The 54,108-nt window shown below is 70.7% G+C and carries 59 protein-coding genes and 1 pseudogene (1 of these 60 running past the window's edge); 30 read left to right on the plus strand and 30 right to left on the minus strand.

Annotation, left to right across the window (positions count from 1 at the left end; all coding sequences use genetic code 11):
• Positions 1 to 37: 37 nt before the first annotated feature.
• From ACIQ1J_RS00015 to ACIQ1J_RS00030, 4 genes are all read left to right on the plus strand, one after another.
• Positions 38 to 1,504, plus strand: coding sequence for a recombinase family protein (locus tag ACIQ1J_RS00015; RefSeq protein WP_403552700.1), 1,467 nt, complete (start codon positions 38 to 40; stop codon positions 1,502 to 1,504).
• 260 nt (positions 1,505 to 1,764) lie between these two features.
• A complete protein-coding gene (locus ACIQ1J_RS00020) occupies positions 1,765 to 1,965 on the plus strand; it encodes a hypothetical protein (RefSeq protein ID WP_403552702.1) in 201 nt (66 codons plus the stop codon).
• Positions 1,949 to 2,473, plus strand: coding sequence for a DUF6879 family protein (locus ACIQ1J_RS00025; RefSeq protein WP_403552704.1), 525 nt, complete (start codon positions 1,949 to 1,951; stop codon positions 2,471 to 2,473). Before ACIQ1J_RS00020 ends, ACIQ1J_RS00025 begins: the two co-directional genes overlap by 17 nt.
• The gene (locus ACIQ1J_RS00030) at positions 2,470 to 3,303 is read left to right on the plus strand and encodes a helix-turn-helix domain-containing protein (RefSeq protein ID WP_403552706.1); all 834 of its coding nucleotides are present in this window, start codon (positions 2,470 to 2,472) and stop codon (positions 3,301 to 3,303) included. Before ACIQ1J_RS00025 ends, ACIQ1J_RS00030 begins: the two co-directional genes overlap by 4 nt.
• A gap of 511 nt (positions 3,304 to 3,814) precedes the next feature.
• Here the strand turns inward: ACIQ1J_RS00030 and ACIQ1J_RS00035 are convergent.
• The 3 genes and pseudogenes from ACIQ1J_RS00035 to ACIQ1J_RS00045 form a co-directional block, all read right to left on the minus strand.
• Positions 3,815 to 4,138 carry a hypothetical protein gene (locus tag ACIQ1J_RS00035; RefSeq protein WP_403552708.1) on the minus strand — a complete coding sequence of 108 codons (324 nt, stop codon included), beginning with the start codon at positions 4,136 to 4,138 and terminating at the stop codon, positions 3,815 to 3,817.
• 484 nt (positions 4,139 to 4,622) lie between these two features.
• Positions 4,623 to 5,234, minus strand: a complete 612-nt coding sequence (locus tag ACIQ1J_RS00040) for a DNA-3-methyladenine glycosylase (protein ID WP_403553768.1) — start codon at positions 5,232 to 5,234, stop codon at positions 4,623 to 4,625.
• Positions 5,235 to 5,246: 12 nt separating this feature from the next.
• Positions 5,247 to 5,506: pseudogene (locus tag ACIQ1J_RS00045) on the minus strand (DNA-3-methyladenine glycosylase); the annotation flags it as partial.
• A gap of 151 nt (positions 5,507 to 5,657) precedes the next feature.
• Between ACIQ1J_RS00045 and ACIQ1J_RS00050 the strand changes: the two are divergent.
• From ACIQ1J_RS00050 to ACIQ1J_RS00060, 3 genes are all read left to right on the plus strand, one after another.
• Complete coding sequence (locus tag ACIQ1J_RS00050; protein WP_403552710.1) at positions 5,658 to 6,440, plus strand: sporulation protein; 783 nt, start codon at positions 5,658 to 5,660, stop codon at positions 6,438 to 6,440.
• A gap of 49 nt (positions 6,441 to 6,489) precedes the next feature.
• Positions 6,490 to 7,029: a YbhB/YbcL family Raf kinase inhibitor-like protein gene (locus tag ACIQ1J_RS00055; protein ID WP_210964723.1), complete on the plus strand. Its 540-nt coding sequence runs from the start codon at positions 6,490 to 6,492 to the stop codon at positions 7,027 to 7,029.
• Between the two features lie 204 nt (positions 7,030 to 7,233).
• Positions 7,234 to 7,740, plus strand: a complete 507-nt coding sequence (locus tag ACIQ1J_RS00060) for an HNH endonuclease (RefSeq protein ID WP_403552713.1) — start codon at positions 7,234 to 7,236, stop codon at positions 7,738 to 7,740.
• A gap of 67 nt (positions 7,741 to 7,807) precedes the next feature.
• Here ACIQ1J_RS00060 and ACIQ1J_RS00065 read toward each other — a convergent pair whose 3' ends face one another.
• The 3 genes from ACIQ1J_RS00065 to ACIQ1J_RS00075 form a co-directional block, all read right to left on the minus strand.
• Positions 7,808 to 8,758, minus strand: coding sequence for an SPFH domain-containing protein (locus tag ACIQ1J_RS00065; protein WP_210964721.1), 951 nt, complete (start codon positions 8,756 to 8,758; stop codon positions 7,808 to 7,810).
• Between the two features lie 167 nt (positions 8,759 to 8,925).
• Positions 8,926 to 9,357 (minus strand): NfeD family protein, encoded by a 432-nt coding sequence (locus ACIQ1J_RS00070; RefSeq protein ID WP_210964720.1) that lies wholly within the window; start codon positions 9,355 to 9,357, stop codon positions 8,926 to 8,928.
• A gap of 54 nt (positions 9,358 to 9,411) precedes the next feature.
• Positions 9,412 to 10,209: an ABC transporter ATP-binding protein gene (locus ACIQ1J_RS00075; RefSeq protein ID WP_403552716.1), complete on the minus strand. Its 798-nt coding sequence runs from the start codon at positions 10,207 to 10,209 to the stop codon at positions 9,412 to 9,414.
• A gap of 152 nt (positions 10,210 to 10,361) precedes the next feature.
• Between ACIQ1J_RS00075 and ACIQ1J_RS00080 the strand changes: the two genes are divergently transcribed.
• Positions 10,362 to 11,150 (plus strand): hypothetical protein, encoded by a 789-nt coding sequence (locus ACIQ1J_RS00080; protein WP_403552718.1) that lies wholly within the window; start codon positions 10,362 to 10,364, stop codon positions 11,148 to 11,150.
• 419 nt (positions 11,151 to 11,569) lie between these two features.
• Here the strand turns inward: ACIQ1J_RS00080 and chpE are convergent, their stop codons facing one another.
• The 3 genes from chpE to ACIQ1J_RS00095 all read right to left on the minus strand — a co-directional run bounded on the left by chpE (position 11,570) and on the right by ACIQ1J_RS00095 (position 13,788).
• Positions 11,570 to 11,815, minus strand: a complete 246-nt coding sequence (chpE, locus tag ACIQ1J_RS00085; protein ID WP_403552720.1) for a chaplin ChpE — start codon at positions 11,813 to 11,815, stop codon at positions 11,570 to 11,572.
• 166 nt (positions 11,816 to 11,981) lie between these two features.
• Positions 11,982 to 12,623, minus strand: coding sequence for a response regulator transcription factor (locus ACIQ1J_RS00090; protein WP_210964716.1), 642 nt, complete (start codon positions 12,621 to 12,623; stop codon positions 11,982 to 11,984).
• Positions 12,616 to 13,788, minus strand: coding sequence for a GAF domain-containing sensor histidine kinase (locus tag ACIQ1J_RS00095; RefSeq protein ID WP_403552723.1), 1,173 nt, complete (start codon positions 13,786 to 13,788; stop codon positions 12,616 to 12,618). The genes ACIQ1J_RS00090 and ACIQ1J_RS00095 overlap by 8 nt, the downstream gene beginning before the upstream one ends.
• Before the next feature lie 216 nt (positions 13,789 to 14,004).
• Between ACIQ1J_RS00095 and ACIQ1J_RS00100 the strand changes: the two genes are divergently transcribed.
• The 3 genes from ACIQ1J_RS00100 (at position 14,005) to ACIQ1J_RS00110 (ending at position 16,812) form a co-directional block, all read left to right on the plus strand.
• Positions 14,005 to 14,703 carry an SDR family NAD(P)-dependent oxidoreductase gene (locus ACIQ1J_RS00100; protein ID WP_403552724.1) on the plus strand — a complete coding sequence of 233 codons (699 nt, stop codon included), beginning with the start codon at positions 14,005 to 14,007 and terminating at the stop codon, positions 14,701 to 14,703.
• Complete coding sequence (locus tag ACIQ1J_RS00105) at positions 14,700 to 15,743, plus strand: S-adenosylmethionine:tRNA ribosyltransferase-isomerase (RefSeq protein WP_403552726.1); 1,044 nt, start codon at positions 14,700 to 14,702, stop codon at positions 15,741 to 15,743. Before ACIQ1J_RS00100 ends, ACIQ1J_RS00105 begins: the two co-directional genes overlap by 4 nt.
• A 364-nt stretch (positions 15,744 to 16,107) precedes the next feature.
• The gene (locus ACIQ1J_RS00110; protein ID WP_403552728.1) at positions 16,108 to 16,812 is read left to right on the plus strand and encodes a transglycosylase SLT domain-containing protein; all 705 of its coding nucleotides are present in this window, start codon (positions 16,108 to 16,110) and stop codon (positions 16,810 to 16,812) included.
• 119 nt (positions 16,813 to 16,931) lie between these two features.
• On the opposite strand, the gene ACIQ1J_RS00115 is transcribed toward ACIQ1J_RS00110, so the two are convergent.
• Positions 16,932 to 19,514: an FHA domain-containing protein gene (locus tag ACIQ1J_RS00115; protein ID WP_403552730.1), complete on the minus strand. Its 2,583-nt coding sequence runs from the start codon at positions 19,512 to 19,514 to the stop codon at positions 16,932 to 16,934.
• A gap of 240 nt (positions 19,515 to 19,754) precedes the next feature.
• On the opposite strand from ACIQ1J_RS00115, the gene ACIQ1J_RS00120 reads away from it, so the two are divergent.
• Together ACIQ1J_RS00120 and serB are read left to right on the plus strand one after the other, a co-directional pair.
• A complete protein-coding gene (locus ACIQ1J_RS00120) occupies positions 19,755 to 21,731 on the plus strand; it encodes a streptophobe family protein (RefSeq protein WP_403552732.1) in 1,977 nt (658 codons plus the stop codon).
• A 248-nt stretch (positions 21,732 to 21,979) separates the two neighbouring features.
• On the plus strand, positions 21,980 to 23,224 hold the full coding sequence (gene serB / locus ACIQ1J_RS00125) for a phosphoserine phosphatase SerB (protein WP_403552734.1): 1,245 nt from the start codon (positions 21,980 to 21,982) through the stop codon (positions 23,222 to 23,224).
• A gap of 219 nt (positions 23,225 to 23,443) precedes the next feature.
• Here the strand turns inward: serB and ACIQ1J_RS00130 are convergent, their stop codons facing one another.
• The 4 genes from ACIQ1J_RS00130 to ACIQ1J_RS00145 form a co-directional block, all read right to left on the minus strand.
• Positions 23,444 to 23,962 (minus strand): SixA phosphatase family protein, encoded by a 519-nt coding sequence (locus ACIQ1J_RS00130; RefSeq protein ID WP_403552736.1) that lies wholly within the window; start codon positions 23,960 to 23,962, stop codon positions 23,444 to 23,446.
• A 91-nt stretch (positions 23,963 to 24,053) separates the two neighbouring features.
• Positions 24,054 to 24,260 carry a hypothetical protein gene (locus ACIQ1J_RS00135; protein ID WP_210964292.1) on the minus strand — a complete coding sequence of 69 codons (207 nt, stop codon included), beginning with the start codon at positions 24,258 to 24,260 and terminating at the stop codon, positions 24,054 to 24,056.
• Between the two features lie 182 nt (positions 24,261 to 24,442).
• Positions 24,443 to 24,559 carry an SGM_5486 family transporter-associated protein gene (locus ACIQ1J_RS00140; RefSeq protein WP_282107541.1) on the minus strand — a complete coding sequence of 39 codons (117 nt, stop codon included), beginning with the start codon at positions 24,557 to 24,559 and terminating at the stop codon, positions 24,443 to 24,445.
• Between the two features lie 75 nt (positions 24,560 to 24,634).
• Positions 24,635 to 26,110: a CynX/NimT family MFS transporter gene (locus ACIQ1J_RS00145; RefSeq protein ID WP_403552739.1), complete on the minus strand. Its 1,476-nt coding sequence runs from the start codon at positions 26,108 to 26,110 to the stop codon at positions 24,635 to 24,637.
• A gap of 46 nt (positions 26,111 to 26,156) precedes the next feature.
• Here ACIQ1J_RS00145 and ACIQ1J_RS00150 point away from each other — a divergent pair, with 46 nt between their 5' ends.
• Positions 26,157 to 26,849 (plus strand): FadR/GntR family transcriptional regulator, encoded by a 693-nt coding sequence (locus ACIQ1J_RS00150; RefSeq protein WP_403552741.1) that lies wholly within the window; start codon positions 26,157 to 26,159, stop codon positions 26,847 to 26,849.
• Here the strand turns inward: ACIQ1J_RS00150 and ACIQ1J_RS00155 are convergent.
• From ACIQ1J_RS00155 to ACIQ1J_RS00190, 8 genes are all read right to left on the minus strand, one after another.
• Complete coding sequence (locus tag ACIQ1J_RS00155; RefSeq protein WP_403552743.1) at positions 26,827 to 27,177, minus strand: hypothetical protein; 351 nt, start codon at positions 27,175 to 27,177, stop codon at positions 26,827 to 26,829. The genes ACIQ1J_RS00150 and ACIQ1J_RS00155 overlap by 23 nt on opposite strands.
• A gap of 163 nt (positions 27,178 to 27,340) precedes the next feature.
• Positions 27,341 to 28,108, minus strand: coding sequence for an enoyl-ACP reductase FabI (fabI, locus tag ACIQ1J_RS00160; protein WP_210964296.1), 768 nt, complete (start codon positions 28,106 to 28,108; stop codon positions 27,341 to 27,343).
• A gap of 5 nt (positions 28,109 to 28,113) precedes the next feature.
• Complete coding sequence (gene fabG / locus ACIQ1J_RS00165) at positions 28,114 to 28,833, minus strand: 3-oxoacyl-[acyl-carrier-protein] reductase (protein WP_210964297.1); 720 nt, start codon at positions 28,831 to 28,833, stop codon at positions 28,114 to 28,116.
• A gap of 171 nt (positions 28,834 to 29,004) precedes the next feature.
• A complete protein-coding gene (locus tag ACIQ1J_RS00170; protein ID WP_403552746.1) occupies positions 29,005 to 29,391 on the minus strand; it encodes a type II toxin-antitoxin system VapC family toxin in 387 nt (128 codons plus the stop codon).
• A gap of 5 nt (positions 29,392 to 29,396) precedes the next feature.
• Positions 29,397 to 29,681: a type II toxin-antitoxin system Phd/YefM family antitoxin gene (locus tag ACIQ1J_RS00175; protein WP_403552748.1), complete on the minus strand. Its 285-nt coding sequence runs from the start codon at positions 29,679 to 29,681 to the stop codon at positions 29,397 to 29,399.
• 335 nt (positions 29,682 to 30,016) lie between these two features.
• Positions 30,017 to 30,148: a hypothetical protein gene (locus tag ACIQ1J_RS00180; RefSeq protein ID WP_403552750.1), complete on the minus strand. Its 132-nt coding sequence runs from the start codon at positions 30,146 to 30,148 to the stop codon at positions 30,017 to 30,019.
• A 41-nt stretch (positions 30,149 to 30,189) separates the two neighbouring features.
• Complete coding sequence (locus tag ACIQ1J_RS00185) at positions 30,190 to 31,104, minus strand: helix-turn-helix transcriptional regulator (RefSeq protein ID WP_403552752.1); 915 nt, start codon at positions 31,102 to 31,104, stop codon at positions 30,190 to 30,192.
• A 527-nt stretch (positions 31,105 to 31,631) separates the two neighbouring features.
• Positions 31,632 to 32,105 carry an ATP-binding protein gene (locus ACIQ1J_RS00190; protein WP_403552754.1) on the minus strand — a complete coding sequence of 158 codons (474 nt, stop codon included), beginning with the start codon at positions 32,103 to 32,105 and terminating at the stop codon, positions 31,632 to 31,634.
• A gap of 165 nt (positions 32,106 to 32,270) precedes the next feature.
• Here ACIQ1J_RS00190 and ACIQ1J_RS00195 point away from each other — a divergent pair, with 165 nt between their 5' ends.
• Positions 32,271 to 33,125, plus strand: coding sequence for a Scr1 family TA system antitoxin-like transcriptional regulator (locus tag ACIQ1J_RS00195; protein WP_403552756.1), 855 nt, complete (start codon positions 32,271 to 32,273; stop codon positions 33,123 to 33,125).
• Positions 33,122 to 33,316 carry a DUF397 domain-containing protein gene (locus tag ACIQ1J_RS00200; RefSeq protein WP_403552758.1) on the plus strand — a complete coding sequence of 65 codons (195 nt, stop codon included), beginning with the start codon at positions 33,122 to 33,124 and terminating at the stop codon, positions 33,314 to 33,316. Before ACIQ1J_RS00195 ends, ACIQ1J_RS00200 begins: the two co-directional genes overlap by 4 nt.
• Positions 33,317 to 33,394: 78 nt before the next feature.
• Here the strand turns inward: ACIQ1J_RS00200 and ACIQ1J_RS00205 are convergent, their stop codons facing one another.
• The gene (locus tag ACIQ1J_RS00205) at positions 33,395 to 33,760 is read right to left on the minus strand and encodes a hypothetical protein (protein ID WP_403552760.1); all 366 of its coding nucleotides are present in this window, start codon (positions 33,758 to 33,760) and stop codon (positions 33,395 to 33,397) included.
• Between the two features lie 582 nt (positions 33,761 to 34,342).
• Positions 34,343 to 34,639, minus strand: coding sequence for an amidohydrolase family protein (locus ACIQ1J_RS00210; protein WP_403553831.1), 297 nt, complete (start codon positions 34,637 to 34,639; stop codon positions 34,343 to 34,345).
• On the opposite strand from ACIQ1J_RS00210, the gene ACIQ1J_RS00215 reads away from it, so the two are divergent.
• Positions 34,557 to 35,084 (plus strand): LysR family transcriptional regulator substrate-binding protein, encoded by a 528-nt coding sequence (locus ACIQ1J_RS00215; RefSeq protein WP_403552762.1) that lies wholly within the window; start codon positions 34,557 to 34,559, stop codon positions 35,082 to 35,084. The two genes, ACIQ1J_RS00210 and ACIQ1J_RS00215, sit on opposite strands and share 83 nt — an antisense overlap.
• 219 nt (positions 35,085 to 35,303) lie before the next feature.
• On the opposite strand, the gene ACIQ1J_RS00220 is transcribed toward ACIQ1J_RS00215, so the two are convergent.
• Positions 35,304 to 35,786 carry a hypothetical protein gene (locus tag ACIQ1J_RS00220; protein ID WP_403553833.1) on the minus strand — a complete coding sequence of 161 codons (483 nt, stop codon included), beginning with the start codon at positions 35,784 to 35,786 and terminating at the stop codon, positions 35,304 to 35,306.
• Positions 35,787 to 35,909: 123 nt separating this feature from the next.
• Here ACIQ1J_RS00220 and ACIQ1J_RS00225 point away from each other — a divergent pair, with 123 nt between their 5' ends.
• The 3 genes from ACIQ1J_RS00225 (at position 35,910) to tyrS (ending at position 40,197) form a co-directional block, all read left to right on the plus strand.
• The gene (locus tag ACIQ1J_RS00225) at positions 35,910 to 37,472 is read left to right on the plus strand and encodes a TldD/PmbA family protein (RefSeq protein ID WP_403552764.1); all 1,563 of its coding nucleotides are present in this window, start codon (positions 35,910 to 35,912) and stop codon (positions 37,470 to 37,472) included.
• Positions 37,469 to 38,866, plus strand: coding sequence for a metallopeptidase TldD-related protein (locus ACIQ1J_RS00230; RefSeq protein ID WP_403552766.1), 1,398 nt, complete (start codon positions 37,469 to 37,471; stop codon positions 38,864 to 38,866). Before ACIQ1J_RS00225 ends, ACIQ1J_RS00230 begins: the two co-directional genes overlap by 4 nt.
• Positions 38,867 to 38,928: 62 nt before the next feature.
• Positions 38,929 to 40,197 (plus strand): tyrosine--tRNA ligase, encoded by a 1,269-nt coding sequence (gene tyrS, locus ACIQ1J_RS00235; RefSeq protein WP_403552768.1) that lies wholly within the window; start codon positions 38,929 to 38,931, stop codon positions 40,195 to 40,197.
• A gap of 81 nt (positions 40,198 to 40,278) precedes the next feature.
• Here tyrS and ACIQ1J_RS00240 read toward each other — a convergent pair whose 3' ends face one another.
• Positions 40,279 to 40,560, minus strand: coding sequence for a GlsB/YeaQ/YmgE family stress response membrane protein (locus tag ACIQ1J_RS00240; RefSeq protein ID WP_210964307.1), 282 nt, complete (start codon positions 40,558 to 40,560; stop codon positions 40,279 to 40,281).
• Positions 40,561 to 40,820: 260 nt separating this feature from the next.
• On the opposite strand from ACIQ1J_RS00240, the gene ACIQ1J_RS00245 reads away from it, so the two are divergent.
• A complete protein-coding gene (locus tag ACIQ1J_RS00245) occupies positions 40,821 to 41,219 on the plus strand; it encodes a DUF3099 domain-containing protein (protein WP_210964308.1) in 399 nt (132 codons plus the stop codon).
• A gap of 211 nt (positions 41,220 to 41,430) precedes the next feature.
• Entirely contained in the window at positions 41,431 to 41,652 is a 222-nt protein-coding gene (locus ACIQ1J_RS00250; RefSeq protein ID WP_403552771.1) for a hypothetical protein, read from the plus strand.
• Between the two features lie 41 nt (positions 41,653 to 41,693).
• Here the strand turns inward: ACIQ1J_RS00250 and moaA are convergent, their stop codons facing one another.
• The 3 genes from moaA to ACIQ1J_RS00265 all read right to left on the minus strand — a co-directional run bounded on the left by moaA (position 41,694) and on the right by ACIQ1J_RS00265 (position 44,840).
• A complete protein-coding gene (gene moaA, locus ACIQ1J_RS00255; protein ID WP_403552773.1) occupies positions 41,694 to 42,683 on the minus strand; it encodes a GTP 3',8-cyclase MoaA in 990 nt (329 codons plus the stop codon).
• A 169-nt stretch (positions 42,684 to 42,852) separates the two neighbouring features.
• Positions 42,853 to 44,487, minus strand: coding sequence for a cation acetate symporter (locus ACIQ1J_RS00260; protein WP_403552775.1), 1,635 nt, complete (start codon positions 44,485 to 44,487; stop codon positions 42,853 to 42,855).
• Positions 44,484 to 44,840, minus strand: coding sequence for a DUF485 domain-containing protein (locus ACIQ1J_RS00265; protein WP_210964312.1), 357 nt, complete (start codon positions 44,838 to 44,840; stop codon positions 44,484 to 44,486). Before ACIQ1J_RS00265 ends, ACIQ1J_RS00260 begins: the two co-directional genes overlap by 4 nt.
• 265 nt (positions 44,841 to 45,105) lie before the next feature.
• On the opposite strand from ACIQ1J_RS00265, the gene ACIQ1J_RS00270 reads away from it, so the two are divergent.
• From ACIQ1J_RS00270 to ACIQ1J_RS00285, 4 genes are all read left to right on the plus strand, one after another.
• Positions 45,106 to 46,680, plus strand: a complete 1,575-nt coding sequence (locus ACIQ1J_RS00270; protein WP_403552777.1) for a S8 family peptidase — start codon at positions 45,106 to 45,108, stop codon at positions 46,678 to 46,680.
• Positions 46,681 to 46,802: 122 nt separating this feature from the next.
• Positions 46,803 to 48,341, plus strand: a complete 1,539-nt coding sequence (locus tag ACIQ1J_RS00275; RefSeq protein ID WP_403552779.1) for a S8 family peptidase — start codon at positions 46,803 to 46,805, stop codon at positions 48,339 to 48,341.
• A 138-nt stretch (positions 48,342 to 48,479) separates the two neighbouring features.
• The gene (locus ACIQ1J_RS00280; RefSeq protein ID WP_403552781.1) at positions 48,480 to 48,749 is read left to right on the plus strand and encodes a hypothetical protein; all 270 of its coding nucleotides are present in this window, start codon (positions 48,480 to 48,482) and stop codon (positions 48,747 to 48,749) included.
• Between the two features lie 171 nt (positions 48,750 to 48,920).
• Entirely contained in the window at positions 48,921 to 49,928 is a 1,008-nt protein-coding gene (locus ACIQ1J_RS00285; protein ID WP_403552783.1) for a CopD family protein, read from the plus strand.
• A 191-nt stretch (positions 49,929 to 50,119) separates the two neighbouring features.
• On the opposite strand, the gene ACIQ1J_RS00290 is transcribed toward ACIQ1J_RS00285, so the two are convergent.
• Positions 50,120 to 50,830, minus strand: coding sequence for a VIT family protein (locus ACIQ1J_RS00290; protein ID WP_403552785.1), 711 nt, complete (start codon positions 50,828 to 50,830; stop codon positions 50,120 to 50,122).
• 182 nt (positions 50,831 to 51,012) lie between these two features.
• Between ACIQ1J_RS00290 and ACIQ1J_RS00295 the strand changes: the two genes are divergently transcribed.
• The 4 genes from ACIQ1J_RS00295 to ACIQ1J_RS00310 all read left to right on the plus strand — a co-directional run.
• On the plus strand, positions 51,013 to 51,999 hold the full coding sequence (locus ACIQ1J_RS00295; RefSeq protein WP_403552787.1) for a DEDDh family exonuclease: 987 nt from the start codon (positions 51,013 to 51,015) through the stop codon (positions 51,997 to 51,999).
• A 90-nt stretch (positions 52,000 to 52,089) separates the two neighbouring features.
• Complete coding sequence (locus tag ACIQ1J_RS00300) at positions 52,090 to 52,323, plus strand: hypothetical protein (protein ID WP_121746319.1); 234 nt, start codon at positions 52,090 to 52,092, stop codon at positions 52,321 to 52,323.
• Positions 52,324 to 52,537: 214 nt separating this feature from the next.
• Positions 52,538 to 53,329: an SURF1 family protein gene (locus ACIQ1J_RS00305; RefSeq protein WP_403552789.1), complete on the plus strand. Its 792-nt coding sequence runs from the start codon at positions 52,538 to 52,540 to the stop codon at positions 53,327 to 53,329.
• 75 nt (positions 53,330 to 53,404) lie between these two features.
• Positions 53,405 to 54,108: the beginning of a glycoside hydrolase family 15 protein gene (locus tag ACIQ1J_RS00310; protein ID WP_403552791.1), read on the plus strand. Its footprint extends 1,084 nt past the window's final position; only the first 704 of its 1,788 coding nucleotides appear in the window; it begins with the start codon at positions 53,405 to 53,407; its stop codon lies beyond the right edge, outside the window.

A 54,108-nucleotide genomic window follows, 5' to 3' on the forward strand; every position in this document is an offset into this window, starting at 1 on the left:
TCATCAGCAAGGCGACGACAAGGAGGGGAGACAGGCAGTGCGAGCGATCATCTACGCCAGGCTGAGCCCAACCCCGAGAGGCGAGGAGTCCAAGGGCGGGAACCTGAAGCAACAGGTCGAACTGAGCCAGGCGCTGTGCGACCGGAACGGCTGGACGGTCATAGAGGTCATCACGGAGAAGGACTCTTCGGCCTCGAAGTTCCGCTTCGTCGAGGGTCGCAAGGTGTCGGCTCGCGGTGAAGGCTGGAGGCGCGTGGTCGAGCTGGTGCGTACGGGTAAGGCCGAAGTCGTCGTAGCCAGGCACTACGACCGCCTCTACCGCACGACACGGGACCTGGTCGAGCTGGTGGACCTGGCCGAGGAGACCGGCGTTCATCTGGCCGCCGCCCAGGCTCAGGGCGTCCTGGACTTGGCTACCCCTTCGGGTCGTCTGGCCGCTCGCATCGGCGCTGCGGTAGCCGAGAACGAGACCGAGATGAGAGTGGAGCGTCAGGTGCTTGGTCATCAGCGCCGCAGGGAGTCGGGCAGGCCCTTCTGGAGCACTCGCCCCTTCGGCTTCGAGCGCAACGGCACCCATCGCGATGAGGAGGCGGAAGCCCTGCGGCAGGCGTACCGAGATGTCCTGGCCGGTGTCTCCCTGTGGTCCATCGCGAAGGACTGGAACGCTCGCGAGCTGCTCTCGCCACACGGCAACGAGTGGCGTAGCTCGAACCTCCGGTCTGTCCTCTTGAAACCGAGGAACGCGGGCATCCAGACCTACTCCCAGTGGGTCGAGAAGCCGGACGGGAGGCGCGTGCGAGTGACCGAGGAGACCGGCCCAGGCAACTGGGAGCCGATCGTCTCCGAGGGCGTGTTCCGGGCTCTGGCGCGCTACCTGAGCGACCCTGAGCGCAAGACCGGCGGCGGAGGGAAGCGTAAGGCGCTGTTGTCCGGCGTGGTCCGCTGCTCGAAGTGTCAGGCCGTCGTGACGCAGGGGTGGAGTAAGAAGAACGCGGCAGGCGAGCGGTACAGGATTTACACCTGTTCAGGGGGCCGGTGCATCACATGCCCGGCGGACCCCCTTGACTCCTTCGTGGTCCGGAATGTCATCACCAGGGCCGAGGAGTGGAGCCAGGCTCCGGCCACGGATGCCGCGGACGAGGAGCGCGAGGCCGAGCTACTGGCCGAGGAGGTAGCCACATCCGAGAGGCGTACCGCCTTGGCGGAGATGTTCGCCGTAGGGGACATCGACGCAGCGACCATGCGCGCAGGCATCGGCAGGTGTGATGCCGAGCTGGCGAAGGTCCGGACCGAGCTGGCAGACCTGGCAGCGAAACGGGTACGCGTCGACCTGGGCGACATCGAGTACCTGTGGGAGGAGCTGGACTACGAGGACCCCGACCGGATCGACTACGTGCGGACCGTCGTCATGCAGGTCTGCGAGCGAGTCGAGCTGATGCCGCGCGGTCGAGGGGTCCGAGCCTTCCAGGCCGAGCACTGCCGGATCACGTTCCGGAACCCCTGAGATCCGATCACGGAGAGCCGAGCCGACTGTCGGCGCTCAGTGAGCACGGGCCCTGTCTGACGAGAGTCGGGCGGGGCCCTTCGTCATACCCGGCGAGGAAGAACCGGACATCCCTCAGAGCCTCTGTGCGCCCCTCTCGCCCCCCACTTCATGCAACAACGTGCATGAGTCACGTCCGCGCATGGGCGGCGGCCGCAAGCGGCCCCCGTACGGTCGTCTCAGACGGCCCCGACCGGGCCGACAAGTCAAGGGGGTTCCGCATGGCACGCGAAGAACTGACTCGGCTGACTGGCAACGGCACGTGTGGAGAGGATGACTGCCCGAACGTCTACCGCACCGCGTCCGGCTCCATCGTGGTTCAGGGCGACGTGTCCGACGCCTTCACTCCCCCGCAGGGGGAAGCGCTCGTGGAGATCCCCGAGAGCGTTCTTCGGGAGGCCGTTCGTGCTCTTGGATGGTGAAGAGTGGCGCGCGATGCTCCGGGGCTTCCAGTCGGAAGCGTGGCGGCTGGAGACCCTGCCCCAGTACCTCGTACCGCAGGAGGCGGAAGAGCTTGAAGCCTTCCGCGCAGGGAAGCGCGTCGACCCAGACACCTACTCATCCGCGTACACGGAAGACCTGAAGCGGCTGCGCGGCGAGGGAAGGAGCAAGGGGCGAGTGCATGTCCTGACTCGACCGCTCTCCGAGTACCTCCGCTTCGAGTTCTCCCGGTACTACGCCCCGCACGTGCTCGCCGGGGAGGACATCCGCATCCTTGACGTGACCGAGCGAGAGAACCCTTTGTCGGATGTCGAGGACTTCTGGATGTTCGACCGCTCGACGGTCGTTCTCATGAAGTACGAGGACGACGGAACGCAGATCAGCCGGGAGCTGTACGAGGGTGACCCTGCGCCGTTCATCGAGTGGCAGCGCATCGCCGTTGCCGAGTCGGTTCCCTTCCTGGAGTACGCGGAGCGCGTGACGCAGTGACGTTCGAAGCTGAGCAGCTTGGCGAGTCTGGTACCGAACTCGCCTCTCTGCTTCGGGACTTGCGTAAGCGAGCCGGCCTCTCAGGGGACCGGCTCGCAGCGCGCTGCAACATGTCCCAGTCGAAGGTGTCTCGTATCGAGAACGGCCGGACACGGCCGTCCCTGGTCGACGTCGAGCAGATCTTGCGAGCGCTGGAAGCTCCGCCGGAACTGGTCGCCGAGGTCTCCGCCCTTGCCAGGATGGCGAACACCGAGTGGCGGAACCTCCGAGAGCTTCGGCGCAAGGGGCTCGGTACGAGACAGGCCGAGCTGAAGTCGCTCGAAGCGTCCTCTACGCACATGCGCTACTTCCTGCTCTCGATGGTCACCGGGCTGCTCGCAACACCGGAATACGTACGGGCGAGCCTGGCTCACTCGACGGCCGACACAAGCAAGGCCGTAGCGGGGAAGCTGGGACGGCAAGCCGTCCTCTACGACGCCTCGAAGCGGTTCACATTCGTTCTGACCGAGCAGGCGGTTCGCTGGCCGGTCGTATCCCCGCTGGCGCTGGCCGAGCAGATGGACCGGCTGGCGTCCCTGTCCTACCTCCCGAACGTTCAGATCGGGGTGATCCCCGTAGGGACACCGACGCCCCGAACCCCTCTGAGTACGTTCACCATCTACGACGCCGCGTTGGTCACCATCGAGACGACGGCGGGAAGTCTCGTACTCCGCGACGGCCGAGATGTTCAGTCGTACCTGAAGGAGTTCGCCGGGTACGAGGAACACGCCCTCTTCGGCGAAGACCTTCGGGCACGGCTCGCCGAGTGGTCGACCGCTTGCCGTTCATGATCTTCAGTCCACAACGCGCATGAAGCACGGACCCGTGCGAATTCCAAGGGATCATCTTTCGGTAGATACGCAGTCGGGAGGCCGTACGGGATGAGTACACCAAAGACGACGATGGCGGGACCAGTGCACCTGACAGCTCCGGTAGGGGAGCCGGACCCTGTGGCAGGTTGCGGCGTATGCCTCGGCATCGCTGTGACTCGGACCAACGCGCGATCGGTCGGGGACTACTCGAAGGTGTCCGATGCGAACGTCGTCCTCCGGACACACATGCGGGAAGAGCACAGGGCCGAATGATGGTGCGCTCCGTCATGCGGTACGTGAAGCACAGGATCACGCAGCACCCGGACACTGACGTGACTTTCGAGGCAGAGTGCCTTCACTTCAAGAGAGATCAAGAAGGGAGGGCACGTCTTTCCTGGTCAACGCCCTGCGCTTACAGGCGTCGCGTGTCGTTCGATCGGCACGCGTGGCGTGTCGGTGCTCCGATCGACCGACAGACCTCACGTGTGGGCTACGGCGTGAAGCGCTTCACCGGGCGTATGCCGTGCTCGTCACAGGTTCTGTCCCCGATGCCCTTCTGGAAGTGGTACATGGACAGCACGAGGCATCGGCGGGTGGACTCTACCTCGATGAAGCCCCACCCCTTGGCCTTACGCACGTGGTTGTTCACGGCGTTGTTGCTTGGCACCCTGTCGGCCAGGATCTTGTTCAGCTCCCCCGGCGGGAACTCGGCGTGGCCGATCTGGTTCGCCCATCCCATGGCCGCGTACTCGACGCGGTGGGCGTAGTCGAGGCGCGGGTGTCTCGCTCGCCGCTTGTACTCCTCCTGAGACACGGCGGCGAAGTCACCTTCGAACTGAAACGGGATACGTCCCACTATTGGCAGTCCCTTCCTGTGAGGCGCACACGGGTGCGCCAGTGCCCCCCGCCGGATGGCGGGACATGTGCCTCCCTTTCGTTGCGGGGGCGGACCGGGCATGGATGGCGCGGTCTCTCTTCACAGGTGGACGCCCAAGCCTTCGGGCCTGGACTCGGTCTCGTGCGGTCGGGAGCGACGGCGGCGACCTGGCCGAGGGATCTTACGCGAAGGCGGGAGGACCCCGTTCAGGTCAGGGAACCCTCCCGTGTGGTGCTGCTCTGTTCAGCCATCCGCTGATGTACCCGGCCATCCCCCACCCGTCCGACCCGAGTCGGCGCACGTCGGCAGTCACTCGACCGGCAAGGACGGCGCCACGCGCCACGCTCGCGAGCGATCACCCATCTTCCGGCCCAACTCCGCACCGACTCACCGGCGAACCGTGAGCCAGGCACACAGCCGCTCAGGATCCGGCGGGCGGTTTGGCTCTCGGGCTCAGTCGGTACACCGAGACCGTTGGATCACTGGCGAGGTAGAACCGGTGTTGCCAGTCGTGGGCCTTGCTCACGCCTACCCGAGGACCAACCTGGATGAGCGCGGTGGGTACCGGCTCACCCTCGGACAACATGACCGAGGTACCTGTCAGGAGGTCTGCGCCGTTGTGCTTTCCCGTGATGCCGAGCGCCTGGCAGAAGTTCCCCGGACCTCGGGCAAGACGTGGGCTCTCGACCCCCTCCCCTCGCCGCTTGCGTGCCAGGTCCTCCCCCTCGATGACCCTGCCTGCCCGGATGAGGACAGCTGAGGCGATGCCATCCGTCCCGGTGACGATGTTGGCGCACCAGTGGAGACCGTGGGACCGGTAGACATACAGGTGTCCTGGGGGTCCGAACATGACGGCGTTACGGGGTGTCCGGCCTCGGTAGGCATGGGAAGCTGGGTCTGCCGTACCGGAGTACGCCTCGGTCTCCGTGATGGCGATGCTCACGGTTCCCTCGGGGGTCTTGCAGGTGAGGACGCTCCCGAGCAGCTTGGGGGCGACTTCTTCAGCAGGATGGGCGAGGAGGTCAACGTTCATGCTGACCGCCTCGGCATGCCATAGGGGAAGTAGACGTACACGTGGCCGGGGGGACCGAACATCACTTCGTTGCGGGGCGTGCGACCGCGGTAGGCGTGGGAGCCGGGGTCGTTCTGACCGTCGTAGGCCTCGACCTCTGCCAGGCGGAGGGCGATCGGACCGTCCGGGGTGTCGCGCACCACGATGCGGCCCAGGAGGTCCGGGGCCACCTCGAGGACGGGCCGGTCGAAGAAATTTCTGGGCAGAGGCGTACGGTCGGGGCTCGCGATCATGCTGTCCGAGCGTAACGCAGCCGGGTCCGTGCGCGAGGTGGCCAGGAAGCTCCAAGCTCCGCCTTGCCACGGTGTGGGGCGCGGAACCGGTCACGGCCGAATCGCGTTTGTAGGGATCAGGGGTTCACACAAAGCCTGGAGAGGGAGAGACATGGCGTTCAAGAAGCTGCTCGCGAGCCTGGGGGCCGGCGGGGCTTCGGTCGAGACCGTGCTGAGTGAGGTCAACGTCGTTCCGGGCGGTGTCGTCCAGGGCGAGGTGCGGATCCAGGGCGGGTCCGTCGACCAGCAGATCGAGGCGCTGTCGGTCGGGCTGCAGGCCAAGGTCGAGGTGGAGAACGGCGACCAGGAGTACAAGCAGGACATCGAGTTCACGAAGAGCCGGCTCGGTGGTGCCTTCGAGCTGAAGGCGAACGCCGTACACGCCGTGCAGTTCGGGCTCGAGATTCCGTGGGAGACGCCGATCACGACGATCGACGGGCAGACGCTGCGCGGGATGAACATCGGCGTGACCACGGAGCTGGAGATCGCGCGCGCCGTGGACTCCGGTGACCTGGACCCGATCAACGTGCACCCGCTGCCGGCGCAGAAGGCGATCCTGGACGCGTTCATCGGGCTGGGCTTCCGCTTCAAGAGCGCGGACATGGAGCGGGGCCACATCCGCGGTACGCGGCAGAAGCTGCCGTTCTACCAGGAGATCGAGTTCTTCCCGCCGCAGCAGTACCGGGGCCTGAACCAGGTCGAGCTGAGCTTCGTCGCCGACGCTCAGGCGATGGACGTCGTACTGGAGATGGACAAGAAGCCCGGGCTCTTCAGCGAGGGCAGCGACACGTTCCGTTCCTTCCAGGTGGGGCTGAACGACTACCAGGGAACCGACTGGACGGCGTACCTCAACCAGTGGCTGTCCGAGGTCGGCAGCAAGCGGAACTGGTTCTAGGGGTTCTAGGCTCGGACCCCACTGCACCGAACGATCAGGAGGTACCGAGGTGACCGAGCTCAAGCGGCGGCCGCTCCCCCATGACTTCCACCCGCCCGTGCCGGCGTTCACGGTCACGAGTGAGGACGTCCAGGAAGGGGCGACGCTCAAGGACGCTCAGGTTCACGCGGCCGGCAACACCTCGCCGCAACTGCGGTGGGAGGGTTTCCCCGCCGAGACCAAGAGCTTCGCCGTGACCTGCTACGACCCGGACGCCCCGACGGGCAGCGGATTCTGGCACTGGGTGGTGTTCGACATCCCGGTCTCGGTGACCGAGCTGCCGGTGGGCGCGGGCAGTGGCAAGTTCGAGGGGCTGCCGGAGGGGGCCGTACAGGCACGCAACGACTTCGGCAGCAAGGACTTCGGCGGTGCCGCGCCGCCTGCCGGGGACGGGCCGCACCGGTACGTCTTCACGGTGTACGCCGTGGACCAGGAGAAGCTGGGGCCGGACGCGGAGGCTACCCCGGCGTTCGTCGGCTTTAATCTGCGGTTCCACACGATCGCGCGTGCCCAGCTGATCGGTGAGTACGAGGTGCCCGCCGAGGGCTAGTGTTCCGAGCGTTCATGGAACGTTTGCCCGCCCCTGGTCCTGGAATGGATCAGGGGCGGGCATTTTTGTTGCCGGGGGGTGGCGTGGGGGAGCCTTTCCCCTCGCATGAGCAGCAGATATTGCGTTGTCCATCTCGGCGTGCCCGGCCAGAGTTGATCCCAGCCCGCCACGGGGTGGGCCGGTGCGCACGGGAGGTGGGCTGGTATGCGGGACACGTTGGTGCTGAACGCGAGCTTCGAGCCGTTGGCGACGGTGACGCTTAATCGAGCCGTCGTTCTGGTGCTCCAGGACAAGGCCGTCGTCGAACAGGCCCACCCCGAACTGCGGATGCGCGGAGCCGCGCTCGACATACCGGCGCCCAGGGTGATCAGGCTGTGCCAATACGTACGGGTGCCCTTCCGAAGACGCGCTCCGTGGTCGAGGCGGGGCGTGCTGGTCCGGGACCGGCACCGGTGCGCATACTGCGGGCGGCGGGGGACGACCGTCGACCACGTGGTGCCGCGGTCGCTCGGCGGGCAGGACACATGGCTCAACACGGTGGCTTCGTGTGCTGAGGACAATCACCGGAAGGCGAACCGGACGCCCGAGCAGGCGGGTATGCCGCTGCTGCGGGAGCCGTTCGAGCCGACGCCTGCCGACGCGATGCTTCTCGCCCTGGGTCAGGACGACTTCGACGCGTTGCCGGAGTGGCTCGCCCAGCCGGCCGCGTAACCCACACGTCGATGGGGGCGTACCTCTGGTGAGAGGTACGCCTCCATCGGCGTAGTGGGTACCGACGTCAGTCGATGGACGGCTTCTCGCGCCGCTCCTGGGCCGGGACGTTCGCGCCGCCGCCGCTGCCCGAACCGCCGCCCATACCGCCGAAGTTGCCCATGGCGCCGGACAGGCCCTTGAGGGCGTCACCGATCTCGCTGGGGACGATCCAGAGCTTGTTGGCGTCGCCCTCGGCGATCTTCGGGAGCATCTGGAGGTACTGGTAGGAGAGCAGCTTCTGGTCCGGGTCGCCGGCGTGGATGGCCTCGAAGACCGTGCGGACGGCCTGGGCCTCGCCCTCGGCGCGCAGTGCGGCGGCCTTGGCCTCACCTTCGGCGCGCAGGATCTGGGACTGCTTCTCACCCTCGGCGCGCAGGATCTCGGACTGCCGGACGCCCTCGGCCTGGAGGATCGCGGCGCGCTTGTCGCGGTCGGCGCGCATCTGCTTCTCCATCGAGTCCTGGATGGAGGTGGGCGGTTCGATGGCCTTGAGTTCCACACGGTTGACGCGGATGCCCCACTTGCCGGTGGCCTCGTCGAGGACGCCGCGCAGGGCCGCGTTGATCTCCTCGCGGGAGGTGAGGGTCCGCTCCAGGTCCATGCCGCCGATGATGTTGCGGAGTGTGGTGACGGTCAGTTGCTCGATGGCCTGGATGTAGCTGGCGACCTCGTACGTCGCGGCGCGGGCGTCGGTCACCTGGTAGTAGATGACCGTGTCGATGTTGACGACCAGGTTGTCCTGGGTGATGACCGGCTGCGGCGGGAAGGGGACGACCTGTTCGCGCAGGTCGATGCGGTTGCGGATGGTGTCGATGAACGGGACGACGATGTTGAGGCCCGCGTTCAGTGTTCGCGTGTAGCGGCCGAAGCGCTCGACGATGGCGGCGCTGGCCTGTGGGATGACCTGGATGGTCTTGATCAGGGCGATGAAGACCAACACCACCAGGATGATCAAGACGATGATGACCGGTTCCATCGTGGTTGTCCGTCCCCTTCTCCGCCTCGGCGCTCCGGCAGATCCTATCGGCCCTGACTGGCACCCTGACTACTGCTGATCCTACGGCTGTTGAGGATCTTGCTGGTCGAGTCTGACAGACCGTCGTGTACCGCGGAGGGTGTTCGGTCCACTTGTGTCCGGCGAGGTCACATGATGATCGCCGTGGCCCCCTCGATGTCCACGACGTCCACTTCCTCGCCCGTCTCGAAGGTCCGCCCGGCGTCGAGTGCGCGTGCCGACCAGACTTCTCCGGCAAGCTTGATCCGCCCGCCTGAGCCGTCGACCCGCTCCAGTACGACGGCCTGTCTGCCCTTCAGGGCGTCCACGCCCGTGGCCAGCTGGGGCCGTTGGGAGCGGTGCCGGGCGGCGATGGGCCGCACGACGGCGATGAGGGCGACCGAGACGATGACGAAGACGAGTACCTGGACGACGGCGTCCGCGCCGAACCCTGATGCGACGGCGGCGGCGACCGCGCCGACGGCGAGCATCCCGAACTCCGGCATCGCGGTCACGACGAGCGGGATTCCGAGCGCTGCCGCGGCGACGAGCCACCACACCCATGCGTCGATGTCGTTCACGTGGTCATGGTAGGTCCGGGTGACGTGTCGGGGACAGGGCGCACGGGGGGCGGGTCAGGACAGGGGGAGCCCCTGTGCGGTCCAGCGGTCGCCGACCTGCTCGACGACGAGCGGGAGCCCGAAGCAGAGGGAGAGGTTGCGGGAGGTGAGTTCGAGCTCCAGCGGGCCCGCGGCCATGATTTTGCCCTGACGGATCATCAGGACGTGCGTGAAGCCCGGGGCGATTTCCTCGACGTGGTGGGTGACCATGATCATCGAGGGGGCGATCGGGTCGCGGGCGAGGCGGCCGAGGCGGCGGACGAGGTCTTCGCGGCCGCCCAGGTCGAGGCCGGCGGCGGGCTCGTCCAGGAGCAGCAGCTCGGGGTCGGTCATAAGGGCGCGGGCGATGAGTGTGCGCTTGCGCTCGCCCTCGGAGAGGGTGCCGAACTTCCGTTCCAGGTACTCGGTCATGCCCAGGCGGTCGAGGAAGGCGCGGGCGCGCTGCTCGTCGATGTCCTCGTACTCCTCCCGCCAGCCGGCGGTCATGCCGTAGGCGGCGGTCAGCACGGTCTGCAGGACGGTCTGGCCCTTGGGCAGCTTGTCGGACATGGCGATGCCGGCCATGCCGATGCGCGGGCGCAGTTCGAAGACATCCGTGCCGGGCTTGCCGAGAGTCTCGCCGAGGATGGTGGCGGTGCCGTTGCTGGGGTAGAGGTAGCTGGACGCGACATTGAGGAGCGTGGTCTTGCCGGCGCCGTTGGGGCCCAGGATGACCCAGCGCTCACCCTCCTTCACCGACCAGGAGACCTGGTCCACCAGAGCCCGGCCCTCGCGGACCACGGATACGTCCTGAAGCTCCAGAACATCGCTCATGAGCGCGTTGTCTCCCCTTGCATTGTGGCCGGTCTCGGCTGTCGCGTACGCCTCTGGCTCGGGTCGCCGCGCCGGTGGGCGCAGGCCCTCCAGGAAATCTACGCCACCGGTCGGCTTCACCGTTCCATCGGTCCGGTCCTTAGGGTGGGGGCATGCTCTCGGAACCACGCGCAGGGCGCCTCGCAGCCTGGGGAAATGCCCTTATTGCCGGAATGGTCTCGCCGGACGACGCCGCGGTCGCGATTGTCGGCGACGACGCGGTGCACCGGGTGGAGGCGCTGCCGGGCGAAACGGCACCGGTCGGTCTCACGCTGGCGCTGGGGCGGCTGCGGGCGCTCGGGGCGACCGGGCTGCGGGTGGCGCTGCCCGCGCCGGGGCATCCGCTGGGGCTGAGCGGGCCGCCGGAATTCAACGCGCGGGCGCTGGAGGCCGAGGAGGCGGTGATCTGTCACGGTGCCGCGCTCGGGCTGGTGCCGGAGGTGTACGAGGCCGGGCCCGAGGGTGACGTGCATGTCGAGGTCGTCTGGCACTGCCTGCCGGTGCGGGAGGCTCCGCCGGCGGATGTGCCCTCGCTCGGGGAGGCGGAGCGGGAGCTGGCGGAGGCGCTGCGGGACGCGACGGAGATGCTGACGCGGCTGGACGTGGCCGGGTCGGGGCCGGTGGCGGAGGCGGCGGTCGCGGCGTACCGGGCGCGGGCGGAGCGGGGGCGGGAGGTTCTCGTGCCGGGGTACCCGCCGCGGGCGGTGCGGGTGCTGGAGTTGGCGCAGCGGGTGGGGGCGCTGGTGTCGCTGGCGGGTGCGAACGGGCACGGGGGTGCGGTGAGCGCGTCCGAGATGGTGGCTCGGGGGGAGGCGTTGCGGCCGGTGGAGCGGACGGCTCGGCGGGCGCAGGTGGCGGCGTACAACTCCGTTGTGGAGGAGCGGGAGCGAGGGGTGCGGTGACGTCCCTTGGTTGTGCGGGGGCGTTTGTTGGTGGGGCGGGGGCGTTTGTTGGTTGTGCGGGGGTGCCGCTCGGGGTGCGGTGACGTCTGTCGGTGGGGGTGCCCGGCGTCGGGGTGGACCGGGGGTGGGGTGCGCGGCCCGGCGATGGCGGGGTGCCGCTGCGCCCACCCGTGCCGCCCCAGCGGCACGACTGCCCGCGGCTGGGGCGGGGTGGCGGAGCACGGCTGCCCGCGGCTGGGGGCGGGCAGTGCTGCCCGTGGCTGGCGGGGCGGGGCACGGGTGCCCGCGGCTGGCGGGGCGGGGCACGGGTGCCCGCAGTTGCTGCGGCGCTTGGCTGCCCGTGGCTGGGTGGGGACGCGGAACGCGACCGGCCTCCCGGGTGGGGGCCCGGGAGGCCGTGGTTGGCTTGGTGGCCTGGGTCAGTGGTTGACGCCGAGGTTGCCGAAGGCCGGGTTCAGGACGCCGATGACGTTGACGCTGTTGCCGACGGCGTTCACCGGGATGTGGATCGGCGCCTGGACGACGTTGCCGGAGGCGACGCCCGGGGAGCCGACGGCCTCGCCGTGGGCGACCGAGCCGTCGGTGGCGGAGGCCATGCCCGCGCCGGCGGCGATCAGTCCGCCGGCCACCATCGTCACGGCCGCTGCCTTCTTCAGGTTCTTCACTTACAAGCCCTCCTTGCGATTGCCGCGGCAGTCGCCGCAGTACGCACTGGAGAACGGTCGGGCGCCGGAGAGGATGCGCCATTCGGGGGACATTCCCACGACGGTATGAATCTCCGACCGGAGGGGAACCCTCCGAGTTGCCGCCGCGTACGGGGGCAGGGGGTGGTCAGCCGGTCACACCGTGGCGCACGGCCCACAGTGCGGCCTGGGTGCGGTCCGCGAGATCGAGTTTCATCAGGATGTTCGAGACGTGGGTCTTCACCGTCTTCTCGGAGAGGACGAGGGCGCGCGCGATCTCCCGGTTGGAGCGGCCGTCCGCTATCAGGCCCAGCACCTCGCGCTCCCGCTCCGTGAGGGCACCCGCTCTGCCCTGCCCGGAGTTGTTCTCCTCCTGGGACAGCAGGGCGCCCGCGACCTCGGGCTGGAGCAGGATGTGGCCGGCGTGGACGGAGCGGATGGCGCCCGCCAGCGCGTCGGGATCGACGTCCTTGTAGACGTAACCGGCCGCGCCCGCCCGCAGGGCCGGGACGACGGTGCGCTGCTCCGTGAAGCTGGTGACGACCAGCACGCGCGCGCGGTTGTCCAGCTCGCGGAGTCTGCGCAGCGCGTCGACGCCGTCCATGCCCGGCATCTTGACGTCCATGAGGATCACGTCGGGCTTCAGCTCCTCGGCCCGGTCGACGCCCTCGGCGCCGTCCGCGGCCTCGCCCACCACCTCGATGTCGTCCTGCACCTCCAGGAAGGTGCGCAGGCCCCGGCGGACCACCTGGTGGTCGTCGACGAGCAGCACCTTGATTGCGTCAGCCACCGGGGGCCTCCATCTCGATCGTGGTGCCCTTGCCGGGCGCCGATTCCACGGTCAGCCTGCCGCCGGCGCCGCTCGCCCGGTCCCGCATCGAGACCAGGCCGAGGTGGCGTCCCGCCCGGCGCACCGTGCGTGTGTCGAAGCCGCTGCCGTCGTCGGTGACCCGCAGCACGGCGCCGGCGCCGCGCCGGCGCAGCGTCACGTCGACGTGCTCCGCCCCGGAGTGGCGCAGGGCGTTGTGCAGTGCTTCCTGGGCGACGCGCAGCATCGCCTCCTCCTGGGCGGCGGGCAAAGCTTTGACCCCGTGGCCGGTGAAGGTCACGCGCGCGGTGTGGGCGCGGTCCAGGACGTGGATCTGGGTGCGGAGGGTGGCGACGAGGCCGTCCTCGTCCAGGGCGGCGGGGCGCAGCTCGACGACGGCGGCGCGCAGCTCGTCGGCGGCCTCCGCGGCGAGCGCGGCGACCTGCTGCAGCTCGCCCTTGGCGCGCGCGGGGTCACGGTCGACGAGGGTGGCTGCGGCCTGGGCGGTCAGGCGCAGCGAGAAGAGCTTCTGGCTGACCGCGTCGTGCAGTTCGTGGGCGAGGCGGGAGCGCTCCTCGGCGATGGTCAGTTCGCGGCTGCGTTCGTAGAGGCGGGCGTTGGTGAGGGCGATGGCGGCGTGCTGGGCGAGGATGCCCAGCAGTTCCTCGTCGTCCGCGGTGAAGCCGCAGCCGCCGGTCGGCTTCGGACACGGGGTGGGGTGTCCCTCCGCATGGCGCAGCTTGTTGGCCAGGAACAGCGCGCCGATGACCTCGTCGCCGTCGCGGATCGGCAGTCCCAGGAAGTCGACCAGGTCCGGGTGGGCCGACGGCCAGCCCTCGAATCGGGGGTCCTCGCGGACGTCGCCGAGACGCTGGGGGGTGGCCTCGTGCAGCATCGCGGCGAGGATGCCGTGCTGGCGCGGCAGGGGGCCGATGGCCTTCCACTGCTCGTCGCTGACGCCGTCGACGACGAACTGGGCGAAGCCGCCGTGGTCGTCGGGGACGCCGAGGGCGGCGTACTGCGCGTCGAGCAGCTCGCGGGCCGAGGCGACGATCGTCTTGAGGACGTCGCGCACCTCGAGGTGCCTGCTCATGGCCAGCAGCGCGGAACTGACCGCGGCGAGGCCGGACCGGGGGCCGTGACTCATGTCCTCACGGTACCGGCGGGGTGTGACTCCGGGATCGGGCCTGTGACCGCCTCGCCTAGGGCGGTAGGCCTAGGTCCCGGGTCCCGCCCGCCGGTCCTAGGGCGAAGGACCCCGCACGGTTGCGGCCCGTGCCCGAGGCGGCCGGTGCGGCGCGGTTCCTACGTTGAGGATCACGCCGGCCGCTCAGGAGGCGTGGACGACGAGGGGACGTGTGTCATGCCGGTTGCGATCATCACGGGAGCTTCGAAGGGACTGGGGCGGGCGCTGGCCGAGGCTTTGGCGGCGCGGGGCTGGGACCTGGTGCTGGATGCCAGGACGCCGACGGTGCTCAGGGAGACCGCGGCGGCGCTGGAGGCGTACGGAACGCGCGTGACGGCACTGCCCGGGGACGTCACCGACGCCGGGCACCGGGCCGGGCTCATCGCGGCGGCCCGGCGGCTGGGCGGGGTGGATCTGCTGGTCAGCAACGCGAGCGCGCTGGGCGCGGAGCCGCTGGTGCGGCTGGCGGAGCTGCCGCCGGCCGGGCTGCGGCGGGCCCTGGAAGTGAACGTCGTGGCCGCGCTGGGCCTGGTCCAGGAGGCGCTGCCGTTGCTGCGTGCGGCCCCGGCCGGCGTGGTGCTGACGGTCAGCTCGGACGCCGCGGCGGAGGCGTACGAGACGTGGGGCGGTTACGGGGCGTCCAAGGCGGCCCTGGACCAGCTGGCGGCGGTGCTGGGCGCCGAGGAGCCGGGGCTGCGGGTCTGGGCGGTCGATCCCGGGGACATGGCCACCGACCTGTACGCGGCGGCCGTACCGGACGACGACGATCCGCGGCCCGACCCGGTGAATGTCGTCCCGGCGCTGCTCAGGTTGCTGGACGAGCGGCCGGCCAGCGGTCGCTACGGTGCTCCGGCACTGCTGGAGGGACCGCGATGACGCCGGCGCTGCGCGTTCCGGAGGAGCTGTCGGCCCGGGTCCCCGCCGAACAGCGGGGCCCCGGGCTGGACCGGGACGGCGTACGGCTGCTGGTGTCGCGTGGGACCGAGGTCTCGCACCACGGGTTCCGGGAGCTGCCGGGGCTGCTGCGGGCCGGAGATCTGCTCGTCGTCAACACGTCGGCGACGCTGGCCGCAGCCGTCGACGGGCGTGTCGGGGGCACGCCCGTGGTGGTGCACTTCTCCACGCGCGGGGACGACGGCCGGTGGGCGGTGGAGCTGCGGGCTCCCGACGGAAGCGGCACCACGCGCGCGCGTGCGGGCGGGCCGGAGGGGACGGAGGTGCGGCTCCCCGGCGGTACGCGGCTCGTGCTGGAGGAGCCGTTGAGTACGCGCGGGGAGCGGTTGTGGTGGGCCCGGGTGTCGGGGGCGGGGGTGCCCGTGGTGCTGCGGGAGTACGGACGGCCCATTCGTTACTCCTATACGGAGCGGGATCAGCCGTTGACCGCGTACCAGACCGTGTTCGCGCTGCCGTCCCCGGACGGGACGGGCAGCGCGGAGATGCCGAGCGCGGCACGGCCCTTCACGGCGCGGCTGGTGGCGGAGCTGGTGAGCCGGGGGGTGCAGTTCGCGCCGGTGACGCTGCACACGGGGGTGGCTTCCGCGGAGTCGCACGAGCCGCCGTATGCGGAGCGGTTCTCCGTGCCCGAGGCGTCGGCACGGCTGATCAACACCGCCGGGGCCGGTGACGGGCGGGTGGTGGCGGTGGGGACGACGGCCGTGCGGGCGGTGGAGTCGGCGGCCGGCGCCGACGGGGTCGTACGCGCCCGGGCGGGGTGGACCGATCTGGTCGTGACTCCGGAGCGCGGGGTGCGGGTGGTCGACGGGCTGCTGACGGGGCTGCACGAGCCCGAGGCCTCGCACCTGCTGATGCTGGAGGCGGTGGCGGGCCGGGCGGCGATCGACCGCGGGTACGAGGCGGCGGTGCTCGGTCGCTACCTGTGGCACGAGTTCGGGGACGTGCATCTCCTCCTGCCGTAGGGGCTGCCGTGGGAGGGGGTGCGCAGGCCCTCACGCGCTGCATTGCTTCCGCAACCAAGTGTGAGAACGGCGGGGGGCGCATGTGAGCCCGCGCATAGGGCGCACGTCACGTACGAAGGGGAGTAGGAGAACGACTCGTCCGTTTTGAGCGGGGCAGATAGTCCAATCTGCCCCGCTTTACCCTTCCCTGATCCACTACCTCGGATCGTACGTCACACCTTTGCCTCCGAATTTTGCGGCCGCTAAGAATTGCTCTCGTCGCTCAACGCGGCGGGTTGTCGCCCCGCGGCGTTTGTGCCGGAAGCACCCCTGTCCCCACCGGACGAGAGCGACCTCCGCGCTATTCGAAGAGGTCTATCCCGCCATGCCCAAGAACATCTTCACCCGTGGTCACAGTCGTCCCCTGAACCGCACCCACAAGCTCGCGATAGCCGGTGTCGGCACGCTCGGCGCCGCCGCCGTCGCGCTCACCGCGGTCCCGGCCAGCGGTCAGACGACCACGAGCGAGGCTGCCGCTCCGAAGGCCAAGGTGGCGTACAGCACCGAGCAGATCCAGGACGTGCACGCCGGCGTCACCGGCCAGCTCGCCGGCGCCAGCCAGAAGGTCGCCTCCATCGAGGCGAAGAAGGAGGCGGCCGCCAAGGCCGCCGCCAAGAAGAAGGCCGCTGCCGAGAAGGCCGCGGAGAAGCGCGAGGCCAAGGAGACCGCCAGCCGGTCCGCCAAGCGCGCCGAGGTCAAGAAGTCCTACCCGGACAACCTGGACGGCTGGATCCGCGAGGCCCGGGCCATCATGAAGAAGCACGACATCCCCGGTTCCTACGAGGGCATCCACCGCAACATCATCCGGGAGTCCTCCGGCAACCCGAAGGCCATCAACGACTGGGACATCAACGCCATCAACGGCATCCCGTCCAAGGGCCTGCTCCAGGTGATCCCGCCGACGTTCGATGCCTACCACGTGCCCGGCACCTCCAAGAACATCTACGACCCGGTCGCCAACATCGTCGCCGCCTGCAACTACGCCGCGGACAAGTACGGCACCATGGACAACGTCGACAGCGCGTACTGAGGTCGGCGCGGACCTCTTCACGACGTCGCCGACGCCGATCCGAACGCCGAAGGGCGGCACCCTCCTGACGGGGTGCCGCCCTTCGGGGCGTCGAGGCCGCGGTTGCTCGCGGCCGCGGGCTACTTGCGCATGACCTCGGGCTCGTGGCGGCGCAGGAAGCGTGCCACGAAGAAGCCGCAGATCACACCGAGGACGATCAGCGCGGCCATGTTCAGGCCCCAGGCGCCGGCGGTGTGCTCCCACAGCGGATCCGCCTCGGCACCCTGCTCGGGCGGGCTGATCCTGTTGAAGTCCAGCGTGGCGCCGGCCGCGGCGACCGCCCAGCGCGACGGCATCAGGTACGAGAACTGGTTGACGCCGACCGCGCCGTTCAGGGCGAAGAGGCAGCCGGTGAAGACGACCTGGATGATCGCGAACATGACCAGCAGCGGCATGGTCTTCTCGGCGGTCTTCACCAGCGAGGAGATGATCAAACCGAACATCATCGAGGTGAAACCGAGCGCCATGATCGGCAGGGAGAGCTCGAGGAGCGTCAGGCCTCCGAGGACGAGCCCCTCCTCCGGGATCTCCCGGGTGGCGAAGCCGATGACGCCGACCAGCAGGCCCTGCAGCACCGTGATCACGCCGAGCACGAAGACCTTGGACATCAGGTACGCGGAGCGTGACAGGCCGGTCGCGCGCTCCCGCTCGTAGATGACCCGTTCCTTGATCAGCTCACGGACGGAGTTCGCGGCGCCGGCGAAGCAGGCGCCGACCGCCAGGATCAGCAGGACCGTGGTGGCCGTGCCGTTGGGAATGATCCGGCCGGTCTGCGGGTTGGCGGGATTGGGCAGCAGGCCCTTGTCGGCATCGATGAGCAGGCTCACCGCGCCGAGTACGGCCGGCAGGATCACCATCAGGGCGAGGAAGCCCTTGTCCGAGACGATCACCGAGGTGTAGCGCCGTACCAGCGTGACGAACTGGGACATCCAGCCCTGCGGCTTCGGCGGCTTCATCGCCTGCATCGCCGGTACCTGTACGGACTGCGGCGCGACGGCGTCGATGTCCGCGGCGTACATCTGGTAGTGCTGCGAGCCCTTCCAGCGGCCCGCCCAGTCGTAGTCGCGGTAGTTCTCGAAGGCGGAGAAGACGTCGGCCCAGGTGTCGTAGCCGAAGAAGTTCAGCGCCTCCTCGGGCGGGCCGAAGTAGGCAACCGAGCCGCCCGGCGCCATCACCAGCAGCTTGTCGCAGATCGCCAGCTCGGCCACCGAGTGGGTGACGACGAGGACGGTGCGGCCGTCGTCGGCGAGGCCGCGCAGCAGCTGCATGACGTCGCGGTCCATGCCCGGGTCGAGGCCGGAGGTCGGCTCGTCCAGGAAGATCAGCGAGGGCTTGGTGAGCAGTTCCAGGGCCACGGAGACACGCTTGCGCTGGCCGCCGGACAGGGACGTGACCTTCTTGTCCTTGTGGATGTCCAGCTTCAGCTCGCGCAGCACCTCGTCGATGCGGGCGTCGCGCTCGGCGGCCGTGGTGTCGGCCGGGAAGCGCAGCTTGGCCGCGTACTTGAGGGCCTTCTTGACGGTCAGCTCCTTGTGCAGGATGTCGTCCTGCGGGACCAGACCGATGCGCTGACGCAGCTCGGCGAACTGCTTGTACAGGTTCCTGTTGTCGTACAGGACCTCGCCCTGGTCGGCGGGCCGGTACCCGGTGAGCGCCTTGAGGAGGGTCGACTTGCCGGATCCGGAGGGGCCGATGACCGCGATCAGCGACTTCTCGGGGACGCCGAAGGAGACGTCCTTGAGGATCTGCTTACCGCCGTCGACCGTGACGGTCAGGTGACGGGCGGAGAAGGACACCTCACCGGTGTCGACGAACTCCTCGAGCCGGTCGCCGACGATGCGGAACGTCGAGTGGCCGACACCCACGATGTCGGTCGGGCCGAGCAGCTGGGAGCCGCCCTTGGCGATCGGCAGACCGTTGACGTACGTGCCGTTGTGCGACCCCAGGTCGCGGATCTCCATGCGCCCGTCGGGCGTCGCGTGGAACTCCGCGTGGTTGCGCGAGACCTGCAGGTCGGAGACGACCAGCTCGTTCTCCAGGGCACGGCCGATGCGCATCACGCGGCCGAGCGAGAACTGGTGGAACGTGGTCGGGCTGCGGTCGCCGTAGACCGGCGGCGCCCCCGCCGCGCCACCGGGCCCCTGCTGCTGGGGGAAGTGCGGCGCGGCCTGCTGCGGCTGCGGCGCGTGCTGCTGCCAGCCGGCCTGCTGCTGCCCGTGCTGCCGGCCCTGGTGCGGCGGGCTCTGGTGCGGCGGGGCCTGGTGCTTCTGCGGCTCCTGCGCCGGCGCCTGCTGGGCCCAGCCGGCGTTCGCACCCTGCGCGGCGTACGGCTGCTGCTGAGGCTGGGCCTGCGGCGTGCCGACGGCGGCCTGGGCGCCGGTCAGGCTCACGCGCGGGCCGTCGTTCGCGTTGCCGAGGTTCAGCACGGTGCCGGCGCCGAGCTCCACCTGCTGGATCCGCTGCCCGTGCACGAACGTGCCGTTGGTGCTGCCGTGGTCCTCGACGACCCAACTGCGGCCGTTGAAACTGATCGTGGCATGCCGCCAGGAGACCCTGGCGTCGTCGAAGACAAGCTCCCCCTGCGGATCGCGTCCGAGCGCATACGACCGGGACGGGTCAAGCGTCCAGGTCTGTCCATTGGATTCCAGTACGAGTTCCGGCACTCCATGCCCCACTGAGTTGTCCCCCGATGTGCTCCCGTCGCGGGGAGTCTAGGGATGTCGAACATCGGGGGGAACTATTTCAGGCTCGGCCCCCTGACCGAAAGTCGGGCCTTGTGAAGACTGCGTAGGCGCCCCCCGGCCGTTCCCGTTGACGGGGTTGAAACCTGCCCGGAGAGTGGTATTCCACGCGAGGGGGACATGCGCGGCAACTCCGCCGCGCAGCGGATCGGGGGGTCTGGCATGAGCGCGTCCACAAGCGTCGGAACCGAGGGGTACGACGCGAAGGTGCCGTGGGGAGACGTCCTGCTGTCCGCGATCGCCGCCGTGAGCTGGGCGTTGATCGGTATGGCGGGAACGGCGGCGCTGGGTCTGCATCTGCTCGACGCGGACGCTGCGGGCTCGCTCGGCCCGATGACCGCGGCGGTCGTGGCGCTCGGTGCCGGCGGTTCGGTCACACCGGCCGGAGATGTGTCCGCGTTCGGCCTGGAAGGGGCCCAGGCCCACACGGCCATCGAGATCACGCCACTGGGTGTCGGTCTGGTGGGCGCGCTGCTGCTGTCCTTCTTCTTTCTACGGTCCCTGCGGGCGGCCGGAGTTGTGGTCGCACCCGCCGAACTCCTCGCGCGCGCGGGAGTGGTGATCGCCCTTTTCGTGGCGATGACGGGCGGACTGGCGTGGGCGGGGCACGATGTCGTCACGATCGACGGCGGCTCGCTCGGGCTGGACGACCTGCCCGGCGGGGGTGGTGGCGACATCGAGATTCCGGGGCTCGGTGACGTGGGCGACATCGGCGGGCTGCTGCCCGACCGGATCGCTGACCTCGTCGGCGCCGAGGCGGCCGTCGGCTTCACCGTCGACACCGCACCGACGCTGTTCGGCGGGCTGATCTGGTCCTCCGGGGTTCTGCTGATCGCGCTGCTGGCCTCGCGTCGCACTCCCCTGCCGCGCGGGTTCGAGGCCGTGCACCGGGTGGTGCGGCCGGCGGTGTCGGCCGTCGTCACGGTGGCGCTCACCGCGGTGACGGCCGGTCTCGCGGCGGCGGCCTACGCGGCGATCGGCGACGACCACCCCCGGCGGATCGCCGGGGCCGCGCTGCTGGGCGCGCCCAACGGGGTCTGGCTCGGTGTTCCGGTCGGCCTGTTCGTGCCGTGGGACGGGCGGGCCACGGGCGAGCTGGTCGGGGTACTCCCCGCTCCGCTGGACGAGCTGCTTGGCTCCGGCGCCGAGGAACCGGTCACGCTCGGGCGACTGGCGGAGCTGGACGGACGGGTGTGGCTGCTGGGGGTGGCGGCGGCGCTGATGATGCTGCTGGCCGGTGTGCTGACGGCGGTACGGACACCGGTGACGCGGGGTGACGCGCGCTCCCTCGCCTTCGCCGGGCGGTGTGCTCTGCGGCTGGGCGTCGCCACCGCGCTCGCGCTGCCGCTGTCGGCGTGGCTGACGGAGGTGTCCGTGAACGCCTCGCTGTCCGTGCTCGGCGTCGACGCGTCCGGCGCGGGCATCACCCTGCGCGGACACCTCGGCACGGCGCTGCTGCTGGGGGCCGTGTGGGGCGCGGGGGCCGGAGCCGCCGGCGCGCTGCTGGCACGGGCGAGCGGGGCGGCCGGGGCGCGAGCCACGCCCTTGGCACGGGGTGCCGGGACGGCTGGGGTGGAGGCCGCGGTCGGGGGTGACGGAATCGCGGGCGCCATGACGTACACGGGGCCGCCGTCGGGGCCCTACTGGCCGGGGCCCTACTGGCCGGGCGCGCCGCAACGGCCGCCCGACCCCGGCGCCAATCCGTACGTGCGGCTGCGGGAGGAGGCGGGCGAACCCGAGGATGCGCCGCCGGCGGGGCCGCCTGCCCCGCCTCCGCCCGCCGCGGGCCGGACGCCGGCGAGCGGACGGCCCGCCCCCGGAGCCCGGCCGCGCGGCGATCCGGGGCAGGGACGCGAGGAGGTGGGTCGGCGCCCCGGAAGCGCGGGTCAGCAGCCCGAGGACGGCGAGCGGCAGGACGGCGAGCGGCAGGGCGGGGAGCGGCAGGGCGGGGAGCGGCAGGGCGGCGACGATGTGTACGGCGCCCCTACGGTGGCCGGGCCGCTGGGGCCGCCGCCGCGACGGCCTCCGCGGCCCGGGGGCCGGCCGCGGTCCCGGTGGGGCGAAGGTCCGCCACCGCCGCCTCCCCCGCCACCGGCGCCGCCGCCTCCACCGCCGCGGGACCCCGGGGACGGCCGGTGAAGCGTTCGGCTCCGGTCCAAAAGCCCCCTGCCGTCACCTCCAGCAGCGCCGGGACGGACGGTGACAGGGCGGGAGGGTGAGGGAGGCGGCCGCGTGCGCCGGACCGCCGTCCCCGCCGGGGTGAGGGACGGCCAGGCTCCCCGCGCTCCAGCGCCCGCCCCCGCATTCCAGAAGCCACAGTGGCGGCGTGTCCGTCAGGCGGACCTCGGGCGCGGGAGGCACCGGGTGCCGGATACGGTTGGAGCACCATGAGCGCTTCGCAGACCTCTGACGTTCCCACCCTTCTCGTCAAGATCTTCGGCAAGGACCGACCGGGCATCACGGCCGGCCTGTTCGACACCCTCGCCGCCTACTCCGTCGACGTGGTCGACATCGAGCAGGTCGTCACCCGTGGCCGGATCGTGCTGTGCGCGCTCGTGACCGAGCCGCCCCGAGGGCTGGAAGGCGACCTGCGGGCGACCGTCCACGGCTGGGCGGAGTCGCTGAGGCTGCAGGCGGAGATCATCTCCGGTATCGGCGACAACCGGCCGCGAGGTCTCGGCCGCTCCCTGGTCACGGTGCTCGGCCACCCGCTCACCGCGGAGGCGACCGCCGCCATAGCGGCCCGGATCACCGAGTCCGGCAGCAACATCGACCGCATCTTCCGGCTGGCCAAGTACCCGGTCACCGCCGTCGAGTTCGCGGTGTCCGGCGTGCAGACCGAGCCGCTGCGCACCGCGCTGGCCACCGAGGCCGCGGCGCTCGGTGTGGACGTCGCGGTCGTCTCGGCCGGGCTGCACCGTCGGGCGCAGCGCCTGGTCGTGATGGACGTGGACTCCACGCTGATCCAGGACGAGGTCATCGAGCTGTTCGCCGCGCACGCCGGCTGCGAGGACCAGGTCGCCGAGGTGACGGCGTCCGCGATGCGCGGAGAGCTGGACTTCGAGCAGTCGCTGCACGCGCGCGTGGCGCTGCTGGCGGGACTGGACGCCTCGGTGGTGGAGAAGGTGCGCAGCGAGGTGCGGCTGACACCGGGTGCCCGCACCCTGATCCGTACGCTGAAGCGGCTCGGCTACCAGGTGGGGGTCGTCTCCGGCGGCTTCACCCAGGTCACCGATGATCTGAAGGAGCGGCTGGGGCTGGACTTCGCGCAGGCCAACACGCTGGAGATCGTCGACGGCAGGCTGACCGGCCGCGTCACCGGGGAGATCGTGGACCGGGCCGGCAAGGCGCGGCTGCTGCGCAGGTTCGCCACCGAGGCGGGCGTGCCGCTGTCGCAGACCGTGGCGATCGGCGACGGTGCCAACGACCTGGACATGCTGAACGCGGCCGGACTCGGCGTCGCCTTCAACGCCAAGCCGGTGGTGCGCGAGGCGGCGCACACCGCGGTGAACGTGCCCTTCCTCGACACCGTCCTGTATCTGCTGGGCATCACCCGCGAGGAGGTCGAGGCGGCGGACACGCTGGACGAGGGTCTCGGCGAGGACCTCGGCCTGCCCCTCCACCGGATCTGACCCGGCGGGCAAGGGCGCCGGCCACGGCGAGCACCCGACACCGCCGGCACCCGACACCGCCGGCACGCGACACCGCGAGCATCCGCCACGGTCGGCGCCCGCCGCGGCGGGGAGCCGGACACGGCCACCACCCGACACGACCACCACTCGACCCGGCAGGGCCCGTCCCCCGCAGGGCCCGGACCACCCGGGTGCCGGGCCCTGTGGCGCGGGGGCGGATCAGTCGGTTGGCGCCCAGTACTCGGTCAGGGAGGCCGCGCCCGGCTCCACGTCCTTCCACGAGCCCGTGAAGGTCAGGACGGCGAAGGCGGCGGTCGGGAAGCCCCGGCTGCCCATCCGCTCGCGGGCCTCGTCCTCGGTCGAGCCGGCCAGGATCTCGGCGAGCCCCTCCATGCCCGGGTTGTGGCCGATCACCAGCACGTTCCGCAGGTCGTCGGGGGTCTCGTTGAGTACGGCGATCAGCTCGCCGGGCGAGGCCTCGTAGATCCGCTCCTCGTAGACGGTTTTCGGCCGCTGCGGAAACTCCTGGACGGCGAGTTTCCAGGTCTCGCGGGTCCGGATCGAGGTGGAGCACAGGGCCTGGTCGAAGGGGATGCCGGTATCCGCCAGCCGGCGTCCGGCCTCTGCGGCGTCCTTGCGGCCCCGATCGGCGAGCGGCCGCTCGTGGTCGGTCACCTGTGGCCAGTCGGCTTTCGCATGCCGGAAAAGGACAATCCTGCGGGGTTCTGCGACGCTCATGGCATCCAGCTTCGCACGAAACAGGCCACGGGGCGCAGGGAGTTGACATGCGGATTCGCCGCCTGGAACGCATCCGGGCGCCGATCCGGCCTCAGCGCGCGGTCAGCTGCCGCACCCGCTCCAGGAGGTCCGCGACCGCGGGCTCACCGGCGGCGGCGTGGGCCTCGGCGGGATCGAGTATCAGCAGGAGCAGCGTGACGAAGGCGAGCACGGGCAGGGCGAGGGCCCACCAGGGCAGCCGGACCTCGCCGCCGCCCCGGGTCGCCTGGGGAGGCCGGGTGTGGGTAGGGGCCGACATGAGTGCCTCCGCTGGTCTTCGGGCGTCCCGGTCCGTGCTCCGCGGCCCGCCTGTCGCGGGCACATCTCGAAACTACGGAATCCGCGGGCCCCAGCCCATCCGGAGGTCCACCCACTCGACCCTGACCCTCGCCCCCTAGGGGTTGGGGGGTTAACCCCACCATCGGGCGGACGAAACCGGCATCACGGCGAGGCGATCGTCGCGATGACGCCGATGATCACGAAGATCGCGAGGAAGCCGCCGAAGACGTACAGCATCTTCTTCTGGCCGTGCTGAGGGTTCGGGTCGAGGACTGGCATGAGGCAAGTCTCGCATCCGCCGCCCGCTCCGGGGCAGGCGGGCCGCCGACCCGGGCGGGCGGGCCGCCGCCGGGATCAGCGGGCCGCTTCCTCCTCCACCGTGCGGTCGCGCCCCGCCAGGAAGCCCACCACGATCTGCGGCACCATCAGGGCGCTCATCAGCGCGATCGGCAGGCCCCAGCCCCCGCTGTGCTGGTAGAGCACGCCCACCAGCAGCGGGCCCGGGATGGAGATCAGGTAGCCGGTGCTCTGCGCGAAGGCGGACAGCTGGGCGACGCCCGCGCCCGTCCTGGCCCGCATCCCGACCATGGTCAGCGCGAGCGGGAAGGCGCAGTTGGAGACGCCGAGCAGCAGGGCCCAGGCCCAGGCGCCGCCGGCCGGGGCGAAGTACAGACCGGCGTAACCGGCGAGCCCGCACACGCCCAGCACCAGCACGATCGGGCCCTGGTGGGGCAGGCGGGTGGCCACGCGCGGGATGACGAAGGCGAGCGGCACGCCCATCATCATGATGACGGCGAGCAGCAGCCCCGCGGTGCCGGCGGACACGCCCGCGTCCCGGAAGATCTGCGCCATCCAGCCCATCGTGATATAGGCGGCGGTGGCCTGGAGGCCGAAGAAGACGGCGAGCGCCCAGGCCGTACGGCTGCGGGTGATGCGCAGCGGTGACTGTCCGGCCGGCTGCGCCGTCGGCCGGTCGGCACGCGCGGTCGCGGGCTCCGCGGTGGCCTCCTCGGCCGCGCCGGAGGCGTCCTGGGCGGGTGACAGGGTGGACGGCGCCCTCCGGGGCCGTACGAACGGGACCCACGGCAGGATGGCCGCCGCCGCCAGCGCCGCCCACACCGCGAGGCCGGGCTGCCAGTGTCCGCCCAGCGCGTTCGTCACGGGCACGGTCGCGGCGGCGGCGATCGAGGTGCCGAAGGCGAGGGCCATCGAGTACAGGCCGGTCATGGGGCCGACCCGGTCGGGGAAGAAGCGCTTGACGATGACCGGCATCAGGACGTTGCTGACCGCGATGCCCATCAGCGCGAGGGCGGTGGCGGCCAGGAAGCCCGCCGTACCGCCCGCGTACGGGCGTATGAGCAGGCCCGCGGTGATGGCGACCATGCCCGCGCAGACCACCGCGCCGGGCCCGAACCGGCGGGCCAGGCGCGGGGCGGTGACCCCGAAGACGGCGAAGCAGAGCGGGGGCACGGAGGTGAGCAGTCCCGCCACGCTGCCGCTCATGCCGAGCCCGTCGCGGACCTCTTCCAGGAGCGCGCCCAGGCTCGTGATGGCGGGGCGCAGGTTGAGCGCGGCCAGGACGATGCCGAGGAGGAGCAGGCGGGTCGTCCACGTCGTCCACGCGCGCGTGCCGGGCGCCCCGGGCGCGTTGCCGGACTCCTGGGCCCCGTGCGCGGCCGGCTCACCGGAGGACGTGGACCTGGAGGTTCCTGTCCCGGTTCCCGCCCCGGCTCCCGTCCGGGTTCCGGTCTGCGTTCCAGTCCGCGTCTCAGTCCGAGGTTCCGTCCGCGTTTCCGCCCGGGTTTCGTCACTAGCCATGAGACCCATCATAGAATCATGGGATGATTGGTTGTCCACTCGCGTGCGAAGGTGAGCCATGCCTCTGAGTCACCCCCGTCGTTCGGCGCTGTCCGAGCAGGTCATCGCGGCACTGCGGCAGCAGATCGCCTCGGGCGAGTGGCCGGTCGGCTCCCGCATCCCGACCGAGCCCGAGCTGGTCGAACAGCTCGGCGTCGCCCGGAACACGGTCCGTGAGGCGGTCCGTGCGCTGGCCCACAACGGCCTGCTGGACATCCGCCAGGGCTCCGGTACGTACGTCGTGGCGACCAGCGAGCTGGCGGGGGTGATGCAGCGCCGCTTCGCCGACGCCGACCCCCGCCACATCGCCGAGCTGCGTTCGACCCTGGAGTCCGCCGCCGCCCGGTTGGCCGCCGAGCGGCGCACGGAGAAGGACCTCAAGCAGCTCGACGCGCTGCTGGTGCGTCGCGAGGAGGCCTGGGAATCGGGCGACACGGAGGCGTTCGTGACGGCGGACGCTACCTTCCACCTGGCCGTCGTGGCCGCCTCGCACAACGACGTGATGACCGCCATGTACGCGGACCTCGGCGAGGTGATGCGGGACTGGCTGCGCGTCGACGTCGGCAGCGAGCTGACGCCGGAGACGCACATGGACCACACGCGGCTGGTCGACGCCGTCCGCGCGGGGGACGCCGTGACGGCCGCGGTAGAGGCGGCGGGCTATCCGTTCCTGTGCCGTCCGGGCCGGTTCAGCGCACCCGCTGGTGACTGACCCACGCCGCCTGGACCTCCTTCCAGCAGCGTCCGTCCAGACGTACGGTCTGCGCGGGCCCGGCCGGGACCGCCGAACCGTCACTGTCGAGGTCCCACCAGCGGGCGCACTCGACGTGCAGACGCACGTGGTCGGTCTCCGGGTACGGGTTGTGGCAGTGGGCGGTCACGTCGGAGCCGTCGACGCGAACCCTGCATTCGGCGCCGAACAGCTGTCCCGACGCTGTGTCCGAGGCGGGCACGCGGGCGTGGGACACGGCTTCGTACGGCAGGATCAGCACGAACGCGAGGGCGAGGACCGCTGAGGCCAGGCGAGGGAGCAGACGCACAGGGGACCTCCTCGGCCGACCGTACTGGGGAGGTAAACCCGCGTGGTGAACCCGTGTTCAGCGTGCGCCGCCGGCCGCCCCGCCGCCCGGCCGACTGAGCCGAACGGGTGACATGCCGAGGGCCCGCGCCCGAGGAGGACGCGGGCCCCGGATTGACGAGCGGTCAGGCGCCGACGGCGTGCAGGCCACCGTCGACGTGGACGATCTCACCCGTGGTCTTGGGGAACCAGTCGCTCAGCAGCGCGACGACACCCCGGCCGGCCGGCTCCGGGTCCTTCAGGTCCCACTCCAGCGGGGCGCGGTTGTCCCACACGGAGGCCAGCTCGGCGAAGCCCGGGATGGACTTGGCGGCCATCGAGCCGATCGGGCCCGCGGAGACCAGATTGCAGCGGATGTTCTGTTTGCCCAGGTCACGCGCCATGTAGCGGCTGGTGGCCTCCAGGGCGGCCTTGGCCGGGCCCATCCAGTCGTACTGCGGCCAGGCGTACTGCGCGTCGAAGGTGAGGCCGACGACCGAGCCGCCGTTCTGCATCAGCGGCAGGCAGGCCATGGTCAGCGACTTCAGGGAGTACGCCGAGACGTGCATGGCGGTGGCGACCGACTCGAACGGCGTGTTCAGGAAGTTGCCGCCGAGCGCGTCCTGCGGCGCGAAGCCGATGGAGTGGACGACGCCGTCGAGGCCGCCCAGCTCCTCGCCGACGATGTCGGCCAGGCGCCCGAGGTGCTCGTCGTTGGTGACGTCCAGCTCGATGACCTTGGTGGGCTTGGGCAGCTTCCTGGCGATGCGCTCGGTCAGCGTGGGCCGCGGGAACGCGGTCAGGATGATCTCGGCACCCTGCTCCTGGGCCAGCTTGGCGGTGTGGAAGGCGATGGAGGACTCCATCAGCACACCGGTGATCAGGACGCGCTTGCCCTCGAGAATTCCGCTCATGGTGATCAGTGACCCATTCCCAGTCCGCCGTCAACGGGAATGACGGCTCCAGTGATGTACGAGGCGTCGTCCGAGGCGAGGAACCGCACCGTCGCGGCGATCTCCTCGGGCTGCGCGTACCGGCCCAGCGGCACCTGCGACACGATGTTCGACCGCTGCTCGTCGGTGAGCGCCTTGGTCATGTCCGTGTCGACGAAGCCCGGCGCGACGACGTTGAAGGTGAGGTTGCGCGAACCCAGCTCACGGGCGAGGGAGCGCGCGAAGCCGACCAGGGCGGCCTTGGAGGCGGCGTAGTTCGCCTGCCCCGCGGAGCCGAGCAGCCCGACCACCGACGAGATGAGCACGACGCGGCCCTTCTTGGCGCGCAGCATGCCCCGGTTGGCCCGCTTGACGACGCGGAAGGTGCCGGTGAGGTTGGTGTCGACGACGGAGGTGAAGTCCTCCTCGGACATGCGCATCAGGAGCTGGTCCTTGGTGACGCCGGCGTTGGCGACCAGGACCTCGACGGGGCCGTGCGCTTCCTCGATCTCCTTGTAGGCCTGCTCCACCTGCTCGCTGTCGGTGATGTCGCACTTGACGGCGAGGCAGCCCAACTCGGTCAGAGCCGCCGGCGGCTCACCCGAGCGGTACGTGATCGCGACCTGGTCACCGGCGTCGGCGAAAGCGCGGGCGATGGCGAGGCCGATGCCCCGGTTGCCTCCGGTGACGAGAACCGAGCGGCTCAACGGATCACCCTTTCGATAGCGTTCTGGTACCCGCCCGGACACCCGGTTGACAGGCGGTGATGACAGGCGGCTTCCTCGAAAACCTATCGGTCCCCGCCCGTCCGCAAAGACTCGGGCGCCCACAGTGGCTTACGGGGCTGGCTGTCGGGTCCCTACAGAAAGGGCCCCGCTTCAGCCTTCCGTGCCGGGCGCGTGGGCGGGCAGGCCTTCCGCGAGAGCGGTCTCCAGCATTCTGCGGTCGTAGGTCACCAGGGCCGTCAGGTCGTCCCGCAGTGAGAGTGCGCCGGCCACGTGGACAGCGTCGAGTGTCCGAAGCCGCCCGACGAGCAACGCCGCGCTGTCCCGCACCTCGCGGGTGAGAAGGATTTCGGTGACCCGGGCATCGAGATCCTCCAACGCCTTGGGGAAGTGCCCGACGAGATCCAGCGTCCGTACGGTCTCCACGAAACCGAGTGTGCTGGTGGCGAGCGGCTCCGTGGACCGCTGCTGCAGGAAGGCGTCCAAGTCGGCCCAGTGATTGCGGCGCGTCATCCACGTGACCAGTGCGGACGTGTCCATGTAGATCAACGCTCGTCCTCTTCGCGCTCGGCGAGCAGCAGCGCCAGCGGATCGGCGTCCTCCGCGACCTCGTAATGCGGCATGTTGTGCCGGTCGGCGGCTGTGACCGGCTTCAACTTGATCTTCCCTTGCGCCACCAGGTGTGCGTACCGCTCCATGGGACTGCCGGCCGGAGACAGTACGGCGATGACGTTTCCGTGCCGGGTGACCTCGATCGCCTCGCCCTTCTCGACGCGGGCGAAGACAGCGCTGGGGTTGTACGAGAACTCGCGTACGGAGATGGTGCTCATACCTCGCTCCCCTCACAGCCGACAGGTTGTACGTACATACCTCCAAAGGTACCTACATTTCGCCGCCCTCAGCCGCTGCGCGCGGTGCCGACCGACCTCCTCCTGCTGCTGCCGCTCCCACTTCCGGTAGCGCCGGCCCGCCTCCAGCGAGAAGTCGACGGGGTCGGGAAAGCGGTCGAGGGCGTCCGTACCGATCCCGGTCAACTGTCAGCGGCGCTGGGCCCGGTACAGCCAGCCCGCTCTGACGAGACTGCTCGCGTTCCGGTTCACATAGTTCTTGAGGCGTGCGTCGGTCACCGGAGGGGAGTCGAACTCGGCCTGCGCCCAGCCGTCCCTCAACCCCGGATTCCGGGCGAGAACCCGTTCCCAGAGTTCCCGAAGACCATGCCGTCCTGGAGCGCGTCCTTGCGAAGGACGGTCGCGGCGGTGTGCAGGGCGTGTGCGACGACGGTCGTGACGCTGGGCACGGCGTCCATTCTTCGCGGGTAGGTGACGGCCGCGTCCGGACTCAGTCCAGGCCGACCGGGGTGGTCGGTGTGACCGGGGTGTCGTCGGGGCCGTTCGTCTGGACTAGCAGAAGGTCACCGACCGTGGCGTCGCGGCCGAGACCGAGGCGGGAGAGCGGAACCGCGTCCGGGGCCTGCGCCGTGCCGACGGGCTGTAGATGCAGCTCGCCCTCCGCGCCCTGGAAGGCGAGGACCGCCCACACCTCGTCGTGGCCGATGCGGGCCACCACGCTGCTCAGCCGGTCGGGCAGGACCGCGCACACGACGGTGAGCCGCTGCCGCTGCGTCCTGGGCGCGGGGATCGCCGCGATCTGCTCCAGCACGCCGGGCAGCGTCAGCGTGCCCTCCAGCAGCCGCTGAACGGTCTCCCGTTCCTCGTCCCGGCCGTCCCCTGTCTCGGCGGCGGCGAAGCGCACGAGGGGAAGGCCGTCGTCCAGGGTGCGCTGCCACTTGGGCAGCAGGAAGTCGATGGTCAGGGCCTCTTCGCGGGTGGGTGGGTGCACCTCGTCGCCTTCGCCGAACTGGGCCAGCCAGGCATTGACGTCCCCCCAGCGCCACACGGGTGAACGTCCGGCGATCCCTTCGGGGTCGGGGAAGGGCAGCTTGTCCTGCCGCCGCTCGCCGCTCACCCACTGCTGGACGTTCTGCCGCGACCGCTCGACACGCTCCGCGATGTCCGAGACGCCGACGAGGTCGGGGTCCGTACGCATCAGCCTCAGAGCGGGCAGGGACTTGCGCAGCCGTACGACGATGCGGTGGGCCGCGTCGATCGCGTTGACCCCGTTCTCGGAGACGTCCAGGAAGTGCCGGCCTCGATGGCGGGTCAGCACCCCGTCGAAGGTGTCGTGGACGATCGCGACGGCCTTGTCGTCGTCCACCTCGATCCCGTCCACGACGAAGTGGAATTCGTACTCCATGACGCCCCAGCCCCCCATGCGTGTGCCTGTTCGCTCTTCCTGGTTCCGGTATCTACGGCCTCTCACTCCAGGGAACGCCCCCTTGTAGCAAGCTTCGCCGAGCCCGACAGTGTTGTCAATTGCCAACGCCGCCCCGGAGGGCCGTACGCGGGTCGTCCGGGGGCAGCGGACACCACTTCGCCTTGCGGGCTATTCGACGGGCCTCCTGGCTTGGATTCCTCGGCGTGCCGCCGACACGGATCACCGTGCAGTGGTCCGGGCACGGGCAGTACAGCGTGCCCCAGTGCGCCTCCGACGTGAGCGCCCATCCGTCGGCGACGAGCCGCTTGAGTACCGCCCTGACCTCCTTGCTCGGATGGTCCGCCGCAGCGATCTCACGTCCGACCACGCACGCCTCCACAAGCCTTCGCCCGTCGCAGAGCTGACCGTCAACTCGAGCGGGTCGATAAGCCTACCCGTCCCCACTGACACTGGCGGAAATCGCAACTCAGCGGGCACAGTGGGCCGTTGCGGAAGATGATCGTCAACTACGGCCGAACGGGGCGTGGCTCACCCGGGAAGCGGGCCGCGCACTCGGCCCGCACCGTCTTGCCCGGCCCCGTCCGCCCGGTCACGCCCCAGCGGTCGGCGACGGCTTCCACGAGGAGCAGCCCTCTCCCACCGTCGGTGTCCGTGGAGGGCTGCACCGCCGACGCCGACCACTCCGGGTGCCCCGGGTGGGTGTCGGACACCTCGACGCGGAGGAGTTCCGCCGACCTGTCGTACGTGAGCCGCAGCTCGAAGTCGCGGCCCGGGGCGCGGCCGTGGAGCACCGCGTTGGCGGCGAGTTCAGCCACGACGAGGGCGACGGTGTCGGAGGCCGGGCTGCCGTAGGACAGGTGCCACAGGTCGAGCCGGTGCGTGGCGAGCCTGCGGGCGAGGCGCGCGCCCCGGCGGGTGGCGGAGAACCGCTGGGCGAACACACTTACGGTGACGGCCTCTTGGGCCCGTGGTGCTGGCATGCGCTCAGCGTTCCGACGCCTCCCCTGCTCCAACAGGGACGACACCCATACAGACATGGCTGTACCAGTGCACACTCTGGACTGGTGGGTAACTCCCCGTGACCCTGGGTGGGCCGGGTGGGGTTGGGCAGGGCGTGGACACGGGGACTTGGGAGGCACACGGCGATGAGGGCGGATCACGGCGGAGGCGGCGGCACGAACGGTGCGGAGGCGGAGCTCTCCGACAGTCTCAGGACTTTCGGCGCGGTCCTCAAGGCCCTGCGCGAGGAGGCCGGGCTGACCCAGGAGGAGTTCGCGCAGCGGGTGCGGTACTCGGCGGCGTACGTGGCCAAGATCGAACAGGGGAAGCGGTTTCCGCCGGCGGATCTGCCTGGACGGGCGGAGGAGGTTCTGGGGGCGGTCGCGGTCAAGGTCCTCACCGCGGCGGCGAAGAGCCTGACGCGGAGGGCGGGGCTCGCGTCGTGGTTCCGGCAGTGGGCGGGGATCGAGGAGGAGGCGATCTCCTTGTACGCGTATGAGTGTCGGGCGGTTCCTGGCTTGTTGCAGCCGGAGGGCTACATCCGGGCGATCTTCGACCGGCAGATTCCTCCGCTGTCAGAGGAGCAGTTCGAACGGCAAGTATCAGCTAGGCAAGAACGGCAGCGGATCTTGGACGAGCGCCCGAACACGGCGTTCTCGTTCCTCGTCGAACAGGCTGTGCTTGAGCGCCGTCTCGGGGGTACGGCGGTAGCGCTGGAGAACATCAGCAACCTCTTGCAGCAGGGCAGCCGACGGAACGTCGAGATCCTCGTCATGCCCCTCCGACAGGAGGACCACTCCGGCGTCGACGGTCAGATGTACCTCGCTGAACGCGACGACCACCAGTGGGTCGGCTACGTCGAGGGACTCGACAGCAGCACCCTCCTGGCCGAGCCGAAATTGGTGAGTTCCATGCTCCAGCGCTATGGGAAGATGCGGTCACAGGCCCTGAGCCGTATGGCCACTTTGGACCTGCTGAGGGAGATGCAAGGAGCGGTATGAGCACCGAACTGGCCTGGTTCAGAAGCAGCTACAGCGGTAGTGGCGGCGGCAACTGTGTCGAGGTCGCCGTGCGCCCCGAGGCTGTCCACATCCGCGACTCCAAGAACGCGGGCGTCCGTCCACTCGTCGTCACGCCGACCGCTTGGGCGGCGCTTACGGCACTGGCGGCAGACTTGTCTCTGGCCGGCTGACTTCGCGTCGCACAAGACGTTCGCGGGCGGGCACGGAAGTAGGTCCCGTGCCCGCCCGTTGATCTGCGCCCACCTGCATTACTCCTGCTCGTCCTCACCGAACAGGTTGAGCATGTCGAGCTGGACGGCGCCGTCCTCGACCTCGTCCAGGCCGAACAGACCTCCACCCAACTGATCGGGTGCGGACTTGCCCCGCCGCCTCTTCTTGACCGCCAGCGAGGCCGAGGGCCTCGGCGCGCCTCCGGCCGGGATGACGCGGGTCAGCGGGCTCGTGCCCGGAGGGTGACGCGGCCCCTGGGCAGGGGGCGGGGTGAGCGAGGGGTGAGTGAAGGGCCGTCCCTCGTCCATCGCCTCGTAGCCGCGGACGATCTCGTCCGGCGTGTCCTGGAAGACAGCGGGCTGCTTGTTCTGGAACGGCCGGAAGCTGTCCAGGACGAGGTCCACGTCCGCGCGCTCGATGCCGTACAGGTAATTAGTACGCGGTGTCCAGCTCCGCGCGCATCAGGAAACGGCGCCTCTCGTCCCACCCGAAGGGTGGGCCATCATCGCCGAGGTACTTACGACATAGTCGGCTGTTGAGTGGATCAGCTCATGACATGGCTAAAGGCACCTGCACTGAGCCTCCGCCACCTTGACGCCGCAGGTCAAAGGGCTGGTGTGACCGGTTCGCGGGAGGCTCACGCTGGTCGTCGACGGCTGTCTGCGGAGTAGATCGTCTGACGAGTTGTCCCGGGAGCGGATCAAGTGTCAGGCCAGGCTATTGAGCTTGAAGGTAGTGGTCGGGCAGGGTGGACGGATGCCTGAGTCGTTTTTGCGGCGAGGGCGTCGGACGCGACCGCTCCGGGGAATGCCTGCCAAAGCCTGTGTGAGCCGCCGCTACGCACCCACCTCCGGCGAACCGCGCACCCGGTGACAGCACCGGATGGGGGAGGCGCGGGTGCGCCTGACTCCCTGCATCTGAACGAGAGTCCGTACCGAGTACGGCCCGCGCCGTCGGCGAGCGGTAACGCGGCCGGGCCGGTCGGCTCAGGCGGGGAGCGGCAGGCCGGCGGCGTGGAACAGCCGGTCACGGGAGGCCGTGGCCTCGTCGAAGACGGCGTCCCCAGCCTTCAGCACACCGTTCTCCTTCAGGACGTCGCCGGCCACCACGACCAGGTCGACGTTGCCGGCGTGGCCGCCCGCGACGATCGTGGCGGCGACGTCCGTGGCGGGCAGCATGTTGGTGTGGTCGAGGCGGATCATGATCAGGTCGGCCTCCTTGCCGGGGGTCAGGCTGCCGGTGAAGGAAGGCCACGTCGACGTGGCCTTCGTGGGAGCCGACATCACGGATGCGCACATCAGGGTGCGGGCCGTCAAGAGGTACCAGGTCCAGTTGCTGGTTCCCGCCGGTCACCCACTGGCTCTCCGCGAGAGCGTGCGGCTGAGGGACGTAGCCGGAGAACCCTTTGTCGACATGCCCATAGGGTTCGGGCAGCGCCAGACCGTGGACGACGCCTTCACGAGGGCGGAGCTGTCCCGCCGCGTCCTGATCGAGGTATCGGACATCACCACGATCGCGGAGTACGTGGCGCACGGTCTGGGCGTCGCACTGCTGCCCCCGGACTTCGCGACGGCGGCCGGGGACGCGGTACGTTCCGTCCCCCTCGCGGACGAATGTCTGTCCTGGACGCTCAGCGTGGTCGCCTCGGCGACGCGTCCGCCGACCCGGGCGCTGCACGCCTTCCTCGACCTCATCCCGCACCACATCCGGCGCGACCGCGTGTTCTGAGCGCGCCCGGCCGGGTCTGTGGGCGCGCCCGCTGAGGTGGATCCTGCTCCGGGGAGCGCAGTTGAAGAGTGCGGACGTGGCGCCTTCCGTCGCCCTCGCCGGCAAGCACGCCACGGTCCGGCGGGCCGTCAGCCGCCATGGCCGTCGCCCGGTCCTCAGCATCCAGCGGCATGCCGCCTGGGACGCCAGCCCGAAGGCCTCGTCGAGGTGCTCACCGACTTACTGGTCCCCACCGGAGCGGCGCTTCTCCCGCGCGTGGACCGAGTGCGCGGGCGAGGAGTGGATCCGGGCGCGCCGCCCGCGGGAAGTCGAGTCGCCCGCCCGGGCCCCGGCTCTCACTCCGCCGGAAGCGCCGGGGAGGACGCTGCGAGGTGCATCGACCCCGCCGCGGCCAACGCCGCGGCGATCCGCTGTTACAGCAAGGTCGGGTTCAAACCCGTGGGGGTCATACGCGCTTACGGACGTGATCCGGAAGTACTCCCGGCACATCGGGTGCAGCAGGCCGTCGTCGCACAGTGAGGCGACCGTTCCGCCGCTGCGGAAGGTGGGATTCAGCGCGAGCTTGGGGTCGGGCCAACGGGTCTTGCGCTCGCGCTCGCCGGCAAGGTGATTCTCGATGTCCGGGTCCCGCACGGCAACGAGGGAGCTGGTGAACGCCTCGTACTCGGCGATGAGGTCGTGGTGGACACCGAAAACGTCCATACGGAATCACGCAACTGAGACACCTTACTGCCCCGTCGCCCCCCATGCCGCCGGTGGTCTCACGCACGCAGGTACCACCTTTTTCGGAGAGCCCGAGGAGTGAGACATGGTTCACTGCCACCGATGGTCACCACAGGCAAGCGCCCGAAGGGATCTCTCCCCGTGCCTCACCGCATTGACGAAGCCTTCACGGCACTCCCCCTACGCGCCCTCGCCGACGCCGCGCTCGCACGCGCGCGTGCGCTCGGCGCGGAGCACGCGGACTTCCGGCTGGAGCGGGTGCGCGACGCCTCCTGGCGGCTGCGGGACGCCAAGCCCGCCGGGTCCTCGGACACCACCGACCTCGGGTACGCGGTGCGGGTGGTGCACGGCGGTACGTGGGGCTTCGCGTCGGGAGTGGACCTGACGATGGACGCCGCCGCCAGGGTCGCCTCCCAGGCGGTGGCGATGGCCAAGCTGTCCGCGCAGGTGATCAAGGCGGCGGGGTCCGAGGAGCGCGTGGAGCTGGCCGACGAGCCCGTGCACGCCGACCGGACGTGGGTCTCGTCGTACGGGATCGACCCGTTCACCGTGCCGGACGCGGAGAAGTCGGCCCTGCTGGCCGACTGGAGCGCGCGGCTGCTGGCGGCCGACGGGGTCGACCACGTCGACGCCTCGCTGCTCACCGTGCACGAGAACAAGTTCTACGCCGACACCGCCGGGACCGTGACCACGCAGCAGCGGGTGCGGCTGCATCCAGTGCTCACCGCCGTGTCGGTGGACGACTCCAGCGGCGAGTTCGACTCCATGCGCACCCTCGCGCCGCCCGCCGGACGCGGCTGGGAGTACCTGACCGGCACCGGCTGGGACTGGGACGCCGAGCTGGCCGAAATCCCGGAACTGCTGGCCGGGAAGATGCGGGCGCCGAGCGTCGAGGCGGGGCTGTACGACCTGGTCGTCGACCCGTCGAACCTGTGGCTGACCATCCACGAGTCCGTCGGGCACGCCACCGAACTGGACCGAGCCCTCGGCTACGAGGCCGCCTACGCCGGCACCTCTTTCGCCACCTTCGACCAGCTCGGCAAGCTGCGCTACGGCTCGGAGCTGATGAACGTCACCGGCGACCGCACCGCCGAGCACGGGCTGGCGACCATCGGTTACGACGACGAGGGCGTCGAGGGCCAGTCCTGGGACCTGGTGAAGGACGGCACGCTGGTCGGCTACCAGCTCGACCGGCGCATCGCGCGGCTCACCGGGTTCGAGCGGTCCAACGGGTGCGCCTACGCCGACTCCCCCGCCCATGTGCCCGTCCAGCGCATGGCCAACGTGTCGCTGCGGCCGGACCCCGGCGGGCTGTCCACCCAGGACCTGATCGGGGGCGTGGAGCGCGGGATCTACGTCGTCGGGGACCGGTCCTGGTCCATCGACATGCAGCGCCACAACTTCCAGTTCACCGGGCAGCGGTTCTTCCGGATCGAGAACGGGCGGCTCGCCGGTCAGCTGCGGGACGTGGCCTACCAGGCGACGACCACCGACTTCTGGGGGTCCATGACGGCCGTCGGCGGTCCGCAGACCTATGTCCTGGGCGGCGCCTTCAACTGCGGCAAGGCGCAGCCGGGACAGGTCGCGTCCGTCTCGCACGGCTGCCCGTCCGCCCTCTTCAAGGGAGTCAGCATTCTGAACACCACCCAGGAGGCGGGTCGATGAGCGCGGGTACGAACAGGCCGCACGAGATCGTCGAGCGGGCGCTGGAGCTGTCCCGGGCCGACGGGTGCGTCGTCATCGCCGACGAGGAGTCCACCGCCAACCTGCGCTGGGCGGGCAACGCGCTCACCACCAACGGCGTCACACGCGGGCGCACGCTCACCGTCGTCGCCACCGTCGACGGCCGGGAGGGCACCGCGTCCGGGGTCGTGTCGCGCTCCGCCGTGACCGTGGACGAGCTGGAGTCCCTGGTGCGCGCCGCGGAGGCCGCCGCACGCGGCGCCGGGCCGGCCGAGGACGCGCAGCCGCTGGTCAGCGGTGTGCCCGCCGCGCCCGACTTCACCGACGCGCCCGCGCAGACGTCGTCGGCCGTGTTCGCCGACTTCGCCCCGGCCCTCGGGGAGGCGTTCGCCCGCGCGCGTGCGGGTGGCCGGGAGCTGTACGGCTTCGCCAACCACGAGCTGACGTCGACGTACGTGGGTACGTCCACGGGGCTGCGGCTGCGGCACGACCAGCCGGGCGGGACGCTGGAGCTGAACGCCAAGTCGCCGGACCGCACCCGGTCGGCGTGGGCGGGGCGCGCCACCCGGGACTTCAAGGACGTCGACCCGGCGGCGCTCGACGCCGAGCTGGCCGTGCGGCTCGGCTGGGCCCGGCGGCGGGTGGAACTGCCCGCGGGGCGGTACGAGACGCTGCTGCCGCCGACCGCGGTCGCGGACCTGCTGATCTACCAGCTGTGGTCGGCCTCGGGGCGGGACGCGGCCGAGGGGCGCACGGTGTTCTCGAAGCCGGGCGGCGGCACGCGCGTCGGCGAGCGGCTCGGCGAGCTGCCGCTGACCCTGCGCAGCGATCCGCACGAGCCGGGGCTGGAGAGCGCGCCCTTCGTGGTGGCGCACTCCTCGGGCGGCGATCAGTCGGTGTTCGACAACGGGCTGCCGGTCGGGGCCACCGACTGGATCCGCGCGGGCCAGCTGAACCGGCTGACGACCACCCGGCACAGCGCCGGGCTGACCGGGCTGCCGGTGGCACCGGCGATCGGCAACCTGATCCTGGACGGCGGCGACCGGGACCGGTCCCTGGAGCAGATGGTCGCCGGCACCTCGCGCGGGCTGCTGCTCACCTGCCTCTGGTACATCCGCGAGGTCGACCCGGCGACGCTGCTGCTGACCGGGCTGACCCGGGACGGCGTCTACCTCGTCGAGGACGGCGAGGTCGTCGGCGAGGTGAACAACTTCCGGTTCAACGAGTCGCCGGTGAGCCTGCTGGGCCGGGCCACGGAGGCGGGGCGCACGGAGAAGACGCTGCCCAGGGAATGGGGCGACTGGTTCACCAGGGCCGCGATGCCCGCGCTGCGCGTCCCCGATTTCAACATGAGCTCTGTCAGCCAGGGCGTATAACCTCGTAGTCGGCCGTCACCCGACTGCCCGAAGATCATGAGCATGTAGGAGACACGAGAACCGTGACGGACATCGTCGACGAGCTGAAGTGGCGCGGGCTGTTCGCCCAGTCCACTGACGAGGACGCTTTGCGCAAGGCGCTCGCGGACGGTCCCGTCACGTTCTATTGCGGTTTCGACCCGACCGCGCCGTCGCTGCATGTGGGTCACCTGGTGCAGGTGCTCACCGTGCGCCGGCTCCAGCAGGCCGGTCACCGGCCGCTGGCGCTGGTCGGCGGCGCGACGGGCCAGATCGGTGACCCGCGCCCGACCGCCGAGCGCACGCTGAACTCGCCGGAGACCGTCGCCGGCTGGGTCGAGCGGCTGCGCGGCCAGATCGAGCCGTTCCTGTCCTTCGAGGGTGAGAACGCGGCCGTGCTGGTCAACAACCTCGACTGGACCGCGGGCCTCTCCGCGATCGAGTTCCTGCGGGACATCGGCAAGCACTTCCGGGTCAACAAGATGCTGACCAAGGACTCCGTCGCCCGGCGTCTGGAGTCCTCCGAGGGCATCAGCTACACGGAGTTCAGCTACCAGCTCCTCCAGGCGATGGACTTCCTCCAGCTCTACCGGAGGTACGGCTGCACGATGCAGCAGGGCGGCAGCGACCAGTGGGGCAACCTCACGGCCGGCCTGGACCTGCTGCACCGCCTGGAGCCGGACGCCACCGCGCACGCCTACGCGACGCCGCTGATGACCAAGGCGGACGGCACCAAGTTCGGCAAGACCGAGGGCGGCGCCGTCTGGCTCGACCCGGAGATGACCACGCCGTACGCGTTCTACCAGTTCTGGCTGAACGTGGACGACCGGGACATCCCGACGTACATGCGCATCCTCTCCTTCCGCTCCCGCGAGGAGCTGGAGGAGCTGGAGCGGCAGACCGAGGAGCGTCCGCAGGCCCGGGCCGCGCAGCGCGCGCTGGCCGAGGAGCTGACGACGCTGGTGCACGGCGCCGGCCAGACGGCCGCCGTGATCGCCGCGTCCAAGGCCCTCTTCGGCCAGGGCGACCTGGCGGAGCTGGACGACCGGACGCTGGCCGCGGCCCTCTCCGAGCTGCCGCACGTGCGGATCGCCGAGCCGGCCCCGGTCGTCGACCTGTTCGCCGAGGTCGGCCTGGTCGCCAGCAAGTCCGCCGCGCGCCGTACGGTCAAGGAGGGCGGCGCGTACGTGAACAACGCCAAGGTCACCGGCGAGGACGCCGTCCCCGCCAAGGAGGACCTGCTGCACGGGCGCTGGCTGGTGCTGCGCCGCGGCAAGAAGAACCTGGCCGCGGTGGAGGTCACCGGCGCCTGAGCGCGCGTGCGAGGGGCGGTTTCCGGTGCCTTGCGGCGTGCCGGAGGCCGCCCCTTCGCCGTACGGGGTTCGTGCGGGTGGTCAGGCCCGCTCGCGCGTCTTCTTGCCGCGCACCGACGTGTAGATCGCGTCACCGACGGCGACGATGATGATCGCGGCCACCAGCTGGAACACGTGCCGCCACCAGTCGATGCCGGAGGTCGACGCGACGCCGACGCCACGCGCGACCGCGTTGCCCGCGATGGCGCCGAGAATGCCGAAGATGGTGGTCAGCCACAGAGGGCTGTGCTGCTTCCCGGGAATGATCGCCTTGGCGATCAGACCGAGCACGAATCCGACGATGATCGCCCACAACCAGCCCATGACTGCCTCCTCGAACGGCTCTACGCGAGCATTACCGCCAGTGTTCGGCCGTACCGCGGACGGCGCATGCCGGATACGGCCGAACGAGGTACCCGGCTACGCGGTGCGGCGCACGCCGTGTGCGCGAATCGGGGGCGCCCCGGTCTCGTAGACGGCGCAGGCGCGGCGTAACGTGGGGAGTTGTCCGGGACCGGAGTCCCCGAGCGGCCGCGGACGGGAGCGGGCGGGGAGAATCCGATGCGGGCGGATGGTGGAACCAGATGCGGAAGCAGAGTGCCGGCGGCAGTGCCGAGGTGTTCCGGATCACCGGGGCCCGGACGGGTCTCCAGGAGGATGTGCGCGGTCGGCAGCGCCGGTACATCATCTCGATGTCGGTCCGTACGGTGTCGGTGGTCCTCGCGGCCTGCCTGTGGAACGTGGAACGGCACGTCGCGATCGTGGCCCTGGTCCTCGGCGCGGTCCTGCCGTACATCTCGGTGGTGATCGCCAACGCCGGGCGCGAGAACGCGCCATCGTTGCCGTCGACGTTCGTCACCGTGCCGACCCCGCCGATGATCATGCCGCCGCGGGCCGACGACGGAGCCGCGGAGCCCGGCCCGGAAGATGTCGTGTCCGGCCCGGCACCGGGCGCGGCGAGCGAGCCCCGCGGCAGATCGTGACCGGGAGTGCCCCGCCGGGGCGGGCATCGATTCCGCGCCAGGACCGAGAACTCCTCAGATCAATCATGTTGTTCCGGTGCCGGGCGATGGGTGACCCGTGACATACTTCGTACGCGCTCCGCATCCCCCGTCGGAGCGACAGACCGACGCCGGGCAGCTCCCCCCGTGGCTGCTCGGCGTCGCCTTGTGTGTGGACCTGTGAGACGAACCTGTGAGTGACGAGACCGCCCCGATCTGCTCCGCCAAGGGCTGCCGCACCGCCGCCGTGTGGGTGCTGGCGTGGAACAACCCGAAGATCCACACGCCGGAGCGCCGCAAGACGTGGATCGCGTGCGAGGAGCACCGGGAGCATCTGTCCCAGTTCCTCGGGGTGCGGGGCTTCCTGAAGGACGTGGTCCCGCTGGCGGACTGGGAGTCCCCCGGCACCCCCTAGCCGTGCTGTTCGGAGAGGTTGGTGACGCGGCTGGCCCGCGGCTAGCCCCCGATTGCCGACATCGGCCGGTCGGGCTGGACGAACGTGGGGTCGTCGAGGCCGGCGCCGGCCTTCTTGCCCCACATGGCAAGCCGCCAGATGCGGGCGATCTCCTCGTCGGGGGCCTCCGAGCGCAGGGCGGCGCGCAGGTCGGTCTCCTCCGTGGCGAACAGGCAGGTGCGCACCTGGCCGTCTGCGGTCAGGCGGGTGCGGTCGCAGGCCGAGCAGAACGGGCGGGTGACGGAGGCGATGACGCCGACGCGGTGCGGGCCGCCCTCCACGAGCCAGCGCTCGGCGGGGGCCGAGCCGCGCTCCTCGGAGCCCTCGGCGGTCAGCTCGAAGCGGGTGCGCAGGGAGGCGAGGATGTCACCGGCGGTGACCATGCCCTCGCGCTTCCAGCCGTGCTGGGCGTCCAGGGGCATCTGCTCGATGAAGCGCAGCTCGTAGTCGTGCTCGACGGCCCAGGCCAGCAGGTCGGGGGCCTCGTCGTCGTTGAGCCCCGGCATCAGGACCGAGTTCACCTTGACCGGGGTCAGCCCGGCCTCGCGGGCGGCTTCCAGGCCCTCCAGGACGTCCTTGTGGCGGTCCCGGCGGGTGAGGGTCTTGAAGACGTCCGGGCGCAGGGTGTCCAGGGACACGTTGACCCGGTCCAGGCCCGCCGCCTTCAGGGCGGTCGCCGTGCGCCGCAGGCCGATGCCGTTGGTCGTCAGCGACATCTGGGGGCGCGGCTCCAGGGCGGCGACGCGCTCGACGATGCCGACCAGACCGGGGCGCAGCAGGGGTTCGCCACCGGTGAAGCGGACCTCCTCGATACCGAGGGAGGTGACGGCGATGTCGATCAGGCGGACGATCTCGTCGTCCGTGAGCAGGTCGGGCTTGGCCAGCCACTGCAGGCCCTCTTCGGGCATGCAGTAGGTGCAGCGCAGGTTGCAGCGGTCGGTGAGCGAGACCCTCAGGTCGGTGGCCACTCGGCCGTAGGTGTCGATGAGCACGTGGGCCCCCTCCCTCGACGCGGATCGGTGGAGCACTTCTCTCCTCCGATACCTGCGAGCCTACGTGACCGGTCCGACATCGACAGCGGCCCGATCCCACGACGTGCGGCGCGGCCGCGTCGTAGGGATCTACGAGCGGCCGCGTCCTCGGCGGGTCGGGTTCGGGGTCTCAGTGTGCTCCGGTGCCGGTCAGGGACCGGACCTCCAGCTCCGCGTACTTCGCCGCGTTGGGCTCCTCCTTGGACAGGACGGTGCCGAGCCAGCCCATGAGGAAGCCGAACGGGATGGAGATGATGCCCGGGTTCTTCAGCGGGAACCAGGCGAAGTCGACGTCCGGGAACATCGCCTTCGGGTCGCCGGAGACCACGGGCGAGAAGAGCACCAGGCCGACGGCGACGATCAGGCCGCCGTAGATCGACCACAGGGCGCCCTGGGTGGTGAACCGCTTCCAGAAGAGGCTGTAGAGGATGGTCGGCAGGTTCGCGGACGCGGCGACCGCGAAGGCCAGGGCGACCAGGCCGGCCACGTTGAGGTCGCGGGCGAGGGCGCCGAGCGCGATGGAGACGATGCCGATGAAGACGGTCGCCCAGCGGGCCGCCTTCATCTCCTCCTTCTCGGTGGCCTTGCCCTTGCGGATGACGTTGGCGTAGATGTCGTGCGCGAAGGACGAGGACGAGGCCAGGGTGAGGCCGGCGACCACGGCGAGGATGGTCGCGAAGGCGACCGCCGAGATCGTGGCGAGCAGGATCGCGCCCCAGGCCGAGTCGACACCGCCCACGTGCAGGGCGAGCAGCGGCGCGGCCGTGTTGCCGGACGGGTTGGACGCGATGATCTCCTTCTGCCCGACGAGCGCCGCGGCGCCGAAGCCGAGCGCGATGGTCATCAGGTAGAAGGCGCCGATGATGCCGATCGCCCAGTTCACGGACTTACGGGCGGCCTTCGCGTTGGGCACCGTGTAGAAGCGGATCAGGATGTGCGGCAGGCCGGCCGTGCCGAGTACCAGGGCGATGCCCAGGGAGATGAAGTCGAGCTTGGTGGTGCCGCTGCCGCCGTACTGGAGGCCGGGCTCCAGGAAGGCGGCGCCCTTGCCGCTGTTCTCCGCGGCCGTGCCGAGCAGGTCGGAGATGTTGAAGTTGAACTTCAGCAGCACCAGGAAGGTGATCAGGATGGTGCCGCCGATCAGCAGCACGGCCTTGACCATCTGGACCCAGGTGGTGCCCTTCATGCCGCCGATGGAGACGTACACGATCATCAGCAGGCCGACGAGGGCGACGATCAGGATCTTGCCCGCGTCGGAGGTGATGCCGAGCAGCAGCGAGACGAGGATGCCCGCGCCCGCCATCTGGGCCAGCAGGTAGAAGATCGACACCACGATGGTGGAGGTACCGGCGGCCGTGCGCACGGGGCGCTGGCGCATGCGGTACGCGAGGACGTCGCCCATCGTGTAGCGGCCGGAGTTCCTCAGCGGCTCGGCCACCAGGAGCAGGGCGACCAGCCAGGCCACCAGGAAGCCGATGGAGTAGAGGAAGCCGTCGTAGCCGAAGAGGGCGATGGCGCCGGCGATGCCGAGGAAGGACGCCGCCGACATGTAGTCGCCGGAGACGGCGAGTCCGTTCTGGAAGGCGCTGAACTGACGGCCGCCCGCGTAGAAGTCGGCGGCGTCCTTGGTCTGGCGGCCCGCCCAGACGGTGATGCCGAGCGTCGCGAGGACGAAGACCGCGAAGAGCGTGATGATCAGCGGGCGGTGCTCACTGGCCTCGTTGGCGGCCAGCTCGGCGGCGAGAACGGTCTGTGCGGGGCTCATGCGCCGCCCTCCATCCGGGACTTGATGGCCTCTGCCTTGGGGTCGAGCTTCGCGGCGGCGAACCGCGAGTACCACCAGGCGATGAGGAACGTGGTGACGAACTGGGCGATGCCGAAGACGAAGGCGACGTTGATGTTGCCGAACAGCTTGGTGCCCATGAAGCCGCCGGCGTAGTTCGACAGCAGTACGTAGAGCAGGTACCAGGCCACGAAGGCGATCGTCAGGGGGAACGCGAAGGAGCGGAAGGAGCGGCGCAGTTCGGCGAACTCAGCGCTCTGCTGCACTTCGGAGAACTCCTCGGCGGAGGGAAGTGGGCGTTCCTCTTTCGAGGGGGGTGGTGCGTCGGTGGCCACGGAGTCTCCTCGTACGACGGACATGACGGCTTGGACCTCGGTGTTCTCACAGGAAGCTGGTCGTGCTCGGGCCTCCTGTCCAACGACACGGCGCCCTGCGGGCACCGGTTCAACACCCGGGGCACTTTCCGAAGTCAGCCGCGGCGGGTCATTGCTGGCCAGCGGCTCCTGGGGATAGCTTCGCCCTGCACTACTCCGTCATGTACCTGCCCGAGCACCACCTGTGTCTCGGGCCGGTTTCGTTTCCGGATGATGTGGAGACCCCATGGATCATCTGTACACGCCGCGTCCGCCGCGTTCCCCGCGTTCCAGACGGCGGCTCGCCCTCGCGGTACCCGTCGTGCTGTCGCTCACCGCGTCGCTCGGCTTCCTGCCGGCAGCCGCCTCGGCCGCCCCGCAGGCGGAAGCCGCCGCGGAAGCGGCGCGGGCCGACCGGGCGGCAAAAGCGCCCAGCCTGGCCTACGTCGTCAACACGAGGACGGACCACCGCACGATCGCGTCGGTGAAGCGGGCGATAGCCGAGGCCGGCGGCAGTGTCGTCACCACGTACCAGAAGATCGGCGTGATCGTCGTCCACTCGTCGAACCCGGAATTCGGCGAGCGGATACGCGAGGCGCGCGGAGTGCGGTCGGCGGGCGCGACCCGTACCGCGCCGCTGACCGCCGCCGGGACGACGGACCAGGGCGCCGCCGAGATGCTCTCCGCCGAGCAGGCCGCGAGGACCGCGAAGGCGTCCGAGGCCGCGGGCGCCGGCGAGCCGCTGGAAGCGGACCAGTGGGACCTGCGCGCGATAGGCGCCGACCAGGCCGCGAAGGTCAACCCGGGCAGTTCCCGGGTCACCGTCGCCGTGATCGACACCGGCGTCGACGACACCCACCCCGACCTCGCCCCGAACTTCTCCGCGTCGCAGTCCGCCAACTGCGTCGGCGGCAAGGCGGACACCAGCGAGGGCGCCTGGCGGCCGTACACCGCCGACGACTACCACGGCACCCACGTGGCCGGTGAGATAGCCGCCGCCCGCAACGGCATCGGCGTCGCCGGTGTCGCGCCGGGCGTGAAGGTCTCCAGCATCAAGGTGAGCGACCCGGACAACGGGCTCTTCTACCCCGAGAACGTCGTGTGCGCGTTCATGTTCGCCGCCGACCACGGCGTGGAGATCACGAACAACAGCTACTACGTGGACCCCTGGCTGTACAACTGCATGGACGACCCGGACCAGCGCGCGATCGTCGACGCGGTCAACCGGGCCCAGCTGTACGCCCAGCGCAAGGGCACCCTGCACCTCGCCTCGGCCGGCAACTCCAACCACGACCTGGACTCCGACGCGATCGTCGACGACTCCAGCCCCGACGACTCCACGCCGGTGACGCGGACCATCGACCCGCACGAGTGCTTCGACGTGCCGACCCAGCTGCCGGGCATCGTCACGGTCAGCGCGACGGGCGTCGACGAGGAGAAGTCCTACTACTCCTCGTACGGCAAGGGTGTCGTGGACATCGCGGCGCCGGGCGGCGACGCGCGCTACCAGATCCCTGACACGCCGTCCAAGAACGGCCGCATCCTGTCGACCATGCCGAACAACGAGTACGCCTGGCTCCAGGGCACCTCGATGGCCTCGCCGCACGCCGCGGGCGTCGCCGCGCTGCTGAAGTCGAAGCACCGGCACGCGTCCCCGGCGATGCTCCAGGCGCTGCTGAAGGCCCAGGCGGACAACCCGGGCTGCCCAGCCTCCTACGACCAGGACGGCGACGGCGCGCAGGACGCCACGTGCGAGGGCGGCAAGCGGATCAACGGCTTCTACGGCTTCGGCATCGTCAACGCGCTGCGCGCGGTGAAGTGACCGGCTCGTCCGGCTCCGAACGCCTGCTCCACCGTCCACGAAGTTCTCGGAGCAGTTCCTCCGAGTACTTCCTTGGAGCAGTTCCTCGAAGCAGTTCCTCGAACCAACTGGAGACATCGCACATGACAGCGCCCCACCCGCGTCACCGGCGTGCCCTCGCGATCCCGGCCGGCATGGCCGTGGCAGCGTCGCTCGCCCTCCTGCCGGGCGTTCCGGCCTCCGCCGCGGAGGCCTCGGAGGCCGCTCAGGCCGCACCCTCCGTCTCGGCCGACTCGGCGTCCTCGCTCAGTTACGTCGTCAACGTCCGCCCCGGGCACGGCCCCTCGGCGCACGTGAAGCGGGCGATCGCCAAGGCCGGCGGCACGATCGTGACGTCGTACGACCAAATCGGCGTGATCGTCGTCCACTCCGCCGACCCGGACTTCGCCAAGTCCGTCCGCAAGGCGCGCGGCGTGCAGTCGGCCGGTGCCACCCGTACCGCGCCGCTGCCCTCGGCCGCCACGACGGACACGGGCGCGCCGAAGGTGCTCAGCGACAAGGAGATGGCCGCCGCGGAGGCCGCCGAGGGGCAGGACCCGTTGCAGCCCCTCCAGTGGGACCTGCCCGCCATCAAGGCGGACAAGGCCCACGAGAAGTCGCTGGGCAGCAGCAAGGTGACGGTCGCCGTCATCGACACCGGCGTGGACGACACCCACCCGGACATCGCCCCGAACTTCGACCGGGACGCCTCCGTCAACTGCGTCTCGGGCAAGCCGGACACCACCGACGGCGCCTGGCGGCCCGGCGCGGCGGAGAGCCCGCACGGCACACACGTCGCCGGGGAGATAGCCGCCGCCAAGAACGGCGTCGGCATGACCGGCGTGGCGCCCGGGGTGAAGGTCTCCGGCATCAAGGTGTCCAACCCGGACGGCTTCTTCTACACCGAGGCCGTGGTCTGCGGCTTCATGTGGGCGGCCGACCACGACGTCGAGGTGACCAACAACAGCTATTACACCGACCCCTGGTACTTCAACTGCAAGGACGACCCGGACCAGAAGGCGCTTCTCGAGGCCGTCACCCGGGCCTCGCGGTACGCGGAGAGGAAGGGCGCGGTCAACGTCGCCGCGGCCGGCAACGAGAACTACGACCTCGCGGCCGACGAGATCACCGACCCGGTCTCCCCGAACGACTCCACGCCCTCGGACCGGGTGATCGACCCGTCCGAGTGCCTGGACATGCCGACCCAGCTGCCGGGTGTCGTGACGGTCGCGTCGACCGGCGCGAAGGACCTCAAGTCGTCCTTCTCCAACCACGGCCTCGGTGTCATCGACATCGCCGCGCCCGGCGGCGACTCGACGGCCTACCAGACGCCGGAGCCGCCCGCCACCAGCGGACTGATCCTGGGCACGATGCCCGGCGGCAAGTGGGGCTACATGGCCGGTACGTCGATGGCGTCGCCGCACGTCGCGGGCGTCGCCGCCCTGATCAAGTCGACGCACCCCTACGCCTCCCCGGCCATGGTCAAGGCCCTGCTGTACGCCCAGGCCGACGCCACGCCGTGCACCAAGCCGTACGACATCGACGGCGACGGCAAGGTCGACGCGGTGTGCGAGGGCTCGAAGAACCGCAACGGCTTCTACGGCTGGGGCATGGCCGACGCGCTGGACGCGGTGACCTGGTAAGCGGCACGCGCGCGTGAAGCGGGCCGGGGCAGTTCCCCGGCCCGCTTCCGCCTGTTGTCGTGCGGCGGCATCTTTGCCATGCACACGTACGAGGACCCCGCGACCTGGAGGCCCGAACCGGTCCGGTCGCGATACAGGTTGGCCCTTCGCTTCGCCGCGACCCTGGTGTTCGTCCCGCTGCTGTGCGTGGTGTGGTCGGTCGTGGCGGTCGTGCTCTTCGTGGTGGGTCTGTTCGCCGACGCGATGGCGGCCGTCGGCGAGGGCTTCGAACGCGGCTGTGTGAGGTTCCCGGGCGACGCCCTGGGAGGGATCGCGCGGCTGGGCGCCTGGTGCGTGTCCTGGCCGGAGCTGCGGCCCACCGACGCGCAGGTGCGGCTGTGGTGGCCGGCCGCCTCCCGGGTCGACTGAAGTCGACGCGGGGTCGGCCCTGGCGGGCGGGCGGTGTGACGCGTCACTCATCCGTTCCACGGCGTTCCCGAACCGTACGGCGGCCGAAAACGTCCTCTTGTGTGGAATGCCGGTCCGCCAGCTGTTTTCCGGAACTTGCCCGGATCTGGGGGAGCTGGTGAAGATCTCGAGGTGACCTTGACAAGACCCCCGTCCCGGACCGTCGGCACCGGACGGCACGCGCGGCCCGCCGGTACCGGCCGGACCGTGGCGGTGCTCGTGCTGGTGGTGCTGGCCGCGCTGATACCCCTCCTCGGCCCGTCCCCCGCCCTGCGCGGCACGGGGGAGGCCGAGGCGCCCGGCACCGGCGGCATAGCCCTGCTGCGTACGGTGCTGTTCGCCGCGCTGAGCGTTCCGGCCGGCGAGCTCTTCGTGAACCGGCTCACCCGGTCGCTCCCCGGCGCTCCCCCGGCACGGCCCCGCAGCTGGTCGCCGTACGCGGCCGCGGCCGGTTTCGTCGCCGCGCTGGGTCTGGCGTCGGTCGTGGCCACGGGCAATCTGGTGCCGGGCAGCGTCGCCGACATCGACGTCGGCGGCCTCTACGAGTCCCGTGACGGCAAGCTCGCGCTCCTGGAGGTCAACGGGTTCCTCGCGGCCGGCCTGTGCGCCACCTCGCGCCGGCCCGGCCTCCAGGTCTGGCCGCTGGCCGCCGTCACCGTCGCGGAGGCGCTGCGCGCCCACCCCACGACCGAGTACAGCCCGCTGCTCGGCTCCGGTCTGACCCTTGTCCATCTGACGTGCGCTTCGCTGTGGGTGGGCGGTCTCCTGTACGTGCTGCGGACGCTGCGGCAGTGGCGGGGCATCGAGGCGGGCCCGGCCCTGCTGGGTCTGTACGCGCGCGTGGCGGCCGCCCTGCTCGCCGCCATCACGGCGACGGGAGTGTGCAGTTCGCTGCGCCGGATGCCGCCGGGCACGATCGCGGACCAGCTGACGGACACGGCGTACGGGCGGGTCCTGCTCGCCAAGGTGCTCCTCGTGGCCGCCGTCGCCGCGCTCGCCCTGTGGGCCAGGATCCGGCTGAGCCGCGCGGCCGACCCGCTGACCGCCTGCTCGCCCGCGCGCGCGGAGGTCGTCGCCCTGGGTGTGGTGGTGGCGGTGTCGGGCCTCCTGACGGCCCTTCCGGTACCGATCCGGTGGTGACCCCGCCCCCGCGGCCGACCGCGGAACGCGCCGCCCGCAGCCGCCCGCGGTCGAGTGCACCGCCCGCAACCGCCCGCAGTCGAGTGCACCGGCCGCACGAGCGACGGAACCACCGGTCGCACCGCACGCGCGACGGCGCGTGTCACCGGCGGGAGCACCGGCACCACCGGCGGCGGCCCCACGCGGAAGCGCTACACCCCGGCGACGTCCAGCAGTGAACCCGTCGCGTACGTGACCGCCATGGCCAGGGCGCCGCCTGTCACGTTGCGCAGGACCGCCCGGCCCGGCGGAGCCGCGCCGAGGCGTGCGCTGCTCCAGCCCGTCAGGACCAGGGCACCCAGCACGCAGCAGACGGTGACCGTCAGCCGCAGGCCGGCCGGCGGCAGCACCATCGCCAGCAGGGGCAGCGACGCGCCGACGGTGAACGCCAGGAAGCTCGCCCAGGCCGCGTGCCACGGGTTGGTCAGCTCGTCGGGGTCGATGCCCAACTCCACGCGCGCGTGGGCCCGCAGCGCGTCCCGCCGGGTCAGCTGCTCGGCCGCCTCTCTGGCGACGTCGCGGCTCAGTCCGCGTGCCGCCAGGAGATCCACCAGCTCCTCCAGCTCGGCCTCCGGCTGCTCGCGCAGCTCCCGTTTCTCCATGGCCAGGGCGGCCTTCTCGGAGTCCCGCTGGGTGGAGACGGACACGTACTCGCCCGCCGCCATCGACAGCGAACCGGCGAGCAGCCCCGCGAGTCCGGCCGTCAGCAGGGCGGAGCGGTCGTCCGTCGCGCCGGCCACGCCGACGACCAGCCCCGCGGTGGACACGATGCCGTCGTTGGCGCCGAGGACCGCTGCCCGCAGCCAGTTGAGCCGGGTGCCGAGGGCACCGCCGTGGGCCTCGTCGTGCGTGGGTTGCGTCACATGGCGGAGGATGCCACCCGGCGCGCGGCGCGCCCCGCACCGACGCTCCGCGGCCGTCTCCACGCACCGTGCGCCGCAACCCTTCCGCGGCGCACGGGACTTGGCGGAGGGACCGTTTCGCCGGGCGCCGCGGGGCCCCTGCGGGTCCGGGGTGTCAGTCGCGGCCCGTATCCTCATTGACCATGCTCGAAGACCGCACGACCGCACCGCCGTCCGCCACGGCGTGGCCGGCCGCGTATCCGCAGGGGTACGCGGTCGTTGACGTGGAGACCACCGGCCTGGCCCGCGACGACCGCATCATCTCCGCGGCCGTCTACCGACTGGACGCCCGCGGTGAGGTCGAGGACCACTGGTACACCCTGGTCAATCCGCAGCGGGACCCCGGCCCGGTGTGGATACACGGTCTGACGAGCGACGTGCTGGGGGGAGCACCGCTCTTCCCGGACGTCGCCGAGGAGTTCGCGGCCCGGCTCGACGGGCGGGTGCTCGTCGCGCACAACGCCGTCTTCGACTGGCAGATGATCGCCCGGGAGTACGCGCGCGCACAGCGCGAGGCGCCGGTGCGCCAACGGCTGTGCACCATCGCGCTCTCCAAGGAGCTGGGCCTGCCGCTGGCCAACCACAGGCTGGAGTCGCTGGCCGCCCACTTCGGCGTCGTACAGCAGCGGGCGCACCACGCGCTGGACGACGCGCGGGTGCTGGCGGAGGCGTTCCGGCCGAGCCTGCTCGCCGCGGCGGCGGGCGGCGTGCGGCTGCCCCTGCACGAGTGCCGGCCGCTGACCGAGTGGTCGGACCGGCCCGCGCCCCGGATCGGCCAGCAGGCGGGCTACGGCGGCTACCGGCAGGCCAGTTGGCGCCCCTCCCGCAAGAGGCCCGCCTGCCCGTACCCCAACCCTGGCCGGTACGAAGAGGGCAAATGCCTCAAGCAGGGCATGCGGGTCGCCTTCTCGGGTGACACCTCCGTCGAGCGGGACCTGCTGGAGGACCGCGCGACCGAGGCCGGGCTGCACGTCGCCACCAGCCTGTCCCGGCTGACCAGCCTGCTGGTCACCAACGACCCGGACTCGGGCACCTCGAAGGTGGTCAAGGCCCGCCAGTACGGGACGCCGGTGGTGGACGAGGCGGCGTTCGGGCAGCTGCTCGCGGACGTCGAGCCCGCGGACGGCTGAGCCGTACGTGAGCCGTACGGACGGGTGATTCCGGGCGACTCGCCCGGCGCCCGCTCGCCCGCGTCGCTCGGACGGCTCACCCTGTGGCGCATGGCGACATGTGAAGTCTGCGGCAACAACTACGGAATGACCTTCGAGGTCCACGCCCAGGGAGCGGTGCACGTCTTCGACTGCTTCTCCTGCGCGATCCACCGGATGGCGCCCATCTGCGAGCACTGCCGGGTGCAGATCATCGGCCAGGGCGTCGAGGTCGAGGGCCACTGGTTCTGCGGCGCCCACTGCGCCCGCGCGGAGGGGAGGGCGGGGATCGTCGACAAGGTCTGAGCGCTTCGCGTGACCTCCGGGGCGAAGCCGTCGTTGACGCCACGCCGCGGCACTGCTGCCGAACGTGCTCCCCGCCGACGCGGGGACGGCCCGCGGTGGACCCCACGACGCCACCGGCCGGTCGTGTGCTCCCCGCCGGCGCGAGGGCGCGAGGGTACGGCCCTCGCGGGGACCTCCCCGCGAGGGCCGATCCCTGCCGAGGTACCGTCGATGCGTGTACCGCTTCCTGTTGTCCCGCCAGTGGGTGATCCTCACCCTCGTGGCGCTCGCGCTCATCCCGACGATGATCGAGCTGGGCTTCTGGCAGCTGCACCGCCACGAGCGCAGGGTCGAGCTGAACGGCGAGATCGCCGACTCCCTGGCGGCGGAGCCCGTGCCGGTCGAGTCCATGTCCTCGCCGGGAGCGGAGGTCGACGACGAGCACCGCTACCGCAGGGTGATCGCGAAGGGGCACTTCGACCGCGCCGACGAGGTCGTGGTCCGTCGCCGCACCAACGCGGACGACCGGGTCGGCTACCACGTCCTGACCCCGTTCGTCCTGGACGACGGCAAGGTCCTGATCGTCAACCGTGGCTGGATCCCGTCGGGCGGCGGTAGCCAGACCGCCTTCCCGAAGATCCCGGCACCCCCGGAGGGCGAGATCACCGTCACCGGCCGGCTGATGCCCGACCAGACGACCGAGGACAGCGGTATCAAGAACGTCGAGGGGCTGCCCGACCGCCAGGTCATGCTGATCAACAGCGAGCAGCAGGCCGAGCGCCTCGGCGAACCGGTCCTCGGCGGCTACGTCGAGCTGACCGAGCCCGAGCCCCCGGCCGACACCCCCGAACTGATCGCGGAGCCCGACCACGACAGTATCGGCAACCACATGGCGTACGCCGTCCAGTGGTGGCTGTTCGCCGCGGGCGTCCCGGTCGGCTGGTTCGTCCTGGCCCGCCGTGAGGCCCGGGACCGGACGGCGGAGGACAAGCAGGAGACCGCGGAGGCGGAGCCCGCGACGGTGTAGCCGGTACGGGGCCGTCCGGCGGGAGGACGGGGGCGGATCCGATTGCTCCGCCCCCGCTCGGGAATACGGAATCCCGTGCACCCCCAAATCGAGGACTACGCGCTCATCGGCGACCAGCAGACGGCGGCCCTGGTCGGCACGGACGGTTCCGTGGACTGGCTCTGTCTGCCCCGCTTCGACTCCGCCGCCTGCTTCGCCAAGCTCCTCGGCGACGAGGAAAACGGCCACTGGCGCATCGCCCCCAAGGGCGCCGAGCGCTGCACGCGCCGCGCCTACCGGCCGGACACCCTCGTCCTGGACACCGAGTGGGAGACCGAGGACGGCTCGGTGCGGGTCACCGACCTGATGCCCCAGCGCGACCGCGCCCCGGACCTCGTACGCATCGTGGAGGGCCTGAGCGGTGAGGTCACCATGCACAGCGTGCTCCGGCTGCGCTTCGACTACGGCTCGATCGTCCCGTGGATGCGCAGGGCCGACGGGCTCCGGGTGGCCGTCGCCGGACCGGACGCGGCGTGGCTGCGCAGCGAGCCCGAGGTGCGCAGCTGGGGACAGGACTTCGGGACGCACGCGGAGTTCACGGTCGCCCCGGGCGAGAAGATCGCGTTCGTACTGACCTGGCACCCCTCGCACGAGCCCCGCCCGCCGGTGATCGACCCGTTCGTCGCGCTGGAGCACAGTGTCGAGGACTGGCGGGCCTGGGCCGCGCACTGCCGCTACGACGGCCCGTACCGGGACGCCGTCGTCCGCTCCCTCATCACCCTCAAGGCGCTCACCTACAA

Source organism: Streptomyces sp. NPDC097107 (assembly GCF_044762405.1).
Lineage (GTDB): Bacteria > Actinomycetota > Actinomycetes > Streptomycetales > Streptomycetaceae > Streptomyces > Streptomyces thinghirensis.

Coding starts and splice junctions, on each gene's coding strand:
- ACIQ1J_RS00190 (WP_403552754.1), bottom strand. CDS start 32,105: ATGCCAGCACCACGGGCCCAAGAGGCCGTCACCGTAAGTGTGTTCGCC.
- serB (WP_403552734.1), top strand. CDS start 21,980: ATGAGCGCTTCGCAGACCTCTGACGTTCCCACCCTTCTCGTCAAGATC.
- ACIQ1J_RS00215 (WP_403552762.1), top strand. CDS start 34,557: ATGATCAGGTCGGCCTCCTTGCCGGGGGTCAGGCTGCCGGTGAAGGAA.
- ACIQ1J_RS00270 (WP_403552777.1), top strand. CDS start 45,106: ATGGATCATCTGTACACGCCGCGTCCGCCGCGTTCCCCGCGTTCCAGA.
- ACIQ1J_RS00210 (WP_403553831.1), bottom strand. CDS start 34,639: ATGTCGGCTCCCACGAAGGCCACGTCGACGTGGCCTTCCTTCACCGGC.
- ACIQ1J_RS00225 (WP_403552764.1), top strand. CDS start 35,910: ATGGTCACCACAGGCAAGCGCCCGAAGGGATCTCTCCCCGTGCCTCAC.
- ACIQ1J_RS00260 (WP_403552775.1), bottom strand. CDS start 44,487: ATGAGCCCCGCACAGACCGTTCTCGCCGCCGAGCTGGCCGCCAACGAG.
- ACIQ1J_RS00095 (WP_403552723.1), bottom strand. CDS start 13,788: ATGAGTCACGGCCCCCGGTCCGGCCTCGCCGCGGTCAGTTCCGCGCTG.
- ACIQ1J_RS00295 (WP_403552787.1), top strand. CDS start 51,013: ATGCTCGAAGACCGCACGACCGCACCGCCGTCCGCCACGGCGTGGCCG.
- ACIQ1J_RS00240 (WP_210964307.1), bottom strand. CDS start 40,560: ATGGGCTGGTTGTGGGCGATCATCGTCGGATTCGTGCTCGGTCTGATC.
- ACIQ1J_RS00110 (WP_403552728.1), top strand. CDS start 16,108: ATGCCCAAGAACATCTTCACCCGTGGTCACAGTCGTCCCCTGAACCGC.
- ACIQ1J_RS00245 (WP_210964308.1), top strand. CDS start 40,821: ATGCGGAAGCAGAGTGCCGGCGGCAGTGCCGAGGTGTTCCGGATCACC.
- ACIQ1J_RS00150 (WP_403552741.1), top strand. CDS start 26,157: ATGCCTCTGAGTCACCCCCGTCGTTCGGCGCTGTCCGAGCAGGTCATC.
- ACIQ1J_RS00200 (WP_403552758.1), top strand. CDS start 33,122: ATGAGCACCGAACTGGCCTGGTTCAGAAGCAGCTACAGCGGTAGTGGC.
- ACIQ1J_RS00050 (WP_403552710.1), top strand. CDS start 5,658: ATGGCGTTCAAGAAGCTGCTCGCGAGCCTGGGGGCCGGCGGGGCTTCG.
- ACIQ1J_RS00140 (WP_282107541.1), bottom strand. CDS start 24,559: ATGCCAGTCCTCGACCCGAACCCTCAGCACGGCCAGAAGAAGATGCTG.
- ACIQ1J_RS00120 (WP_403552732.1), top strand. CDS start 19,755: ATGAGCGCGTCCACAAGCGTCGGAACCGAGGGGTACGACGCGAAGGTG.
- ACIQ1J_RS00175 (WP_403552748.1), bottom strand. CDS start 29,681: ATGAGCACCATCTCCGTACGCGAGTTCTCGTACAACCCCAGCGCTGTC.
- ACIQ1J_RS00220 (WP_403553833.1), bottom strand. CDS start 35,786: ATGGACGTTTTCGGTGTCCACCACGACCTCATCGCCGAGTACGAGGCG.
- ACIQ1J_RS00195 (WP_403552756.1), top strand. CDS start 32,271: ATGAGGGCGGATCACGGCGGAGGCGGCGGCACGAACGGTGCGGAGGCG.
- ACIQ1J_RS00080 (WP_403552718.1), top strand. CDS start 10,362: ATGCTCTCGGAACCACGCGCAGGGCGCCTCGCAGCCTGGGGAAATGCC.
- ACIQ1J_RS00230 (WP_403552766.1), top strand. CDS start 37,469: ATGAGCGCGGGTACGAACAGGCCGCACGAGATCGTCGAGCGGGCGCTG.
- ACIQ1J_RS00185 (WP_403552752.1), bottom strand. CDS start 31,104: ATGGAGTACGAATTCCACTTCGTCGTGGACGGGATCGAGGTGGACGAC.
- ACIQ1J_RS00135 (WP_210964292.1), bottom strand. CDS start 24,260: ATGTCGGCCCCTACCCACACCCGGCCTCCCCAGGCGACCCGGGGCGGC.
- ACIQ1J_RS00020 (WP_403552702.1), top strand. CDS start 1,765: ATGGCACGCGAAGAACTGACTCGGCTGACTGGCAACGGCACGTGTGGA.
- ACIQ1J_RS00275 (WP_403552779.1), top strand. CDS start 46,803: ATGACAGCGCCCCACCCGCGTCACCGGCGTGCCCTCGCGATCCCGGCC.
- ACIQ1J_RS00100 (WP_403552724.1), top strand. CDS start 14,005: ATGCCGGTTGCGATCATCACGGGAGCTTCGAAGGGACTGGGGCGGGCG.
- ACIQ1J_RS00300 (WP_121746319.1), top strand. CDS start 52,090: ATGGCGACATGTGAAGTCTGCGGCAACAACTACGGAATGACCTTCGAG.
- ACIQ1J_RS00040 (WP_403553768.1), bottom strand. CDS start 5,234: ATGAACGTTGACCTCCTCGCCCATCCTGCTGAAGAAGTCGCCCCCAAG.
- fabI (WP_210964296.1), bottom strand. CDS start 28,108: ATGAGCGGAATTCTCGAGGGCAAGCGCGTCCTGATCACCGGTGTGCTG.
- ACIQ1J_RS00065 (WP_210964721.1), bottom strand. CDS start 8,758: ATGGAACCGGTCATCATCGTCTTGATCATCCTGGTGGTGTTGGTCTTC.
- ACIQ1J_RS00060 (WP_403552713.1), top strand. CDS start 7,234: ATGCGGGACACGTTGGTGCTGAACGCGAGCTTCGAGCCGTTGGCGACG.
- ACIQ1J_RS00145 (WP_403552739.1), bottom strand. CDS start 26,110: ATGATGGGTCTCATGGCTAGTGACGAAACCCGGGCGGAAACGCGGACG.
- ACIQ1J_RS00130 (WP_403552736.1), bottom strand. CDS start 23,962: ATGAGCGTCGCAGAACCCCGCAGGATTGTCCTTTTCCGGCATGCGAAA.
- ACIQ1J_RS00170 (WP_403552746.1), bottom strand. CDS start 29,391: ATGGACACGTCCGCACTGGTCACGTGGATGACGCGCCGCAATCACTGG.
- ACIQ1J_RS00105 (WP_403552726.1), top strand. CDS start 14,700: ATGACGCCGGCGCTGCGCGTTCCGGAGGAGCTGTCGGCCCGGGTCCCC.
- ACIQ1J_RS00075 (WP_403552716.1), bottom strand. CDS start 10,209: ATGAGCGATGTTCTGGAGCTTCAGGACGTATCCGTGGTCCGCGAGGGC.